General features: G+C 45.4%; 52 protein-coding genes and 1 pseudogene (2 of these 53 running past the window's edge). 34 read left to right on the top strand and 19 right to left on the bottom strand.

The window, feature by feature from the left end:
* The 14 genes from ViNHUV68_RS01045 to ViNHUV68_RS00980 all read left to right on the top strand — a co-directional run.
* On the top strand, positions 1-26 hold the final stretch of the coding sequence (locus tag ViNHUV68_RS01045) for an anaerobic C4-dicarboxylate transporter family protein (RefSeq protein WP_391088945.1). It extends 1282 nt beyond the left edge of the window; 26 of the gene's 1308 nt are visible here — the last part of the coding sequence; its start codon lies off the left edge, out of view; the stop codon is at positions 24-26.
* A 486-nt stretch (positions 27-512) separates the two neighbouring features.
* Entirely contained in the window at positions 513-1961 is a 1449-nt protein-coding gene (locus ViNHUV68_RS01040) for a YfcC family protein (protein ID WP_038175116.1), read from the top strand.
* A 777-nt stretch (positions 1962-2738) separates the two neighbouring features.
* Positions 2739-3962: an arginine deiminase gene (gene arcA, locus ViNHUV68_RS01035; protein WP_038175115.1), complete on the top strand. Its 1224-nt coding sequence runs from the start codon at positions 2739-2741 to the stop codon at positions 3960-3962.
* Between the two features lie 65 nt (positions 3963-4027).
* Positions 4028-4939, top strand: a complete 912-nt coding sequence (gene arcC, locus ViNHUV68_RS01030) for a carbamate kinase (RefSeq protein WP_038175114.1) — start codon at positions 4028-4030, stop codon at positions 4937-4939.
* A 100-nt stretch (positions 4940-5039) separates the two neighbouring features.
* Positions 5040-6050 carry an ornithine carbamoyltransferase gene (locus tag ViNHUV68_RS01025; RefSeq protein ID WP_038175113.1) on the top strand — a complete coding sequence of 337 codons (1011 nt, stop codon included), beginning with the start codon at positions 5040-5042 and terminating at the stop codon, positions 6048-6050.
* Between the two features lie 495 nt (positions 6051-6545).
* Positions 6546-7475 carry an aspartate carbamoyltransferase gene (pyrB, locus tag ViNHUV68_RS01020; protein ID WP_038175112.1) on the top strand — a complete coding sequence of 310 codons (930 nt, stop codon included), beginning with the start codon at positions 6546-6548 and terminating at the stop codon, positions 7473-7475.
* Between the two features lie 17 nt (positions 7476-7492).
* A complete protein-coding gene (gene pyrI / locus ViNHUV68_RS01015; RefSeq protein WP_038175110.1) occupies positions 7493-7957 on the top strand; it encodes an aspartate carbamoyltransferase regulatory subunit in 465 nt (154 codons plus the stop codon).
* A gap of 334 nt (positions 7958-8291) precedes the next feature.
* Positions 8292-8780 carry an arginine repressor gene (locus tag ViNHUV68_RS01010; RefSeq protein WP_038175109.1) on the top strand — a complete coding sequence of 163 codons (489 nt, stop codon included), beginning with the start codon at positions 8292-8294 and terminating at the stop codon, positions 8778-8780.
* A gap of 157 nt (positions 8781-8937) precedes the next feature.
* Positions 8938-10734, top strand: coding sequence for a protein-disulfide reductase DsbD (locus ViNHUV68_RS01005; RefSeq protein WP_391088942.1), 1797 nt, complete (start codon positions 8938-8940; stop codon positions 10732-10734).
* 243 nt (positions 10735-10977) lie between these two features.
* A complete protein-coding gene (locus ViNHUV68_RS01000; RefSeq protein WP_038175105.1) occupies positions 10978-11613 on the top strand; it encodes a response regulator transcription factor in 636 nt (211 codons plus the stop codon).
* A gap of 101 nt (positions 11614-11714) precedes the next feature.
* A complete protein-coding gene (locus ViNHUV68_RS00995; protein WP_038175103.1) occupies positions 11715-12341 on the top strand; it encodes a MarC family protein in 627 nt (208 codons plus the stop codon).
* A 217-nt stretch (positions 12342-12558) separates the two neighbouring features.
* Entirely contained in the window at positions 12559-12822 is a 264-nt protein-coding gene (locus ViNHUV68_RS00990; RefSeq protein WP_038175101.1) for a DUF4212 domain-containing protein, read from the top strand.
* Positions 12823-12834: 12 nt separating this feature from the next.
* Complete coding sequence (locus ViNHUV68_RS00985) at positions 12835-14562, top strand: sodium:solute symporter family protein (RefSeq protein WP_038175100.1); 1728 nt, start codon at positions 12835-12837, stop codon at positions 14560-14562.
* A 95-nt stretch (positions 14563-14657) separates the two neighbouring features.
* On the top strand, positions 14658-15140 hold the full coding sequence (locus ViNHUV68_RS00980; RefSeq protein ID WP_038175099.1) for a hypothetical protein: 483 nt from the start codon (positions 14658-14660) through the stop codon (positions 15138-15140).
* Between the two features lie 94 nt (positions 15141-15234).
* Here ViNHUV68_RS00980 and ViNHUV68_RS00975 read toward each other — a convergent pair whose 3' ends face one another.
* The gene (locus tag ViNHUV68_RS00975) at positions 15235-18663 is read right to left on the bottom strand and encodes a PAS-domain containing protein (protein ID WP_391088939.1); all 3429 of its coding nucleotides are present in this window, start codon (positions 18661-18663) and stop codon (positions 15235-15237) included.
* Between the two features lie 112 nt (positions 18664-18775).
* Positions 18776-19960: a 3-phenylpropionate MFS transporter gene (locus ViNHUV68_RS00970; RefSeq protein ID WP_038175096.1), complete on the bottom strand. Its 1185-nt coding sequence runs from the start codon at positions 19958-19960 to the stop codon at positions 18776-18778.
* Positions 19961-20151: 191 nt separating this feature from the next.
* Between ViNHUV68_RS00970 and ViNHUV68_RS00965 the strand changes: the two genes are divergently transcribed.
* The 10 genes from ViNHUV68_RS00965 (at position 20152) to ViNHUV68_RS00920 (ending at position 31152) form a co-directional block, all read left to right on the top strand.
* Positions 20152-21978: a DUF294 nucleotidyltransferase-like domain-containing protein gene (locus ViNHUV68_RS00965; RefSeq protein ID WP_391088937.1), complete on the top strand. Its 1827-nt coding sequence runs from the start codon at positions 20152-20154 to the stop codon at positions 21976-21978.
* A 9-nt stretch (positions 21979-21987) separates the two neighbouring features.
* Positions 21988-22620 carry a 3'-5' exonuclease gene (locus tag ViNHUV68_RS00960; RefSeq protein ID WP_038175093.1) on the top strand — a complete coding sequence of 211 codons (633 nt, stop codon included), beginning with the start codon at positions 21988-21990 and terminating at the stop codon, positions 22618-22620.
* Positions 22621-22832: 212 nt separating this feature from the next.
* Positions 22833-24782, top strand: a complete 1950-nt coding sequence (gene acs / locus ViNHUV68_RS00955; RefSeq protein ID WP_391088935.1) for an acetate--CoA ligase — start codon at positions 22833-22835, stop codon at positions 24780-24782.
* Between the two features lie 298 nt (positions 24783-25080).
* Positions 25081-25530 carry a type II 3-dehydroquinate dehydratase gene (gene aroQ / locus ViNHUV68_RS00950; protein ID WP_038175082.1) on the top strand — a complete coding sequence of 150 codons (450 nt, stop codon included), beginning with the start codon at positions 25081-25083 and terminating at the stop codon, positions 25528-25530.
* Positions 25531-25609: 79 nt separating this feature from the next.
* On the top strand, positions 25610-26059 hold the full coding sequence (accB, locus tag ViNHUV68_RS00945; protein WP_038175081.1) for an acetyl-CoA carboxylase biotin carboxyl carrier protein: 450 nt from the start codon (positions 25610-25612) through the stop codon (positions 26057-26059).
* Between the two features lie 15 nt (positions 26060-26074).
* Positions 26075-27418: an acetyl-CoA carboxylase biotin carboxylase subunit gene (accC, locus tag ViNHUV68_RS00940; RefSeq protein ID WP_038175079.1), complete on the top strand. Its 1344-nt coding sequence runs from the start codon at positions 26075-26077 to the stop codon at positions 27416-27418.
* A 140-nt stretch (positions 27419-27558) separates the two neighbouring features.
* A complete protein-coding gene (prmA, locus tag ViNHUV68_RS00935) occupies positions 27559-28446 on the top strand; it encodes a 50S ribosomal protein L11 methyltransferase (RefSeq protein ID WP_391088933.1) in 888 nt (295 codons plus the stop codon).
* A gap of 138 nt (positions 28447-28584) precedes the next feature.
* Complete coding sequence (dusB, locus tag ViNHUV68_RS00930; RefSeq protein ID WP_391090233.1) at positions 28585-29547, top strand: tRNA dihydrouridine synthase DusB; 963 nt, start codon at positions 28585-28587, stop codon at positions 29545-29547.
* 155 nt (positions 29548-29702) lie between these two features.
* Positions 29703-29999: a DNA-binding transcriptional regulator Fis gene (gene fis, locus ViNHUV68_RS00925; protein ID WP_000462885.1), complete on the top strand. Its 297-nt coding sequence runs from the start codon at positions 29703-29705 to the stop codon at positions 29997-29999.
* A 172-nt stretch (positions 30000-30171) separates the two neighbouring features.
* Positions 30172-31152, top strand: a complete 981-nt coding sequence (locus ViNHUV68_RS00920; RefSeq protein ID WP_391088931.1) for a diguanylate cyclase — start codon at positions 30172-30174, stop codon at positions 31150-31152.
* Positions 31153-31249: 97 nt separating this feature from the next.
* On the opposite strand, the gene ViNHUV68_RS00915 is transcribed toward ViNHUV68_RS00920, so the two are convergent.
* Positions 31250-33355, bottom strand: coding sequence for a M60 family metallopeptidase (locus tag ViNHUV68_RS00915; RefSeq protein ID WP_391088929.1), 2106 nt, complete (start codon positions 33353-33355; stop codon positions 31250-31252).
* Between the two features lie 308 nt (positions 33356-33663).
* The gene (gene zntR, locus ViNHUV68_RS00910; protein ID WP_038175074.1) at positions 33664-34074 is read right to left on the bottom strand and encodes a Zn(2+)-responsive transcriptional regulator; all 411 of its coding nucleotides are present in this window, start codon (positions 34072-34074) and stop codon (positions 33664-33666) included.
* Between the two features lie 283 nt (positions 34075-34357).
* On the opposite strand from zntR, the gene purH reads away from it, so the two are divergent.
* Positions 34358-35965, top strand: coding sequence for a bifunctional phosphoribosylaminoimidazolecarboxamide formyltransferase/IMP cyclohydrolase (gene purH, locus ViNHUV68_RS00905; protein ID WP_391088927.1), 1608 nt, complete (start codon positions 34358-34360; stop codon positions 35963-35965).
* Between the two features lie 220 nt (positions 35966-36185).
* A complete protein-coding gene (gene purD, locus ViNHUV68_RS00900; protein ID WP_391088925.1) occupies positions 36186-37475 on the top strand; it encodes a phosphoribosylamine--glycine ligase in 1290 nt (429 codons plus the stop codon).
* Positions 37476-37561: 86 nt separating this feature from the next.
* Here the strand turns inward: purD and ViNHUV68_RS00895 are convergent, their stop codons facing one another.
* Positions 37562-38263, bottom strand: coding sequence for a DUF1481 domain-containing protein (locus tag ViNHUV68_RS00895; RefSeq protein WP_391090231.1), 702 nt, complete (start codon positions 38261-38263; stop codon positions 37562-37564).
* A gap of 87 nt (positions 38264-38350) precedes the next feature.
* Positions 38351-38623, bottom strand: a complete 273-nt coding sequence (gene hupA / locus ViNHUV68_RS00890; protein ID WP_021707210.1) for a nucleoid-associated protein HU-alpha — start codon at positions 38621-38623, stop codon at positions 38351-38353.
* Between the two features lie 328 nt (positions 38624-38951).
* Between hupA and ViNHUV68_RS00885 the strand changes: the two genes are divergently transcribed.
* The gene (locus ViNHUV68_RS00885) at positions 38952-40085 is read left to right on the top strand and encodes a CNNM domain-containing protein (RefSeq protein ID WP_391088923.1); all 1134 of its coding nucleotides are present in this window, start codon (positions 38952-38954) and stop codon (positions 40083-40085) included.
* 48 nt (positions 40086-40133) lie between these two features.
* Here ViNHUV68_RS00885 and ViNHUV68_RS00880 read toward each other — a convergent pair whose 3' ends face one another.
* Positions 40134-40721 (bottom strand): YjaG family protein, encoded by a 588-nt coding sequence (locus tag ViNHUV68_RS00880; protein ID WP_038175067.1) that lies wholly within the window; start codon positions 40719-40721, stop codon positions 40134-40136.
* A gap of 70 nt (positions 40722-40791) precedes the next feature.
* Between ViNHUV68_RS00880 and ViNHUV68_RS00875 the strand changes: the two genes are divergently transcribed.
* Positions 40792-41718, top strand: a complete 927-nt coding sequence (locus ViNHUV68_RS00875; protein WP_391088921.1) for an NAD(P)-dependent oxidoreductase — start codon at positions 40792-40794, stop codon at positions 41716-41718.
* Positions 41718-42293, top strand: coding sequence for a uracil-DNA glycosylase family protein (locus ViNHUV68_RS00870; protein WP_391088919.1), 576 nt, complete (start codon positions 41718-41720; stop codon positions 42291-42293). The genes ViNHUV68_RS00875 and ViNHUV68_RS00870 overlap by 1 nt, the downstream gene beginning before the upstream one ends.
* Positions 42294-42355: 62 nt before the next feature.
* Here ViNHUV68_RS00870 and groL read toward each other — a convergent pair whose 3' ends face one another.
* The 6 genes from groL to ViNHUV68_RS00840 form a co-directional block, all read right to left on the bottom strand.
* A complete protein-coding gene (groL, locus tag ViNHUV68_RS00865) occupies positions 42356-44002 on the bottom strand; it encodes a chaperonin GroEL (RefSeq protein ID WP_038176163.1) in 1647 nt (548 codons plus the stop codon).
* Between the two features lie 76 nt (positions 44003-44078).
* Positions 44079-44369 (bottom strand): co-chaperone GroES, encoded by a 291-nt coding sequence (locus ViNHUV68_RS00860; protein WP_004410737.1) that lies wholly within the window; start codon positions 44367-44369, stop codon positions 44079-44081.
* 343 nt (positions 44370-44712) lie between these two features.
* Positions 44713-45870, bottom strand: coding sequence for a Wzz/FepE/Etk N-terminal domain-containing protein (locus tag ViNHUV68_RS00855; RefSeq protein WP_391088916.1), 1158 nt, complete (start codon positions 45868-45870; stop codon positions 44713-44715).
* Between the two features lie 101 nt (positions 45871-45971).
* Positions 45972-46298: a DUF3135 domain-containing protein gene (locus tag ViNHUV68_RS00850; protein WP_038176162.1), complete on the bottom strand. Its 327-nt coding sequence runs from the start codon at positions 46296-46298 to the stop codon at positions 45972-45974.
* Between the two features lie 110 nt (positions 46299-46408).
* Positions 46409-47029, bottom strand: coding sequence for a helix-turn-helix transcriptional regulator (locus ViNHUV68_RS00845; RefSeq protein ID WP_391088915.1), 621 nt, complete (start codon positions 47027-47029; stop codon positions 46409-46411).
* Between the two features lie 57 nt (positions 47030-47086).
* Positions 47087-47512, bottom strand: a complete 426-nt coding sequence (locus tag ViNHUV68_RS00840; protein WP_391088913.1) for a GNAT family N-acetyltransferase — start codon at positions 47510-47512, stop codon at positions 47087-47089.
* A gap of 66 nt (positions 47513-47578) precedes the next feature.
* On the opposite strand from ViNHUV68_RS00840, the gene murB reads away from it, so the two are divergent.
* From murB to ViNHUV68_RS00815, 5 genes are all read left to right on the top strand, one after another.
* Positions 47579-48649, top strand: a complete 1071-nt coding sequence (gene murB, locus ViNHUV68_RS00835; protein WP_391088911.1) for a UDP-N-acetylmuramate dehydrogenase — start codon at positions 47579-47581, stop codon at positions 48647-48649.
* Positions 48646-49638, top strand: a complete 993-nt coding sequence (birA, locus tag ViNHUV68_RS00830; protein WP_391088909.1) for a bifunctional biotin--[acetyl-CoA-carboxylase] ligase/biotin operon repressor BirA — start codon at positions 48646-48648, stop codon at positions 49636-49638. The genes murB and birA overlap by 4 nt, the downstream gene beginning before the upstream one ends.
* 216 nt (positions 49639-49854) lie before the next feature.
* Positions 49855-51195: a CDP-diacylglycerol--serine O-phosphatidyltransferase gene (gene pssA, locus ViNHUV68_RS00825; RefSeq protein WP_038176157.1), complete on the top strand. Its 1341-nt coding sequence runs from the start codon at positions 49855-49857 to the stop codon at positions 51193-51195.
* Positions 51196-51291: 96 nt separating this feature from the next.
* Positions 51292-51975 carry a methyltransferase domain-containing protein gene (locus tag ViNHUV68_RS00820; protein ID WP_391088907.1) on the top strand — a complete coding sequence of 228 codons (684 nt, stop codon included), beginning with the start codon at positions 51292-51294 and terminating at the stop codon, positions 51973-51975.
* A gap of 16 nt (positions 51976-51991) precedes the next feature.
* Positions 51992-52354 carry a hypothetical protein gene (locus ViNHUV68_RS00815; RefSeq protein WP_391088905.1) on the top strand — a complete coding sequence of 121 codons (363 nt, stop codon included), beginning with the start codon at positions 51992-51994 and terminating at the stop codon, positions 52352-52354.
* A 184-nt stretch (positions 52355-52538) separates the two neighbouring features.
* Here ViNHUV68_RS00815 and ViNHUV68_RS00810 read toward each other — a convergent pair.
* The 6 genes and pseudogenes from ViNHUV68_RS00810 to ViNHUV68_RS00785 form a co-directional block, all read right to left on the bottom strand.
* Positions 52539-52676: pseudogene (locus tag ViNHUV68_RS00810) on the bottom strand (ATP-binding protein); the annotation flags it as partial.
* 67 nt (positions 52677-52743) lie between these two features.
* Positions 52744-53855, bottom strand: a protein-coding gene (locus tag ViNHUV68_RS00805) for an IS3 family transposase (RefSeq protein WP_391088903.1) whose coding sequence is annotated in 2 segments (ribosomal slippage) — positions 52744-53594 and positions 53594-53855 — 1113 coding nt in all. Because the reading frame shifts where the segments join, the coding sequence is not laid out codon by codon here.
* Between the two features lie 124 nt (positions 53856-53979).
* On the bottom strand, positions 53980-55977 hold the full coding sequence (locus ViNHUV68_RS00800) for a hypothetical protein (protein ID WP_391088901.1): 1998 nt from the start codon (positions 55975-55977) through the stop codon (positions 53980-53982).
* Positions 55978-56925, bottom strand: coding sequence for a glycosyltransferase (locus ViNHUV68_RS00795; RefSeq protein ID WP_391088899.1), 948 nt, complete (start codon positions 56923-56925; stop codon positions 55978-55980).
* A 26-nt stretch (positions 56926-56951) separates the two neighbouring features.
* Positions 56952-57662 carry a methyltransferase domain-containing protein gene (locus tag ViNHUV68_RS00790; protein ID WP_391088898.1) on the bottom strand — a complete coding sequence of 237 codons (711 nt, stop codon included), beginning with the start codon at positions 57660-57662 and terminating at the stop codon, positions 56952-56954.
* Between the two features lies 1 nt (position 57663).
* On the bottom strand, positions 57664-57671 hold the 3' end of the coding sequence (locus ViNHUV68_RS00785; protein WP_391088896.1) for a polysaccharide biosynthesis protein. 1903 nt of this gene lie beyond the right edge of the window; only the last 8 of its 1911 coding nucleotides appear in the window; its start codon lies beyond the right edge, outside the window — the gene reads right to left on this strand; it ends in the stop codon at positions 57664-57666.

The following is a 57671-nucleotide window of genomic DNA, read 5'->3' as shown; positions in this document are numbered from 1 at the left end:
TTGCTTTTGGCGGCCTTTTAATCTAGTCATAAAGAGTAGTAACACAAATAAAACCTAGGGAGCTTCGGCTCCCTTTTTATTTTACCAAATTAAATAAAACCCAGCTCACAGTCTATTTTTGACTTTAATCAATAAAGTGGCCAAAAGATTTTTATGCATTTAAATTCCCGGCTTTGAATAAAATTCCGCATAATTTTCACCAGCGCAAAAAGCGTGTATCAAAACCTAGTAACTAGGTATTTTTGTGGAATATTAATCCGTCTATTTCAAACAAATAATCGCTGTATTTATCACCACTACTTCTTACCTAAATCCAGTACTTATTTTTTGTGAAGATCACCAAAGTTACGTACCTCGTATTACTTTTAAAATAGAGTCAAAGGGTGATTAAAACCCCAACAATTAATCCCTAATACCAATAACTTACTCTACAACGAGTTATTTATTTTATAACTATTAGTCGCTGATTCACTTTTATTTATTGGTATATAGATAAAAGTAAGGAGATCGCTATGACAACTCAAACTGTAACGACCGAAGAGAAAAAAGGCGGCTTCTTTGCCAACTTTAAGTTCCCTTCAGCCTACACCATTCTTTTTGTTCTGATTGCGCTAGTCGCAATGCTGACTTGGATTGTTCCCGCAGGTCAATATGACCGTGTGATGAACGAAGATCTAGGCCGTGAAGTTCCTGTAACCGGAACCTACCAACCTGTTGATGGCAACCCTCAAGGTGTTATCGATGTTCTGCTCGCCCCCATCGATGGTTTCTATGACCACAATAGCTACGAAGCCGCAGCTATTGACGTTTCACTGTTCATTTTGATTATCGGTGGCTTCCTTGGCCTAGTGACGAAAACCGGCGCTATCGATGCTGGTATCGAACGTGTCACGGATCGACTCAAAGGTCGTGAAGAGTTGATGATCCCGATTCTAATGGCGTTGTTTGCCGCCGGTGGTACCGTTTATGGTATGGCGGAAGAGTCCCTCCCTTTCTACACCTTATTAGTGCCTGTGATGATGGCGGCTCGATTTGACCCTCTGGTCGCGGCAGCAACCGTGTTACTTGGCGCAGGGATTGGTACTCTGGGCTCAACCATCAACCCATTTGCAACCGTCATTGCGGCTAACGCAGCAGGTATCCCTTTCACCGATGGTATCGTACTGCGTGTGATTGCCCTTCTGATTGGCTGGGTTATCTGTGTCGCTTACGTCATGCGCTATGCCCGCATGGTTCGTCAAGATCAATCTAAATCGGTGGTTTACGACAAGTACGAAGAGAACAAAGCGCACTTCTTGGGCAACCAAACTGGCGAACGTCTTGAGTTCACCGCAACACGCAAACTGATCCTGAGTATATTTGGCGCCTCTTTCGCTGTGATGATTTACGGTGTATCGGTTGCTGGCTGGTGGATGGCAGAAATTTCAGCCATGTTCCTCGCGTCAACCATCATCATAGGTTTAGTCGCTCGAATGAGCGAAGAAGACTTTACCAACAGCTTTATTGATGGCGCTCGCGACCTATTGGGGGTAGCACTGATCATTGGTATCGCGCGTGGTATCGTCGTGGTAATGGATCGCGGCATGATTACCGACACTATCTTGTTCTCAGCAGAGCAAATGGTTACTGGTTTATCGTCGGTGGTGTTCATCAATGTGATGTTCTTCTTAGAAGTACTGTTATCGTTCCTTGTTCCTTCAAGTTCAGGCCTAGCGGTACTGACAATGCCAATCATGGCTCCCCTCGCGGACTTTGCTGGCGTTGGTCGTGACTTAGTCGTCACAGCGTACCAATCTGCATCTGGGCTAGTGAATTTGATCACCCCGACGTCCGCTGTCGTGATGGGTGGCTTGGCTATCGCCCGCGTTCCTTACGTACGTTGGGTCAAATGGGTCGCACCGTTACTGGCTATTTTAACGCTGTTCTGTGTTGCAATGCTTAGCGTTGGTGCACTTCTCTAAAGCGATTCTTTTCCTAACCCTAGCTCACAGGAAGTGAGCCCTCTCAAAGCCGCCTAGTGCGGCTTTTTTGTGTTTAATGCATCAAGATGCGAGATGCGAGATGCGAGATGCGAGATGCGAGATGCGAGATGCGAGATGCGAGATGCGAGATGCGAGATGCGAGATGCGAGATTATTGTGTCTTTTTAAGGGCGTATTCTGTCAACAAAATAACGTTTTACAATGTCGATAAATAACTCAGCCCCCATTCTAATTAGAAAAACTATCTTTTCTAATGAATTATATTAATCAACGCACTTTAAAACATTTAATACCGACAAATATTAATATGTGACCTAGACAACAATTATTACCAATTGTTTTGTTACCAAACGATTAATTCGCCCATAAAAATCAATTATCTAGGGAGTTTGAGTGCATATTTTCATTTTATTAAGTCTATTGTTAGTGCTTTTTTATTGAATATTCTTCCTTCGTTTTATTATTTAACTAGGCCAATGCATATTTCGCTGCATAAACTTCCACAACAAACGGCTAATTAGGGGTTTTACAGTAAAATAACAACTGCATAGATATTGTTAAAACCCTTACACAGCAAGGGCTGAGGCTTAAAAAACGTTCTGTGATTGACCTCTAAGATTCCCTCACCAACAAGCGTAATATGAATTTCAGACACAAAATAAGTGAATAAATAAATTCACGCTTATATTCCCTACAAATTAAATATTAGTTTTTTTTAAAAAAATAAAACTGATTATAAAATAAGAGAGATACGATCATGAGTAAGTTATACGTAGGTTCTGAAATCGGTCAATTACGTCGCGTTCTGGTACACCGTCCTAGACGAGCTCTGACTCACCTAACCCCATCTAACTGTCACGATCTGCTATTTGATGACGTATTGGCAGTTGAACGTGCAGGCGAGGAGCACGACGTATTCACTCAAACTCTGCGCGACCAAGGTGTCGAAGTCTTACTATTAACTGACTTGTTGGCAGACACGCTCGCCGTCGCCGAAGCCAAAGATTGGCTACTTAACCAGCAAGTCTCTGATTACCGTTTGGGCAAAACGTTCGCTAACGATGTGCGTTGTTACCTAGGTGACTTACCTAACCTAGAGCTGGCTAAAATCCTTACTGGCGGTCTTTCATACGCTGAAATGCCAATGAAATCTTCTTCTATGATGCAAGGTTTACACGCTCCAACCGACTTCATCATTGAACCACTACCAAATCACCTATTTACACGTGATACCTCATGCTGGGTTTACGGTGGGGTTTCTATCAACCCAATGGCAAAAGCGGCTCGTCAACGTGAAACCAACCATGTTCGCGCTATCTACCGCTGGCACCCAAGCTTTGCTGGCCAAGACTTCATTAAGTACTTCGGTGACAACGAGCAAGTGAACTACGACAACTCAACCATCGAAGGCGGTGACGTACTGGTTATTGGTAAAGGCGCGGTTCTTATCGGTATGTCTGAGCGTACAACGGCACAAGGCGTTGAGCACTTGGCATCAGGTCTATTCAAACATGGTCAAGCCAAACAAGTGATTGCCATGGAGCTACCGAAACACCGCTCTTGCATGCACTTAGACACAGTAATGACGCACATGCGTGAAGATACTTTCTCTGTATACCCTGAAGTAGTGCGTAAAGATGTTAAATGCTGGAGCCTAACTGGCGATCAATCTGGCGCAGTCAACGTCAAAGAAGAAGGCTACTTCGTGACTGCGATTGAAAAAGCACTCGGCGTCGACAAGCTAAACCTCATCACCACTGGCGGTGACAACTTCAACGCAGAACGCGAGCAGTGGAACGATGCAAACAACGTTCTCACCGTCAAACCAGGTGTGGTTGTCGGCTACGAGGGCAACACTTACACCAACGAAAAATACGACAAAGCAGGCATCACAGTACTTCCTATCCCAGGTGATGAGCTAGGTCGCGGTCGCGGCGGCGCTCGCTGCATGAGCTGCCCAATCGAACGTGATGGTATCTAATTAAGTACTTATTAGGCTGGAGCGACCATAGTGCCCGCTCCAGCCCCTGTAGAGAGATTCAAACAATGACTAAACAAACTGTAGTTGTCGCACTAGGTGGTAACGCTTTGCTTCGCCGTGGTGAGCCACTTGAAGCTGAAGTACAACGCCAAAACATCGAAGTCGCCGTCAAAACGATTTCTGAAATCGCGAAAGAATACAACGTGGTACTGGTACACGGTAATGGTCCACAAGTAGGTTTGCTTGCCCTGCAAGGTTTGGAATACAAGAAAGTCGCGCCATACCCGCTTGATGTCCTTGGCAGCGAAACACAAGGCATGATCGGTTACATGCTGATGCAAGAGTTTAAAAACCAGATGCCAAACGTCAACGCGACTTGCATGTTGACGCAAATGACCGTCGATCCTAATGATCCCGCGTTTGCAGACCCAACCAAACCCATTGGTCCTATTTACGAAGAAGCGGAAGCTCGCGAGTTGGCAGAAAAGTACCACTGGACAATCAAGCCAGACGGCAAACACTTCCGCCGCGTGGTCCCAAGCCCACAGCCAACGGGCATCATCGAACACGATGCGATCACTAAATTAATTGATGCCGGCCACCTTGTTATCTGTACTGGCGGCGGTGGTATTCCGGTGAAACGCGAAAACGGCAAACTGGTGGGTGTTGAAGCGGTGATCGACAAAGACATGTCGGCTGCATTCCTCGCCAAACAGCTCGATGCTGATGCTCTGCTAATCCTCACTGACGCAGACGCGGTTTACCTTGATTGGGGCAAGCCAACACAGCACGCCCTGCGCAGCACAACGCCAAGCGAACTGGCGCAGTACCAGTTCGATGCAGGCTCTATGGGACCAAAAATTGAAGCGTCCTGCGAGTTTATCAAGCAAGGCGGCAAAGTTGTCGGTATCGGCTCTTTGCAAGATGGTCTGCGTATTCTGCAAGGCACAGCGGGTACCAACATCACTAAAGGTTAATGACAACGTTAAGCAATACCAATCATTCAATTTAACAGCGCTTTCTTATTTTCTTTTCCCTGCAACCAAGAAAGCGCCAAACGATAAAAAGGAAAACACCATGGCTTTTAATCTACGTAACCGTAACTTCCTAAAACTACTAGACTTTACTCCACGTGAAATTCAACACATGTTGGATCTTTCAGCGGAACTGAAAAAAGCAAAATACAACGGCTATGAACAACCTCGTCTAAAAGGCAAAAACATTGCGCTAATTTTCGAGAAGACCTCTACTCGTACACGTTGTGCATTTGAAGTTGCGGCTTTTGACCAAGGCGCTCAAGTCTCTTACTTAGGCCCATCGGGTTCTCAAATCGGTCACAAAGAGTCAATGAAAGATACAGCACGTGTGCTTGGCCGCATGTACGATGGCATCGAATACCGCGGTTTCGGTCAAGAGATCGTAGAAGAGCTCGGCGCCTACGCTGGTGTGCCAGTGTGGAACGGTCTAACCGACGAATTCCACCCAACTCAAATCCTCGCGGACTTCCTAACCATGACCGAACACGGCCGCGGCAAACAACTACACGAAATCAAGTTTGCTTACTTAGGTGATGCGCGCAACAACATGGGTAACTCCTTGATGGTAGGCGCTGCGAAAATGGGCATGGACATCCGCCTTGTCGCACCTAAAGCGTTCTGGCCAGAAGAAGCATTAGTGGCACAATGTCGTGATATCGCCGCTGAAACTGGGGCTAAAATCACCCTAACTGAAGACGTACAAGAAGGGGTTCAAGGCTGTGATTACCTCTACACTGACGTATGGGTATCAATGGGCGAAGCGAAAGAAGCATGGGCTGAGCGTATCAATCTGATGATGCCTTACCAAGTCAACATGGACATGATCAAGGCCACGGGCAACCCAGATGTGAAATTCATGCACTGCTTGCCTGCTTTCCACGGCGAAGATACCACGGTAGGCAAACAGCTTGCGGCAGATTACCCGCAACTTAAAGATGGCGTTGAGGTAACCGATGAAGTGGTTGAATCTAAGCACTCTATCGTATTCGATGAAGCAGAAAACCGCATGCACACCATCAAAGCCGTGATGGTCGCGACACTAGGCGACTAAATTATCGAGTCTTCATGGCCATTTGCCAAACAGGAAATGGCCAACAAGATTACTCTCGATTGCCAGCACAATAAGTGACCATCGATGAGTATTTTTGCAGGGAAATGCGGGTGGCGTTCAGCGACGTACAAAAACGTACTGAATAAAGCCCGCATTTTTTTTCATCACTTAAAAGCCAAATCCATCCCCCAAACGCTCCGAAGCAAGATCTGACAACGGTTGAAAAGTCATAGCTAAAATCAGCTAAAATCGCATAAAAATCCAATTCATGGATAGTTTCCGCAAACGCTTGCGTTGGTGATTTTTGTCCGTATAATCCTCGGCAATTTGTCTAGGAGTACATCAATGTCGCAGCCATTAGCAACCTATCGTTGTTACCTAACGCGCCCTAAATCAGGGACGTTCGCTGTTTCATTTTTCTCCACCGATCCTTTACTAGCCTCCTATTTTTAGGGGGCTTTTTTTTGTCTGTCATTTACGACGAGGAATACAGCTATGGCGCATTCGTTATTTAACAAGCACATTATCTCTATCCCAGAGCTCAGCCGTGAAGAGCTTGAGCTTATTGTTGACACTTCTGCACGCTTAAAAGCAGAGCCGAATCCGGAGCTACTGAAAAATAAGGTTGTTGCCAGCTGCTTCTTCGAACCGTCGACCCGTACTCGCCTCTCTTTCGAGACCGCAGTACAGCGTTTGGGCGGCACAGTGATTGGGTTTGATAACGGCGGCAACACATCCCTAGCGAAAAAAGGCGAAACGCTGGCCGATTCGGTTCAAGTGATCGCTTCGTACGTAGATGCATTCGTGATGCGCCACCCACAAGAAGGCGCGGCGCGCTTGGCTTCTGAATTCTCAAATGGCGTACCGATTGTCAACGGTGGAGACGGTGCAAACCAGCACCCAACTCAAACGCTGCTCGATCTGTTCTCGATCTACGAGACTCAAGGCACACTCGACAACCTCAACGTCGCCTTCGTGGGTGATCTGAAATATGGCCGCACTGTGCACTCACTCACTCAAGCGCTAGCAAAATTCAACAATGTGCGTTTCTTCTTTATCGCCCCAGAAGCCCTCGCGATGCCAGACTACATCTGCGAAGAGTTAGAAGAGGCAGGTATTGCGTTCAGCATGCACAGTAACATCGAAGAAGTCGTTCCTGAATTGGATGTTCTTTACATGACACGCGTACAGAAAGAGCGCTTTGACGAGTCAGAATATGCCCATATCAAGTCAGCGTTCATCTTAACGGCGGCAACACTGAGCGAAGCGCGTGACAACCTCAAGGTGCTTCACCCACTTCCTCGTGTCGATGAAATCACCACCGATGTTGATAAAACCAAGCACGCTTACTACTTCGAGCAAGCGGAAAATGGCGTCTACGCACGTGAAGCACTACTCGCCCTTGTCCTTAATGACACACTTTAATTAGCAGGAGAATCATCATGGTGAAACAAACTCAACTTCAAGTAGAAGCGATTCGTAACGGCTCTGTTATCGACCATATTCCTGCCAATATTGGAATTAAAGTGCTTAAACTGTTCAAAATGCACAAAACCAATGAGCGCATCACAATTGGTCTTAATCTGCCATCTTCCGCGCTTGGCGGCAAAGATTTGATCAAGATTGAAAATGTCTACCTGACCAAAGAACAAGCCAATCAATTGGCACTGTATGCACCCAAAGCGACGGTCAATCAGATTGAAGAGTACAAGGTAGTCAACAAGCTTAATCTTGCACTCCCAGAAACGATTGCCAGCGTATTCGAATGCCCGAACAGCAACTGTATTTCTCATGGCGAACCGGTAGAAAGCAAATTTAAGGTGCAGCAAAAGCAGGACAATGTGCAGCTAAAATGCCACTACTGTGAAAAAGTATTCTCACGCGAAATCATGACCGAAGCGCGCTAGCCCACAAGCGCTTGCGTCCCTCCTAAACCTGCAATTCATGACTGGATATTTATTCTTATTGCGGAATAAATATCCACTTTCACCCAGCATTTATATCTAACAAAACAATAGATAACTAGTTGTTTATTTGGCGATCGCTTTCACAAAGCCACATAAGATTTGGTGTTATTATGCGAAGACTTAAAAATCACCGCAGAAGTGATACCAATTAGACCCTGTCAATACACGTTTAGATTGGTACAAGCGCTCAAAATCCCACAGCATTTATATGGAGTTATGTGCTGATAGTTACATGGACGAATCATCCTACGTCATGTTTTATTGAGGAGTTCCAATGAGTGAAACTCTAAACGCAACCACCGTTGATTATAGTGAAGACAAAACACTCACAGCGGCCTGTAAACGTCTACTGCAACAACAGAGCTTTAGCACTCAGAACGAGCTACGCGAAGCCTTGGTCAATATTGGTTTTGAAGGCATTAGTCAGTCCACCGTATCTAGATTGCTCTCGCAGCTGGGAGTGATTAAGGTACAAAACGCGTGCGGCAAAAAAGTCTACTGCATTACGGTTGAAACCGCCCCGGTGCGAGTCGGCTCTTCGATCTCGTCACAAATCGAATTTATTACCCACAATCAAGCGATGGTGGTAGTAAAAACGCACCCTGGCAGCGCCCAACTGGTTGCTCGCTTGGTCGATATCGATCCTCATACTGAGATTCTCGGCACCGTGGGCGGCAATGACACTGTGCTCGTCATCCCAAAAGATACCGACAACATCGATGCTTGCGAACGTGTCGTTCGAGCCCGTTTAGGCGTTGCTTGACCGCAGCTCATGCGCCATCTCGATACCGATTTGGAGATGGCGCCTCAGAGATAGCGAAACTCTAGGTGAACTTTCTTCGCCTAAGTTGAAACTAATTTGCCCTTTCCCCTGTCTGATTGAGTTAACATGACTCAAATTTAACTCTTGTGACGGTTCTATGCGCTTCGCCTTCTCCTTACTTCTGTTGTGTTTTAGCTTTCTCTCTGCGCCCGCGATGGCGTTGTTTGATAATAGCAATTCAACACCAAGTTTTGCCAATAACAACAATACCTTCGTTGCTGTCGATGATGCGTTTCGCTTTAACGCCTTACAACAAGGCAATCGCGTATTTCTCGATTGGCAAGTAAAAGACGGCTACTACCTCTATCAACATCGTATTTCCGTGAGCGGTGAAAATGTCACCCTTGGCGATATCCAGATGCGCGATGGTCAGCCATACAAGGACGAATTTTTCGGCGAGGTCAACATCTACACCACGCCGTTGTTTATTGAAGTGCCATTGAGCGATTATCAGCAAGGCGCTCGGTTAATCGTCCAATACCAAGGGTGTGCCAAGGCAGGATTTTGCTATCCACCAGAGACGCGTGTGGTCGACATTACTCGCTTTGAGTTTGCCGACTCAACTCAGCTGACGAGCAAACAAACGGCGCAAGCAGCGCCAGTTGTCCAAACACCAGCGCCATCAACATCGTCACCGCAATCGAGCGAAGCAAACCTTGCTTCTAAACTGAGTGATAGTTGGTGGACGCCACTGCTGTTTTTAGCATTAGGCATTGGCCTTGCGTTTACTCCGTGCGTGCTACCGATGTACCCGATTTTAACCAGTATTGTCTTAGGCCGAGGAAAGCTCAGCCATGGCCGCGCACTTGGCCTAGCCTTTGTTTATGTACAAGGTATGGCGTTAACCTACACACTACTGGGTTTGGTGGTTGCGTCGGCAGGGCTGCAATTTCAAGCCGCCATGCAACACCCTTATGTTTTGATAGGCTTAAGTGTACTGTTTGTCGCACTCGCACTGTCAATGTTTGGCTTGTATACCATTCAGCTACCGAGCAGTCTGCAGACTTGGCTCAGTAACCTCAGTAATAAACAGCGAGGCGGCAGTTCGTTGGGCGTGTTTGCTATGGGGGCGATATCAGGCCTAGTTTGCTCGCCATGCACCACCGCTCCCCTGTCAGGCGCGCTGCTCTACGTCGCACAAAGCGGCGATCTCCTTACGGGGGCCATCGCCTTGTACGCTCTGGCATTGGGTATGGGTATACCACTGATGTTGGTGGCCGTATTTGGTAATAAACTGCTGCCTAAAGCGGGCAATTGGATGGATCGCGTGAAAACGCTGTTTGGCTTTATTCTCCTAGCTGCGCCCATCTTCCTTCTTGAGCGTATCTTGCCAAGCCTTTGGGCTACCGGTTTATGGTCAGCGCTTGGTATTGCGGCATTTGGCTGGCTGTATCATGTCAAAAACTCACTGCCATTTGGCGGTTGGAAGCAAAGCGTGATTGGTATTATTGCCGTACTGGGATTATTCGCGTCGGCGCAACCTGCGCTGCACTACTATTTTTCGCCGCCAACTGGCCAATCACAAAGCAAAATTGAGTTCATTAAAGTCAGTAATGTGGAACAACTGAAACAGCAACTCGCTAACGCTAAGCAAGCTGGTAAGCCGGTGATGCTCGATTTCTATGCCGACTGGTGTGTAGCGTGTAAAGAGTTTGAAAAATACACCTTCCACCAGCCAGACGTCGAATTCAGGCTCAAGGACTTTGTCTTGCTCCAAGCCGATGTCACGCGCAACCAAGTGGAAGATATTGCTCTACTTAAAGAAATGCAGGTGCTCGGTTTACCTACCATTGAATTTTGGGCGCCAGATGGCTCACGAGTCGTGAACGGGCGCATCACTGGCTTTATGGACGCCGCGACCTTCTTAGCGCACCTAAACGACCACAATCTGTAATACTCAGTTGGCTCAATAACACTAAACTCGCGCCATGGTCACTGACTGTGGCGCTGAGCTGGCCTCCCAGACCCACTCACTCTCTACTCACCCTGATCACTTCATTTCATGCTCAATATGTATTTATATGCAATATTGCTAATAAAACCCGATACAGTTCAGACTTTTAGCGAATAATTATTGTCCACAATCGTAAAGCTGATAATAATTCTATTAACCAAACCTTCATAAGTAGTTAACGTCATGGATTCGACCTACACCATCATCATCGCAGATGATCACCCGCTGTTTCGCAATGCTCTATTTCAATCGGTGCATATGGCGGTCAGTGGTGCGAACTTGTTAGAAGCCGACTCTCTAGACGCACTGCTGACACTGTTGAAAAAAGAGGACGAGCCTGACTTGCTGCTGCTTGATCTGAAAATGCCAGGGGCGAATGGCATGTCTGGCTTAATTCATCTGCGAGCTGAATACCCTGACTTGCCGATTGTCGTGGTCTCAGCCAGTGAAGAATCAACGGTCGTCACTCAAGTAAAAAGCCATGGTGCGTTTGGTTTTATTCCTAAGTCGAGTGATATGCGCGAGCTGGTCAGTGCGCTCAATCAAGTGCTCAATGGCGAACCTTTCTTCCCTGAAGGCTCGATCACTAACCATGCAGCTTGCAATGATTTAGCGACTAAAATTGCCACTTTAACGCCACAGCAGTACAAAGTCTTAGGAATGCTCTCTGATGGCTTGCTTAATAAGCAAATTGCTTACGAACTAAATGTATCTGAAGCAACAATAAAGGCCCATATGACGGCAATATTCCGCAAGTTAGGTGTAAAAAACCGCACTCAAGCCGTCATTTTACTTCAACAGCTTGAATCTGAAATATAATTCACCTAATCATCACATAGAACCACCCGTTTACTGCTACACTGAACAAGTCAGTTCACCACTGCGCTATCCCTCTGTTCCATTACTCTGGGAGTACCCCCTTGCTCAGCATCTTAATCACTCAATTCGTTGTTTTATGGGCCGTCATTGACCCAATCGGCTCTGTTCCTGTCTATCTGTCACAAACACAACATTTAACCGCCAAACAACGCCGGTTAGTTGCACTTAAAGCGGTCGCCATTGCGACTGGCGTGCTGTTATTTTTCCTTGTCGCTGGTCAGTTATTGCTTGAAGCGATGCAAATTCCCTTACCCGCTTTTCAAGCCGCCGGTGGCTTAGTATTACTGCTGTTTGCTTTGACGATGATTTTCGGTGAATCCAAGCCAGAGCAAGAGACGAAACTCTCTATCGATATCAGCCATTCCGATCTGGCAGACTTGGCCGTTTACCCATTGGCGATTCCCTCGATTGCCTCACCAGGTGCGATGATGGCGATCGTAATGCTGACCGACAACCATCGTTATTCATTGTTCGACCAGAGCCTAACCGCGGGTGTGATGGTGTTGGTATTAGTGATTACCCTATTGCTGCTGCTCGGAGCCACTCATATCCAAAAATGGATTGGTAATGTTGGCGCCGCCATCATCAGCCGCGTAATGGGCCTGATACTTGCTGCGGTTGCAGTGAATAATTTGCTGATGGGGATCAAAGATTTCTATCTTGGTTAATAAAAAACCACCCACTCAGTAATGAAACGTTAGACTTTAGGCTAATTTAACAGACCGTTAACATCACAGTTTTTTATCATTTACTCACTAAGCGTCCGTTATACGGACGCTTTTTGTTTTCATGCTCGCGACTAAAGTTGAAAAGAGTTCTTGCCCAACCCTTGCTAATGTAGACATTGAAACATTTTATTAACAACAAACACGTAAGGAGACGGCAATGGCGTTTGATAGTCAGGAACGAGCCAAGGCCTACTGGGATAAGAACGTAAAGCTGATGATTTCACTGTTAATCATCTGGTTTGTCGTTTCATTTGGCTGCGGCATTTTATTTGTCGATCAGCTTAACCAAATTCAAATAGGCGGTTACAAGTTAGGCTTCTGGTTTGCACAACAAGGCTCTATCTACACCTTCCTAGGTATTATTTTCTACTACGCGTGGAAGATGCGTCAGTTAGATCGCGAATTTAATGTGGACGAGTAAGGAGTAGTTCAGATGGATTTGAAAACAATCACTTATCTTGTTGTAGGTGCCACCTTTGTCCTTTACATCGGTATTGCGATTTGGGCGCGTGCCGGATCAACGAAAGAATTCTACGTAGCAGGCGGCGGGGTCCACCCGATCGCGAATGGTATGGCCACGGCGGCAGACTGGATGTCTGCGGCATCATTTATTTCTATGGCAGGCTTGATCGCCTTTATGGGTTACGGCGGCAGTGTCTTCCTTATGGGCTGGACTGGCGGTTACGTACTCCTTGCACTGCTACTTGCACCGTACTTACGCAAGTTTGGTAAATTTACCGTACCTGAGTTTGTCGGTGAGCGTTTTTACTCAAACGCTGCACGTATCGTGGCAGTTATTTGTCTTATCATCGCCTCGGTCACTTACGTTATCGGTCAGATGAAAGGCGTAGGTGTTGCCTTCGGTCGTTTCCTTGAAGTGGACTACTCAACGGGTCTCTTGATCGGTATGTGTATCGTCTTCATGTACGCAGTAATGGGCGGCATGAAAGGGATTACCTACACGCAGATAGCGCAATATTGCGTACTCATTCTTGCTTACACTATTCCAGCAATTTTTATCTCTCTGCAACTGACAGGTAACCCAATTCCGCAAATTGGCCTTGGGAGTACCATGGCCGGAACCGATGTCTACTTGCTCGACAGGCTCGACCAGGTGGTCACCGAACTCGGCTTTACCGAGTACACCACCCAAGTCCGTGGCGATACGTTAAACATGTTTGTTTATACTATGTCTCTGATGATCGGTACGGCAGGCCTCCCACACGTAATTATCCGCTTCTTCACCGTACCAAAAGTACGTGATGCGCGTACTTCTGCAGGTTGGGCACTGTTCTTCATCGCGATTTTGTACACAACAGCCCCTGCCGTTTCTGCAATGGCACGTCTAAACCTAATGGATACGGTTAACCCTGCGCCAGGCCAACACCTTGCGTATGATGAACGTCCTGACTGGTTCAAGAACTGGGAAAAAACCGGTCTGCTAGGTTTTGATGATAAGAACGGCGATGGCAATATCCAGTACACATCAAATGCGGCAACCAATGAGCTCAAAGTGGACCGTGACATCATGGTACTGGCTAACCCAGAAATCGCCAAGCTACCAAACTGGGTGATTGCACTGGTTGCAGCGGGTGGTCTAGCCGCAGCGCTTTCTACCGCAGCGGGTCTGTTGCTGGCTATCTCATCGGCGATATCCCATGACTTGATAAAAGGCGTCATCAATCCAAACATCTCAGAGAAGAAAGAACTACTGGCGAGTCGGATCTCGATGGGTGTGGCGATTGCAGTGGCTGGTTATCTCGGACTCAATCCGCCAGGCTTTGCCGCAGGTACGGTTGCTCTGGCGTTCGGTCTGGCGGCATCCTCTATCTTCCCTGCGTTGATGATGGGTATCTTCAGTAAAAACATCAACAAGGAAGGCGCTATCGCCGGTATGATCGCTGGTATTACCATCACACTATTCTACGTATTCCAACACAAAGGCATTCTGTTTATTGCCGATTGGAAATACCTAGAAAGCTGGGGCAGCAACTGGTTCCTAGGCATCGAACCAAATGCATTTGGCGCTATTGGTGCACTGTTTAACTTCATCGTGGCATTCGCAGTATCAAAAGTAACGGCTGAGACACCACAAGAAGTGAAAGATTTGGTTGAACATGTCCGTGTACCTGCTGGTGCTAGTGAAGCCGTCGACCACTAATAATAATACTCAACACACAAAAGCCCCGTTCGGGGCTTTTTTATTCTCTGTTTTCAGTTACCGTAATCAAAGTCTGTTGTAGCAAGGAAGCCAAGATGTTCAAAAATAAGCACTTAATCATCGCGTTACTTATCGCACCTATCCTATCGATCATTGCCTACTTCGGCACGGATGTGGCACTGAGTGAGAAGCCACATGCCGCACAAGAGGGAAAAAGCTATAAACTAGCGGCCAAGTCTAACTGTCGTTATACCAGTGGCTTGTGTGATATGAATAACGGAGAGTTTAAAGTGCAATTTCGCTCAGAAAAGGTAACCGCACAAAGCTTAGACTTATCACTGAAGTCCGCTTTTCCGTTAGAAGGGGTCAAACTGTCTCTGGTGGCACAACAAGAACAAATCGCGCAACCGCTTGATATGCAAGCAACCGATAGCAGTGGCAAAAAATGGTTCATTTCATTGCCAACCTCTGCCTCTGAAGAGAGCTGGCTGCGCGTAGCCATTCAAGCCGACGGCGCGCTCTACTATGGCGAGACCCAAACCCCGTTTGTTAGATATGAAACGTTGTTTACCGAGTAACAAGTTGCGAGTGATTTTTGCAAGGTTGACGTTTTTACGTCAACCTCTTAATCAACAATGACAATACCGCCATTTCGAACAGCAAAGTCCATTGCTAGACCCGATTCAACACCGCTCTTAACTTAAGTGGCTTAACTGGCTTAGCAATAAAGCTAAACCCATTTGACTTAATCCCATCCAACATATCATCGGTACGATCAGCGCTGATAATGACGCCGATAAAGCGGGCGCCTAAACGTAGACGGCATTGCTGCAGCACTTCTAACCCCGTTCGGCCGTGGTCTAATCGGTAGTCAGACAAAATCACATCCGGAACCCAGTCGGTCTCTATCTGTTGTAAGCTTGAAACCAAATCGACCGCGGTACGAACATCACATCCCCAACGCCCAAGCAGATTCTCCATCCCTACTAAGATGTCTTGCTCGTTATCGACACAAAGCACTTTGAGATGGCTAATATCAGAATGGTTGACGATCGGTGCCAGCGTTATCGGCTCAATCACTTTTTCACCGCGCGCTAAAGTAATGGAAAAAACGCTGCCTTTACCGGGCCATGAACGCATGGTGATCTGATGACCTAATACATGGGCGATCCCTTTCGAAATGGCTAACCCTAACCCTAAGCCTTGGTCTGAACGAACTTGACTGCCGCGATTGAATTCCTCAAAAATTTCTTGTTGTTTATCCTCATCAATACCAACACCGTTGTCCCATACATCAATGCGAGCTTGACCACCAATACGGCGCACACCGAGTACCACTTTCCCTTTAGGGTTGTAGCGAAACGCATTAGTCAGGAAGTTTTGCACTACCCGACGTAATAACTTCGGATCAGACTGAACAATCAAGTGACTCGGTATCATCGAGAACTCAACCCCTTGCTGCTTAGCCAGTGCACCAAACTCCGCATTGAGGTTAGCCAGAACATCGTTAATCGCAAAACTGTGCACCTGAACGTCTAACTTACCCGACTCTAAACGCGAGATATCGAGCAGATCACCAATCAAGTCTTCCGCCGCGCCCAAAGCACTTTCGATATATTGCGACAACTGCTTTGTCTCTGGATCTTTCGCCACTTCAGACAGAGAAGAGGCGAACAGCCGCGCAGCATTGAGCGGCTGCATCAAGTCGTGACTCACCGCTGCCAAAAAGCGTGATTTGGATTGAGATTCATGTTCAGAGCGCTGAGTCGCCGCAACGAGTTTTTTGTTCAACTGCTCAAGTTCTTGAGTTCGCGCTGTCACTCGCTCTTCAAGGGTTTCGTTCGCCTCTTTGAGTGCCTGCTCTGCATCTCGGAAGACCGTGATATCGGTAAAGCTCATGACAAACCCGCCGCCCGGCATCGGATTACCTTGCACCTCAATCACTCGGCCATCAGGTCGTACGCGAGAAGACGTATGCCGCGACCCTTGCTCAAGATGATATACCCGGCGACGTACATGCTCTTCTGGGTCACCTGGGCCACATAAGCCCTGCACGGCATTGTGTCGAATCACATCCGCAATCGGCCTGCCTACCTGAATCAATCCAGCCGGAAAAGTAAATAACTCTAAATAGCGCTGATTCCAAGCCACCAAACGTAATTGCTTATCGACCACCGCAATGCCTTGGCCAATATGTTCAATCGCCCCTTGCAGTAAGCCACGGCTAAAGTCATACAGCTCCGACGCTTCATCGACAATGGTCGCGACCTCTTCAAGCTGCATATTACGACCTTGCAAAGCCGAAGTAAGGACTAACTTAGCCGATGAAGCACCAAATACCCCAGCCAAGACCCTTTCAGTATGGCGAATCAGGGTTGATGGCGCTTGCTGGTTGGGCATTAAGGTTTCACGTTGCTGTTGCCAATACTGACGAAATGCGCTGCGTACTCGCTGGCGACCAACAAAACGCGACGCCAACATTTCTAACTCACCGACTGTGACACGGCTTTGATACAAGCTCATATTTTCACTTTCAGGCAAGGGAGTACCAATGAAGGAGGCCGACTGTAAGCGCTCACTAAGGCTAGCGCGCGTAAGCATTGAGACCACCACATAACACAAACTGTTGAGCGCAACACTCAGCACAATGCCCCAGTCGGAATTTTTGACTTCCAGCGCTTGCAGCCACTCAGGTGGCGTAATCATCCACAGAAGAAAATTGTTTTCTGCACTGCCAGCCAACATGTCGGTTTGACTCATCAAGGTGATCAGCCACAAGGTAAAGCCGACCGCTAAACCGACATAAACCCCTTTACGATTGCCTTGGCGCCAATACATACCGCCGAGCAACGCTGGTGCGAATTGCGTGATCGCCGCAAACGAGAGAAAGCCTATCGCTGACAGTGAGTGAATACTTCCTAACACTTGATAAAAGCCCCAAGCGCCAAGGAGCAGTAGCAGAATTAAGCCACGGCGAATGACGAGTAATAACCCAGAGAAATGACGATGAGTGCGTTGCGATAAGCGCATACGACGCAATAAGAGCGGCATCACCAAGTCATTGGAGACCATGATCGCCAACGCAATGGTCGACACGATCACCATGCCACTGGCGGCTGATGTGCCGCCCAAAAACGCGAGCAGAGCAATATCTGATGCGCCGACCGCCATCGGCAAGCTGATCACATAGGTATCCGGACTAACATCGGTTAATAGTGCCTGCCCCACCCAAGCAATCGGCAACACAAACAGCCCCATCAAAATCAGATAGACAGGAAATAGCCAACGCGCGGTGTGTAAATCTTGTGCACGTTCGTTTTCGACCACCATGGTATGGAACTGACGCGGCAGACAGACTATCGCAAGCATGGTCAGTACGGTATGAATCAATAAGGTCGGAAAGTTGGGCGCTTGATAGGTTTGACGCGCCACCTCAAGCAATTCGACATCACTGCGCTTTAACGCCAGAAAGAGGATAAACACACCAACAACCAGAAACGCCACCAGCTTAATGATCGATTCAAACGCAATCGCCATCATCATTCCACGATGGTGCTCGGTGTTGTCGATGTGTCGAGTACCAAATAACATGGTGAACATGGCTAAAGCGAGCACCACAAACCAAGACACATCAAAGCCCAAACTTTTAAATTGGACCGATAAATCAGGCGCGATGATCTCGAGCCCCATGGTAATGCCGCGCAGTTGCAAAGCAATGTAGGGCAAGATGCCCGCCACCGCAATCAAGGTTACCGCAACGGCCAAACCTTGTGATTTACCATAGCGAGCTGCAATAAAATCCGCAATCGAGGTAATGTGTTCACGTTTCGCCGTCAGAATTAACCGCGCAAGAACTCGCCAACCCAAAGTAAAGACTAAAATTGGCGCGATATAGATAGGAAGGAACGACCAAGGGTTACTACTTGCTTGCCCTACCGTGCCGTAAAAGGTCCATGAGGTACAGTAAACCGCGATTGATAAGCTGTATACCCAAGGGCGCCAACTAGCTAGCCACGAAGGGCGTCTATCGCCGTACCAAGCAATAACGAACAATAAACCGAGATACAACAGCGATACGGTGATCACCAGCCAACCCTGCATCAGATATCCTTATCTTATTTTGAGTTCATGGATCGCAATAAAAAACAAACCCTCTCCAGTCGGGAGAGGGTTTATTTAACTAAGGATACGCAGTCAACTCAATCAGATAGGGTTAATTCTGTGCATTAGGCTCCGCTTTAAGCGCTTGCTTAACATTATGTGGCTGAGGATCTAAACGAATAAATAACGCTAACCCCCCCATCGCCGCCATGACCCAAAACACATTCGCTCCCCAATTCTCATAGCCCCAACCACTTAAGGTAGTCATTAGGGCAATAAAAGCCCCCAAAGGAATGGCATTGTATAGTGCTTGCAGAGCCACCATCTTACGTTGCTCGGAATGCTGGATGTACTGGATAGCCGCAATATGAGCCATGGCAAACGTCACCCCGTGTAACAATTGGATAAGCACCAAGGCCAGTAACACAGTGGTTGATGCCGTAAGCCCCCAACGGACAATGACGCCAATCGATGCAACCATGAACAGCGCGCGCAAGCTCCATCCCGAGAACAAACGCTTGCTCAGCGCAAACACGGCCACTTCGGCGACAACCCCTAAACTCCACAAGTAACCAATAATATCTTCTGAATAACCCGCCTCTTTCCAATAGATAGAACTAAAACTGTAATAGGCAGCGTGGCTTCCCTGAATCAGAGCGGCCAAGATCAGGAATTTGATCACTGGCAACTCGCGAAGTAACTCGGTCAATTTTGGTCGTTCGGTGTTTTCTTCACTGGTTGTCACAGGCATTGGGTTGATACTGCGCAATGAAAACAACAGCGCAAACACCACCCCGGCCAACGCGGTATACAAAATCATGTCACTGCCATATTGAGCCACTAAAAAGCCCACGACCGTTGAACCCGCAATAAACGCAACCGACCCCCATAAGCGAGTACGACCATAATCGAGCATGTTAATACGCGCATAATAGTTTGCCATCGAGTCAGACAATGGCACGGCCGGACCACAGCACAAGTTAAACAATACGGTCGCCAACGCCATTAACCAGAAGCTTCCCCCGGTGAAAAAGTGAAAACCGATAAACAAAATCGAGGCGAAACTCAACCAACGCAATGCTGGCATCAAGTGTTCGACTTTATGAATGCGTGGCGTCAGGAGCATATTGGCAAGACAGCGCGTGGCAAAGCCAATACCAATTAACAAGCCGATATCCGTTGCCGATACCCCCTGCTCTTCAAACCACAACGCCCAAAATGGCAAATAGACACCATAGGCAAAAAAGAAACCGACAAAATACTGTGAAATCCAACCGTAAGGGGAAGGGGTAAACATGATGACCTCTTGAAACAAAAATGTGGGGCGACGGTATTATCGTTGGCTTGGTTTGAATTTAAAAGGGAACAATTCGCACCAATGCGTTTCCTTATTGTCAATCAACAGCAGCAGTTCGACCAAAGTCGTCTGGCACAACGCGTCAAATGCGGCACACTGAATAGATACAGAGTTTGCATTGTGGGTTCGCTATGCCAGAAAAATTTAATATGCACTCCCCTCCATTTGATCGTCTCAATGTATCGCAACAAAAGAAATTGAGAGGATCATTGGATGTCGCTTATTTTCGCACCAGTGAGACTCTTCTAAAGCCGGGCGCTGAGAGCCAACACCTGCATATTTTGATCAAAGGTGCCGTCGAGGAGCGTTCGGAAGATAATAAAGAGATTTTTGCCCACTACGCCAATGACGATCTGTTTGATGTGCGTTCGTTGTTAGATGACACCATCAAACACCGCTATATCGCGCTTGAAGATACCCTCTCTTATCTGCTACCTAAGTCGGTATTTCTTGAGTTGTATCATGACAATGGCCAATTTGCCGCTTACTTCGACAACAACCTCGCTCGTAGGCAAGCCCTGATCGAAACTGCGCAGCAGCAGCAAAACCTGGCCGAATTCATTTTAACCAAAGTGGATAAAGAGATTTATCATCCGCCGATGATTTTCTCGCCGGATCAACCACTTAACCAAGTAACGCAAACACTCAAAGACAACGGCCTTGACTCAGCATTGGTCAAGCTCAACGACAGTGACATCAGGCTTATCGACAACCAACACGCGCTGCCTTACGGTATTATTACTCGCACCAATATGCTGCACGCGGTGATGCTCGATGACCATCCACTCGATACTCCGGTCGGCAAGATCGCCACTTTTCCCGTAGTGCACGTCGAAAACGGCGAATTTCTCTTTAATGCCATGATTAAGATGACGCGCCAGCGCATGAAGCGCGTGATGGTCTCCGATGGCAAAGAAGCCGTCGGCATGCTCGATATGACACAGATTTTAAGCGCCTTTTCAACTCACTCACATGTACTGACCTTAAGTATTGCTCGCGCCAGTAGCATCGAAGAGCTGGCATTGGCTTCCAATCGTCAGCGCCAGTTAGTTGAAAGCCTACTCAATAACGGCATTCGTACCCGCTTTATAATGGAGCTGATTTCAGCCGTTAATGAACAGATCATCGAAAAAGCCTTTGAGCTGATTGTTCCCCCAGCCCTTCACGATCACTGCTGCTTGATCGTTTTAGGCTCTGAAGGCCGCGGGGAACAAATCCTCAAAACCGATCAAGACAATGCCTTAATCCTTAAAGATGGTTTTGAGTGGCATCAATGTGCGGCAGTGATGGATCAACTGACTCACACGTTGCAGCAGCTCGGTTACCCTCTGTGTCCCGGCAACGTGATGGTCAACAACCCTAAATGGGTCAAAAACCAGCGTGACTGGAAAAAGACCATCAGTCACTGGTCAAAACCGACCTCAGCCGAGCATGTCATGGACTTGGCGATTTTTACCGATGCTCACGCGGTAGCGGGCAACAAAGCGTTACTTGAGCCCATTGGCCAACACCTTAAACAAATCATGTTAAACAACATGTTAGCGCTGCAAGACTTTTCGCGTCCGGCGCTTCAATTTGCGTTACCGTTAACACTGTTTGGCAATGTTAAAAAAGACAAAGATGGCCTTGATGTCAAAAGTGGTGGCATCTTCCCTATCGTCCATGGTATTCGCACCTTAGCCCTTGAGTATGGCATTGAAGAGAAAAACACCTTTGAGCGGATTGAAGCACTGCGCAACAGAAAAATCCTTGAACCCGAAACGGCAGACAACCTCAGTGAGGCATTAAAACTGTTATTTAAGTTGCGCTTAAATCAGCAATTGACCCATCAACACAGCCACAACCGTATTGATATTAAGCAGATCGATCGCACCGAGCGTGACTTGCTCCGTCACGCTCTGCACGTAATTAAAAAGTTCAAGCAGTTCTTGGGCTACCATTATCAAATACGAGATTAAGGGTTTACGATGAATTGGCTTCAGCGCCGGTATTGGTTTTACAAACTCAAGGGCTCGCCCTATCAGTCTTTGTTTGACTCTGTCATGAAGGGTGAATTTGTGTCACTCGATTGCGAGACCACCAGTCTCGACCCCAACCGAGCCGAGTTAGTCACGATTGCGGCTACCAAAATCATCGACAACCGAATCATAACCAGTGCTCCATTTGAGGTGCGCTTACGGGCACCACAATCGCTCGATTCTGGCTCAGTGAAAATCCATAAGATTCGCCATCAAGACTTAGCCGATGGTATTGATGAAAAACAAGCGTTGCTCCAACTGCTTGAGTTTATCGGCAAAAGGCCATTGGTCGGCTACCACATTCGCTATGACAAAAAGATCCTTGATCTGGCGTGTCGAAAGCAGCTTGGTTTCCCACTGCCAAACCCTCTGATTGAGGTGAGCCAAATCTATCATGATAAGCTTGAACAGCATCTACCCAACGCCTATTTCGACCTCAGTTTGGACGCCATTTGCCGCCACTTAGACTTACCGCTGCAAGACAAACACGACGCCTTGCAAGACGCCATTGCCGCGGCGCTGGTGTTCGTTCGTCTGACAAAAGGTGATCTCCCTAGCCTAAATCTGCCCTATACCCGCTAAGCTATCCTTAGATCTAACTCTCAATTTTAAACATAGATCCTTCATTTATAAGCAGATTATTCGTTCTCATCCTAAAGTCTAATTGTCGAATCCGCGCCTGTGCCTGAAAGTTATAGCCATAGGGATTTTTACGACGTTAGGGTCAGGGGACCCGATCGTTTTAAACGGACACTTGCTCAATTCGTTACGAATTAAGCACAAGGAGATAAGCAATGAGTGAAGCCCATATCTATCCGGTGAAAGAGAACATCAAAAAAAATACCCACGCGGATATCGATACCTACCAAGCCATGTATCAACAATCGGTCACCGATCCGGTTGGTTTTTGGAGTGAACACGGCAAAATTGTTGACTGGATCAAACCTTTTAGCCAAGTAAAAAATACCTCTTTTGACACAGGCCACGTTGATATTCGTTGGTTTGAAGATGGCACACTGAATGTTTCCGCCAACTGTATTGATCGTCACCTCGCAGAACGTGGCGATGAGATCGCGATCATTTGGGAAGGGGATGACCCGAATGACGACAGCACGCTCACTTTCAAAGAACTGCACAAAGAAGTGTGTGAATTTTCTAATGCCTTAAAACAGCAAGGCGTCCGCAAAGGCGACGTGGTTTGTCTTTACATGCCAATGGTGACCGAAGCGGCCGTGGCCATGCTCGCATGTACCCGTATTGGTGCGGTGCATACGGTGGTCTTTGGTGGTTTCTCACCAGAAGCACTTTCTGGTCGTATTATTGATTCCGATGCCAAAGTCGTCATTACAGCAGACGAAGGTGTTCGTGGCGGTCGCGCCGTACCATTGAAGAAAAATGTCGATGAAGCGCTAACCAACCCAGACGTCAAAACCATCGAGAAAGTCATCGTTATGAAGCGTACTGGCGGTGATATCGATTGGCATGAGCATCGTGATGTTTGGTGGCATGAAGCAACCGCGAATGTCTCTTCCGATTGTCCGCCAGAAGAGATGAACGCCGAAGACCCGCTGTTCATCCTTTACACATCAGGCTCGACGGGTAAGCCAAAAGGTGTTCTCCACACCACTGGTGGTTACCTAGTCTATGCAGCAATGACGTTCAAGTATGTGTTTGACTACCAGCCTGGTGAAACCTTCTGGTGTACTGCCGATGTCGGTTGGATTACCGGCCACACTTACCTGATATACGGGCCGCTGGCTAACGGCGCCAAAACCATTTTGTTTGAAGGTGTGCCGAACTACCCAAGCACCAACCGTATGAGCCAAGTAGTCGATAAACATCAAGTCAATATTCTTTATACCGCACCAACTGCGATTCGCGCCCTAATGGCAAAAGGCAATGAAGCAGTTGAAGGCACTTCTCGTAGCAGTCTGCGTATTATGGGGTCAGTCGGTGAGCCAATTAACCCTGAGGCATGGGAGTGGTACTACAAAACCATCGGTAATGAGAAGTCACCAATCGTCGATACTTGGTGGCAAACGGAAACCGGCGGTATTTTGATTGCGCCGCTACCAGGAGCAACCGATCTCAAACCAGGTTCAGCAACCCGACCATTTTTTGGTATACAGCCTGCTTTGGTGGATAACATGGGTAACATCATCGAAGGTGCAACCGACGGTAACCTTGTTATTCTCGATTCATGGCCTGGCCAGATGCGTACCGTTTACGGCGATCACGACCGCTTTGAGCAAACCTACTTCTCAACCTTTAAAGGCATGTACTTTACCAGTGATGGTGCTCGTCGCGACGAAGATGGTTACTACTGGATCACGGGGCGTGTTGATGACGTATTGAATGTCTCAGGTCACCGTATGGGTACGGCTGAGATTGAATCAGCGCTCGTTGCACACCACAAAATTGCCGAGGCGGCAATTGTCGGTATTCCACACGACATCAAAGGCCAAGCGATCTACGCTTACATCACCCTAAATGATGGTGAGTACCCAAGTGCAGAGCTGCACAAAGAAGTCAAAAATTGGGTACGTAAAGAGATTGGTCCAATCGCCACACCAGATGTGCTGCACTGGACAGATTCACTACCTAAAACTCGCTCAGGAAAAATCATGCGTCGTATTCTACGTAAGATTGCCACTGGTGATACCAGCAACCTAGGCGATACTTCAACGCTAGCCGACCCAAGTGTGGTTGATAAGTTGATTGCAGAGAAAGCAGAACTGGCGTAAAGCCTCTCCCTAAAAAGACCATAAACAAGCCGTCACTGTATGACGGCTTGTTTGTTTTTGGTTACCAGCAAACCTGCTGCAAGCAGGTCATGTGGCACAAAAGTGTTACCTTAATAACAAATTTCCGACGCCAAGCTGGGAGATTAGACCAGTAAATTGCTGCGATTTGCGCTGAATTAGCTATAATCTGGGTCTATTTCAAAGATTCGCTACTTTTTCAACCGAATTTAGTAGGCTGAATCCGCGATAATATGGGAATATTCCAATTCATCTCATGAAGTAGGAAGATAGCAGCACAATGACAGCAAACTCACGCATTCTTGTCTTAAATGGTCCAAATCTAAACCTATTAGGTCTACGTGAACCGGCACATTACGGTTCTTCTACCTTAGCGCAGATTATCGACACATTAACCGAACAAGCTCATGACGCAGGTGTAACGCTAAAACATCTGCAATCTAATCGTGAATATGAGTTGATCGAAGCGATTCATGCCGCCTACAACCAGGTGGACTTTATCATCATCAACCCTGCCGCTTTTACCCACACCAGTGTGGCGTTAAGAGACGCACTGCTTGGCGTTGCTATCCCATTTATCGAAGTACATTTATCCAATGTGCATGCTCGAGAGCCGTTTCGCCATCACTCTTATCTGTCTGATAAGGCACAAGGGGTGATTTGCGGTCTAGGTGCACAAGGTTACCAATTCGCTCTGTCTGCTGCGATTAAACATCTGCAAGCTCAATAGCAGCACAACAGTAAAGTACGAAACACTCTGCAGTTCAGTATTGAGCTGTCTTATTCACAAGATAAAAGAGAAAGAAAAGATGGATATCCGTAAAATCAAGAAGCTTATCGAGTTAGTCGAAGAATCTGGCATTGCTGAGCTAGAAATTTCTGAAGGTGAAGAATCGGTGCGCATCAGCCGTCACGGCGCTGCAGCTCCAGCGCCTATTCATTACGCACCAGCACCTGTCGCGGCTCCAGCAGCAGCTCCTGCTGCTCCAGCGGCAGTAGAGCCTGCAGCACCAGCGGCGCCTACAGGTCATCAGGTTCTTTCTCCAATGGTGGGGACTTTCTACCGTTCACCAAGTCCAGATTCGAAATCTTTCATTGAAGTGGGTCAAAGTGTTAAAGCTGGCGATACGCTGTGTATCGTTGAAGCAATGAAAATGATGAACCAGATTGAATCAGACAAGTCAGGCGTGGTAACGGCTATCCTAGTAGAAGACGGTCAGCCAGTTGAATTCGACCAACCACTTGTTGTTATCGAATAATAGAGGCTCTCTCTCATGCTAGATAAATTAGTCATCGCGAACCGAGGTGAAATTGCACTTCGTATTCTTCGCGCATGTAAAGAACTTGGGATTAAAACGGTCGCGGTTCACTCAACCGCTGACCGTGATCTAAAACACGTACTGCTTGCTGATGAAGCAATCTGTATTGGCCCTGCTCGTGGTATCGACAGCTACCTAAACATTCCGCGCATCATTTCAGCGGCAGAAGTGACTGGCGCAGTCGCCATCCACCCTGGTTACGGTTTCCTGTCCGAAAACGCTGACTTTGCTGAGCAAGTCGAACGAAGCGGTTTTATTTTCGTCGGCCCGAAAGCAGACACCATCCGCATGATGGGTGATAAAGTGTCAGCAATCACGGCCATGAAAAAAGCGGGCGTACCTTGTGTACCAGGCTCTGATGGTCCACTTGACGGCGACGAAACGAAGAATAGAGCCCATGCTAAACGCATCGGTTACCCAGTCATCATCAAAGCCTCTGGTGGCGGCGGTGGTCGTGGTATGCGTGTGGTACGCAGCGAAAAAGATCTTGTTGAAGCCATCGCAATGACGCGCGCAGAAGCGAAAGCCTGTTTCAACAACGATATGGTTTACATGGAAAAATTCCTAGAAAACCCTCGTCACGTTGAAGTGCAGATCATCGCTGATGGTCAAGGCGGAGCCATCCACCTTGGTGAACGTGACTGCTCAATGCAGCGTCGTCACCAAAAGGTTGTTGAAGAGGCACCAGCGCCAGGCATCACTGAAGAAATGCGCAAATACATCGGTGAACGTTGTACGCGTGCCTGTCTTGAAATTGGCTACCGCGGCGCGGGTACGTTTGAGTTCTTGTACGAGAACGGTGAGTTCTACTTCATCGAAATGAACACGCGTATTCAGGTTGAGCACCCAGTGACCGAAATGGTGACTGGTATCGATCTCATCAAAGAACAACTGCGCGTTGCAGCGGGTCAACCTTTGTCATTCACACAAGATGACATCAAGATCCGCGGCCATGCTATCGAATGTCGTATCAACGCTGAAGACCCAGAACGTTTCTTACCTTCACCAGGTAAAATCGAACGCTTCCACTCGCCAGGTGGCATGGGGGTTCGCTGGGAATCACACATCTATGCAGGCTACACAGTGCCTCCGCATTACGACTCGATGATCGGTAAGCTGATCACTTACGGTGAGAACCGTGATGTGGCGATTGCTCGCATGAAGAATGCCCTAGGTGAAATGATTATTGAAGGCATCAAAACTAACGTGACTTTGCAAGAAAGCATCATGAATGATGAAAACTTCCAACACGGCGGTGCTAACATTCATTACCTAGAGAAGAAGCTCGGTTTACAATAATTGAGATTCAACTTACGCTAATAAAATGCTCACTTCGGTGAGCATTTTTTGTTTGCGCCGCTGCGATTCGTCGATAAAAGCTGCACAATTCTGCTAAACTCTGCGCCAATTCACTTTAATCAATGTAAGAGCACAATCCCATGCCTTGGATTCAAATTAAACTCAACGCGACCAACCAAAACGCTGAACAGATTGGCGATATGTTAATGGAAGAGACAGGGGCGCTATCTGTCACCTTTCTTGATGCTCACGATACTCCGGTATTCGAGCCTCTGCCTGGTGAAACGCGTCTGTGGGGCGATACTGATATTCTTGCGCTGTATGACGCTGAAGCCGATACCAACCTCATCATCGAACAAACCAAACTAAGCGGTTTATTGCCTCAGGACTTTGCTTATAAAGTCGAGCAGTTGGAAGATAAAGATTGGGAACGCGAGTGGATGGACAACTTCCACCCTCTCAAGTTTGGTCAGCGTCTTTGGATATGCCCAAGCTGGCGTGATGTACCAGAGACTGATGCGGTCAATGTTATGCTCGACCCTGGCTTAGCCTTTGGTACAGGCACCCACCCAACGACTGCATTATGCCTTGAATGGCTAGAGCAACTAGACCTAAGCGGTAAAACCGTCATCGACTTTGGTTGCGGCTCTGGCATCTTAGCGATCGCTGCGATCAAACTGGGCGCCGAAAAAGTCATCGGCATCGACATTGATCCTCAAGCATTGCTTGCTTCAAAAGATAATGCCGAACGTAATGGCGTCGCTGACCAACTGAATGTTTACCTTCCCCAAGATCAGCCACAGAATCTGGTCGCTGATGTGGTGGTCGCCAACATTCTTGCTGGCCCACTGCGTGAACTTTCGCCAGTCATTCAGTCATTAGTTAAACCAAATGGCCAACTGGCGATGTCGGGTGTGCTCGATACGCAAGCCGAAGATGTTGCTAATTATTACCGTGATGCGTTTCACATTGATCCTATCAAAGAGCAGAGTGAATGGTGTCGCATCTCGGGTCGTAAGCAAGGCTAGACAAGACTTTGCAAGCTAATTGACTGATTTTTAGGCGTTTTACAAAAACAATTTGTAAATGCTCAAATATTAGTCTTTTCACGGCGCAAAAAAATGCGTAAAATGCGCGCCCTTGCTGGTTCACAGTGTGAAGACGTTTTGAAAATCGGAAATTACCAACTAAAGAATAATCTCATCGTTGCTCCTATGGCAGGTGTGACCGATAGACCGTTCCGTGAGTTGTGTCTCCGTTATGGTGCAGGAATGGCCGTCAGTGAAATGATGTCGTCAAATCCTAAGCTATGGAAAACGTCTAAATCGAAGCAACGCATGGTACATGAAGGCGAGTCAGGTATTCGCTCGGTACAAATTGCTGGAGCCGATCCACAGCTGATGGCCGACGCTGCTCAGTTTAGTGTTGAAAATGGTGCGCAAATCATCGATATCAACATGGGCTGTCCAGCAAAGAAAGTGAACAAGAAGCTTGCCGGCTCTGCATTACTACAGCACCCAGACATCATTAAACAGATTCTGCTCGCGGTAGTGAACGCAGTCGATGTTCCTGTGACATTGAAAACTCGGACAGGTTGGGACACAGACAATAAAAACTGCGTCCAAATTGCGAAATTAGCCGAAGACTGCGGCATACAAGCTTTAGCGCTCCATGGGCGTACCAAGGCTTGCATGTACAAAGGTGAGGCGGAATATGACAGCATTAAAGCGGTCAAGCAGGCAATCTCGATACCGGTTATCGCTAACGGTGATATCGATAGTCCAGAGAGAGCCAAGCATGTACTGGAGTACACCGGTGCAGACGCTTTAATGATTGGGCGCCCCGCACAGGGACGTCCGTGGATTTTTCAGGAAATCCAGCATTTTTTGGAAAACGGCACCACGATGCCTGAACTTCCGTATTCGGAAGTAAAAGACATTCTGCTCGGTCACGTTCATGCTCTCCATGAATTTTATGGTGAGTACTTAGGTCCCCGCATCGCGCGTAAGCACGTTGGCTGGTATTTAAAAGAACATGAGCAAGCGAGTGAGTTTCGCCGTACCTTCAACGCACTTGATGCAGCCGAGCTGCAAATTGAGGCATTAGAAGGTTACTTTGATTTAGCCTGAATAGTTGGCGTTTCAGCTAGGCGACAAGTAAGTTCAGCCCGATGAAGATAGAGATTCTATTTGATTAGGCAAGATTTACGCAGTCAACCACGCTGCGACGACATATATGACGGGTATAACGTTGCATCATAATTAAGAGAAGAGCTAGACCGAATATGTTCGAACAAAATCTGACTTCAGAAGCATTAACAGTAACTACAGTAACGTCACAAGACCAGATTACTCAGAAGCCTTTACGTGACTCTGTTAAAGCGTCTCTTAAAAACTACTTGGCTCAACTGAACGGTCAGGAAGTCACAGAACTATACGAATTAGTTCTCGCAGAAGTAGAACAGCCACTACTAGACACCATCATGCAATACACTCGCGGTAACCAAACTCGCGCAGCAACTATGATGGGTATCAACCGCGGTACTCTTCGCAAAAAACTTAAGAAATACGGCATGAACTAATCGTTCATTCGTTACTTATCGATAAAAGCCGGGCTCACTTTGTGAGCCCGGCTTGTTATTATCAGAAATATTGATAATAGGCCAACGATTCATCAGTTTGTGATCTCTCGCAATTGCTTATGAAAAAGTGACCGATATAATGAAAAATCACACTGATTTTTGAGCGCTCTATATGATTGATATGCAAAAGGAAGAATGGCTAAGCATGATGCTTAGAGAACTACCTGATCGCTTATTGATCGTGAATGCCGCAGGAATCATTGTCGATGGCTTTGGTGGGGCCTCTTCATCAACTAGCCTGACTCAATCCCAAACCATCAATCATCACTATCGTCAGTTGTTATCACAGCCTGTAGCAGACACGTTCACCACTCACTTAACGCAAGCACTCACCAGCGGTCAAAAACAGCAATTTCACTACGCGATGCTCGCCTGTGATCAATTGCAGATGTCGATAAAGCAATTAGAAGCTTGGGATGGGGAAGAAGAAAAGTGGTTTGAAGCGAACCTAAAACCGATCACGCTTGCTAATGGTGCTCAGTATGTGTTGTGGCAAGAGCGTGAAATCACCCAAAGCTACTTAAAACAGGTCGAATTAACTAAGCTGGCCGAAACGGACGAATTGACCGGTATATTGAATCGTCGCGCCTTTATGATCAACTTAGAGCGGGCGTTCAATCAACCTCAGCCACAAGCTCTCACCTGCTTAATGATAGATATCGACCACTTTAAAGAGATTAACGATCAGGTTGGTCATTTATCTGGTGATGAAGTCATCACTCAAGTCGCTCATCTCTGCCACAAAATGATCCGTGCCAGTGACTATATTGGCCGTTTGGGGGGAGAAGAGTTTGGTATCGTACTAACCGATATTAACGCAATACAAGCGTACGATATTGCCGAGAGAATTCGCCACACCATTGAGTCAACACCATGTCATGTTGATGAGCACATCATTTATCCCACCGTGAGCATTGGTATCGCTGAACTGAATGGTCAAGTGTGTTCGGTAAGAGAGCTGCTAGTGCAAGCCGATAAAGCGATGTACTACTCGAAACAGACTGGGCGTAATCAAGTCACGCTATATTACGATAACCTGCCGACCATTAAGACCAACGCTAAATTGAAAGCCAAGATACTCAAAGCCTCTTAGCGTTCAATATTGCTATACCGAGCTGAGTCAGATGAGCGAATATAGTGTGGAATAAGAAAGCAGAGGTCTCCCATCTGCTTTCTTAAACTAGTAATAGTTAACAGGAAGTAACGTCAACTGAGCGCCATACTCCCCACTGACCTGTTGTTCCCGGCTCATCATTTTGAGTCCACCATTGGTTAATCCAATACTCACCATTCCAACTTACGACATTATTCGGCTGTGCATAGGTTTTGCCCGCTTGCCATGTTGGGCACTTAGAATCCGTATCAGGTAAAGTAACATTACCTTGTTCATCCACATTCTGAGTGATATCCACGTATGACGTATGGTTCAAACGACCATCACTAACGGTCAAACTAAATCGATACTGGGTCTTTTGCTGAATTTTAGGGAAAGTCACCGATGTTGTTGCTTCCGCTTGCTGAGCAATATCTGCCGTTGGTGAATGTGGAGATATCTGTTGCCAGTGATAACTCAATGTATCGCCATCCGCATCGAAAGACAGAGATCCATTAAGATTAATACTCTGCGAACCCATTATTTCTTCGCTGTCAGCTTGTATATTAGACACTGGCGCTTGATTACTATTTACGCCTCCATTTTCAGCACAACTTGCTGAGCTCTCTTCGCGCCACACACCCCACTGGCCTGTTGTTCCCGGCTCTTCACCACGAGTCCACCAACTGTTGCTCCAATTGCGATTATTCCACTCTACAACGGTACCAGGAGTCGCATAGATAGCACTTTGATCCCAGCTATCACATGAAGAGGTATTCTCAGCACTACTCTCTCCGTTATCCGTATCCGTATCGCCTTCTTCCAGAGAATAACTAAACTTGATATCGCTATCTCTATTTTCCCAAATAGGATCAGTCAATAAATTTAAGTCTTGCTGCGTTAACCAATAACGAGTATCTGAACTTAGCTCTAACCCCCACGCTTCGAAGAAGGGCGTTAAATTGTACCCACTACTCAAGCTAGCAAATCGAATAAAAGTTTGTTGCTTATCAACGTCAGACTTTGGTCTCTCAGATAGCGTTAAATCTCTGTAACGTTGAGCGAGATCTCGATAGAATGGTTTTCCAAAGGTAAGATCCAATTGCCAAAACATCGCCACTTTATCTAGCAATTTAGTCATACTGTTGAAGTCAGTTTTTGGTGTATTAAGTGTCGGTATCACTCGGTCCCAATGGCCACCTTTCTCCAAACGTGACTCATGACCCAGTGCTCGCTGGATGTAGAGTGAGGTCAAATTAACCGTCACCTCGGACAGACCTTTCCATTGCATCGAAGGTATCTGAAGAATATGCCCATATTCATGCCATGGCCCCCAACTTTTTCGGAACTGCTCCGCATCAATCACATCACGTATAGACCCTTTAGCTGAAGCGCCAAGGCGATAACGCCAAGCAAACATAGAGCCAGTAGACTTCGCTCCATCGGTATAATCGATAAAGTGAACTCTGGGTTGTTTATCAGCATTTGGCCACAAAGATAAATCATCCAATCCATATTGCTCTCGCCCTAGTTGAATGACCTCCTCCCATGTCTTTAACATTTCTGTTGGATGCTTTGTATACTTGATCGCATTGTCTCGAATCACTGTTGAGAAAAAATTGTCGCTAACAAAATGGACGTGGGGAGCATCAGGAAATGCATCTAACATCTGCTGAAAATCACTATCGGAGTGCTGACCTAAAACAAACATCGGCATTGGTCTTCCGCCACTAGCGAGGGTGACCTCTACATTCGATCCAACCACAGATTCGTTGTCAGTTACAATATAGATTTCGCCATCCGTTTCAGCTTGAATAGAGTTCAACCCGGGTTGCAGCGCCACTTTTTGCGCACCACTATAGTCATAAGTGCTATCGGTACGATTAAGAAGATAGATCTTCGCACTCACTCCCTCAGCCGACGCTAGCTCAACCGTAAGACTATCTCCGGCTTTGGCCCAAAAACCCGTCGGCTGCAAAGGAGACATCGCCCAACGAAAACCCAATGAACGCTTAATACTATGTACATTACCAAATTGAAGAGCAGAGATTGTGCGAGATGGCATAATCGTACTCTGAAGTGAATTTTGAACTGTACTATGGGTAACATTGCTTTGTGTAACATCACCTGCAACTGCAATTGTAGTATTAGCGAGCAAACCTAAGGAGGCAGACACAGCACAAGTAAGTAATTTTTTTTTCATTACGGCATCCTAAAAACCAATAAAAACATTGTTCATTTATGCTTAAAAACACTGATTATTTTTTGTCCAAGCATTCGTGTTTGCGAGGTTAAGTACTCTATGCAACGAATCACAAACAACGTCTTATTTAATGTTCAGCGAAGTAACAGAACAATGAAATCCGTGTTTCAGGCAAAATTAGGGATGCAACTCACGCTTTGCCGATACACTACAAAAATTGGTAATACATTGACATATAAAATATTTATCAATAGCAATGATGGTAAAAATCACTTAATTGGCAATACTGCCATTGAGAAGAAGTTAGACTAGGCGTCGTTAGCATCCAACGCCGTCAGAATAGAGCAGTGGCTTGCATCATCATTATCATGACCACAACAAGCATCATTGATTTTCTTTAACGCGCTGCGTATGCGTGTCAGTTCATTAATTTTTTCATCAATCACCAACAATTTAGCACTGGTGATGGCCTTCACTTCAAAGCAACTGTGCTCAGTCGCCTCCAGCTTGATTTCTAGCAACTCGCGAATCTCATCGAGACTCAAACCTAAATCCTTCGCTTTTAGAATAAAGCTGACTTGTTTTTGGTTTTCTTGGTTATACAAACGATAGCCTGACTCACTGCGACCCGCTGGCTTAAGCAGCCGATTTTTCTCATAAAAACGCAACGTGTCGGCGGTTACATTGCAGCGTTTTGCCAATTCTCCAATCTGAAACATAAACTTCCCTATTAACGCTTTCGTTACGTTTGCCATCAAAACTCGCGGTTTTTACAATTATTTTTGCGATGCCAAACGATTGCGCGAGCTTTTTTGTAATAAATTAGTTAGAATGTGCGCCATCAAACTCAGAGACTGACTTTTCATCATTGATGATGGCAAAGGTCTTTACCAAAACTGGCCAATATCTTACCTTTTCTCGATAACAAAGCGTAAGAACAAGTTCATTTTTGGCAAATATCTTTATTACGTATTAACTCTGTGACTTTGAGGAAATGGAAGCATGACTATCGCTCGTCCTATTCGCCGCGCTTTGATTAGCGTATCAGACAAAACTGGTATCGTAGAATTTGCCAAGGCTCTTGCTGAGCGTGGCGTAGATATTCTATCAACAGGTGGCACAGCCCGCCTTCTAGCGCAGCAAGGCATCTCAGTAACCGAAGTCTCAGACTACACCGGTTTCCCTGAAATGATGGACGGTCGCGTGAAAACGCTTCACCCAAAAGTTCACGGTGGTGTGCTTGGTCGTCGTGGTCAAGATGATGACGTGATGGAAAAGCATGGCATCAACCCAATCGACATGGTTGTTGTTAACCTTTACCCATTCGCAGAAACCGTTGCTAAAGAAGATTGCACCCTTGCTGACGCGGTTGAGAACATCGACATCGGTGGCCCAACAATGGTTCGCTCTGCAGCAAAAAACCACAAAGACGTCACTATCGTCGTGAACGCACACGACTACGACCGCGTTATCACAGAGATGGATGCTAACGATAAGTCTCTAACGCTAGAAACTCGTTTCGACCTTGCTATCGCGGCATTCGAGCACACTGCATCTTACGATGGCATGATCGCCAACTACTTCGGCACTATGGTTCCATCTTACGGTGCCTCCTCTACAACAGAAAGCAAGGAAGGTGATGAAGAGAGCAAGTTCCCTCGCACGTTCAACCAGCAGTTTATCAAGAAGCAAGACATGCGCTACGGTGAGAACAGCCACCAAGATGCCGCTTTCTATGTAGAAGCCAACCCTGAAGAAGCTTCTGTATCAACGGCTCGCCAGATCCAAGGTAAAGCCCTTTCTTACAATAATATCGCCGATACTGACGCAGCACTTGAGTGCGTGAAAGAGTTCGACCAGCCAGCTTGTGTCATCGTTAAGCACGCTAACCCATGTGGTGTAGCACTCGGTAGCAACATCTTAGAAGCATACGATCGTGCATACAAAACTGACCCAACGTCTGCATTCGGCGGCATCATCGCCTTCAACCAAGAGCTAGACGCTGCAACAGCAACCGCTATTGTTGAGCGCCAGTTCGTTGAAGTGATTATCGCCCCTTCGGTTTCAGCTGAAGCGGTAGAAGTTGTAGCGGCGAAGAAAAATGTTCGTCTGCTTGAGTGTGGTGAATGGTCAACCAAGACAACTGGTTTTGACCTGAAACGCGTAAATGGCGGCTTACTGGTGCAAGATCGCGACCAAGGTATGGTGAGCCTAGATGACCTTAAAGTGGTTTCTAAGCGTCAACCAACGGAAGAAGAGCTAAAAGATGCCCTATTCTGCTGGAAAGTCGCCAAATACGTAAAATCTAACGCGATTGTTTACTCAAAAGGCGACATGACGATTGGTGTTGGCGCCGGCCAAATGAGCCGTGTTTATTCAGCCAAGATCGCTGGCATTAAAGCTGCTGACGAAGGTCTGCAAGTTGAAGGTTGTGTGATGGCCTCTGACGCTTTCTTCCCATTCCGTGACGGCATTGATGCTGCAGCACAAGCAGGGATTAAGTGTGTGATTCAACCAGGCGGCTCTATGCGTGATGATGAAGTTATCGCCGCTGCAGATGAACATGGTATGGCGATGATCTTTACTGGGATGCGTCACTTCCGTCACTAGAAAGAGGTCCTAGTTCCTAGGGATAGGAGGCGAGTTGCTAGCACCTAGCTCCTGGAGAGGACTCTCTCGGAGCTAGGCGAAATAGCAATGACTTGTCGTCATTCTGAACAGCGAGGCACGAGCGTGATTCAGAATCCATTGACGCGAATGTAATTACTAGATTCCAGATAACTCGTTCCTCGTTTCTGGAATGACAAAATTTAGTTTTAAGGAATTAGATATGCGAGTTTTAATTATTGGTGCTGGCGGTCGTGAACATGCGCTAGGTTGGAAAGCAGCACAAAACCCAAATGTTGAGACAGTCTTCATTGCACCAGGTAACGCAGGTACTGCACTTGAGCCTAAACTGGAGAACGTCAACATTGGCGTTGAAGACATCGCTGGTTTAGTCGCATTTGCGCAAGAGAAGAAAATCGAACTGACCATCGTAGGCCCTGAAGCGCCATTGGTTATCGGTGTGGTTGACGCCTTCCGCGAAGTAGGCCTACCTATCTTTGGTCCAACTCAAGCGGCCGCGCAGCTTGAAGGCTCGAAAGCCTTCACTAAAGACTTTTTAGCACGTCACGATATCCCAACGGGTCACTACGCAAATTTCACTGAGATTGAGCCAGCACTGGCTTACGTTCGCGAGCAAGGTGCGCCTATCGTGGTTAAGGCCGACGGTCTGGCGGCTGGTAAGGGTGTTATCGTGGCAATGACCCTTGCAGAAGCCGAAGACGCCATTAAAGACATGTTGGCAGGTAATGCCTTTGGCGAAGCGGGCAGCCGCGTTGTTATCGAAGAGTTTCTTGAAGGCGAAGAAGCCAGCTTCATCGTTATGGTTGATGGCTCTAGCGTGCTTCCTATGGCCACCAGCCAAGACCACAAACGTGTGGGCGACAAAGATACCGGTCCTAACACTGGCGGCATGGGTGCCTACTCGCCAGCGCCAGTGGTAACACCTGAAATCCACAATCGTATCCTTGAAGAGGTTATCTACCCAACGGTTCGTGGTATGGATGCAGAAGGCGCAACTTACACGGGTTTCCTCTACGCGGGCCTGATGATCGATAAAGACGGCACACCAAAAGTGATCGAGTACAACTGCCGCTTTGGTGATCCAGAGACGCAGCCTATCATGATGCGTATGGAATCGGATCTTGTTGAGCTATGTTTAATGGCGATTGACGAGAAGCTCGACGAAGCAGAATCGAAATGGGATCCACGCGCGTCTATCGGTGTTGTTCTTGCCGCTGGCGGTTACCCTGCTGATTATGCAAAAGGTGATGTTATTTCACTGCCAACAAGTGAAGTTGAAGGACAGAAAATCTTCCACGCGGGTACAACAAATAACGAGGCTGGCGACGTTGTGACAAACGGCGGTCGTGTTCTTTGTGCCACGGCACTTGGTAACACGGTTTCTGAGGCTCAGGAACGCGCCTACGCGTTAACTAAGCAAGTTAGCTGGAACGGCATGTTCCATCGCAATGACATTGGCTACCGAGCGATTGAACGCGAACAGCAGCAATAAATCTTAAGCTTCGAGCAGCGTATAATTAAAAAGGCTTGGTCATAAGACCAAGCCTTTTTGCTGTTTGATATTTTGATTGAAGCACTCTACAACTCGTCTTCAATCAAACTAGGCTGCTCGATACAGTCATGATCATCATCAGCGAGCATCAGAAGCTGATTAACCACAATCTTGCTATTGCGTGTGGCGCCCAAAAAAGCGACGTAACTGTCTAGCGTCGAAAGGCGATTCACCACAAAACTTGGCAATGTCTCATTAAATTCTACTTGGTCGTAGCTTCGTCCCGAGCAGGTCTCAAAGGTCGAACCATCCCAATAGCCCTGAATTAATTTTAATCCATTACTTGATTGGCTTTTCGTCAGCGGTGGGATATTGCGCGCTTCTTGCTGTAGCCATTGCAACTTATCATTTTTAAGCGGCAGTACCTTACCATCAAGGCGATACTGCTGATAAATCGCATCACCTTGCTTATCGAAACGCACATGAATACGGTACGGCACTAAAACGAGGTTATCTTTTAACTGCTCACCTTGGCGAATCAGCTCTCTTAGGTTGCCATCACTCCAGCGATAGTCGCTTTGATACCAACCATAGTCTCCGGCGCTGACATAGTCTCCGGCAGAATAAGGAAAGGTCGCTCGCTCGGTATACCAGTATAAGCTGGTTGCATCACCGATGGTTTGCCCCCCTGTGTAGTTGGAAAACTGCTCAAGACTAGCGGTTGTCACCTGTGATGAACAGCCAACAACAAGAGCAGTAACCAATGCAGAGGTCAGTAATTTTTTCATCGTCATAAAATAAATATACGCCAAGATAGAGACTACCTTGGCGTATTATATACAGTTTGAGTTTAAAACTCTGGATTCAGTAATAAATTATTTTACTGCATCTTTAAGTGCTTTGCCTGCTACGAATGCTGGTACGTTTGCAGCAGCGATTTGAATTTCAGCACCAGTTTTTGGGTTGCGGCCAGTACGAGCTGCACGGTGGTTAACTTTGAATGTACCAAAACCAATTAGTTGAACCTGGTCACCCTCTTTAAGTGCATCAGTCACACCATCAAGAGTTGCTTCAAGAGCAGCCTTAGCTTGTGCTTTAGATAGGTCTGCTTTTTCTGCGATAAAGTCGATTAATTGGGTCTTGTTCATTAGGTTTCCCTTCTCATATGTTATCGAATTCAGCTCACTCTAAAGCATAAATGCCCCATCTGGCAAAGGTTTGTAAGCGATCTTTCGCTCTCATGACGTACTTTTAACCATAATCTGAGTATTAACTCACAATTTGTTACTCTATCAACAAACGTTAATACTTGTTTTTAACCACTTTTAGCCTTATTTATTAACCTGCAAAAGCTCAAGATGCCTGTTATTGTGGGGCTTAAAGCGAATATAAAACGCTCATATCAATAATGCACAGGTAAGAGAAGCACCCCTTCTCTTGCAAAGTTAGATGCGAGTGAACTGACATAGGACATTTATGTTTCTGCTAACTCTATACGTTTCAATTGCCATTGGCGTATCGTTTATATGCTCCGTTTTAGAAGCGGTGTTACTGAGTATTACGCCAAGTTACTTAGCTCAGCTTCGCCAACAAGATCACCCTGCTGCCGATAAGCTCAGCAAGCTTAAAGCAGATATCGATCGCCCCTTAGCGTCGATTCTGACTCTGAACACCATTGCGCACACCATTGGTGCCGCCAGTGCTGGTGCTCAGGCGACTGTCGTATTTGGCAGTGAGTGGTTGGGGGTGTTCTCAGGCGTATTAACCCTAGGTATTTTGGTGCTGTCGGAAATTGTGCCAAAGACCATTGGCGCGACTTACTGGCGTCAACTTGCTCCGGCAGCGGCAGTTATACTGCGCTGGATGGTGTGGGCACTGACCCCGTTTGTGTGGTTTTCAGAGCAAATCACCAAACGTCTTGCTCGTGGCCATCAGCCACCGAAAATGCGTGACGAGTTATCTGCGATGGCGATCTTAGCGCGTGAAAGTGGCGAGTTTGCTGAAGGTGAATCAAAAATTCTCACCAACCTGCTCGGCATTCAAGATGTGCCAGTCACTCAAGTGATGACGCCGCGCCCGGTGGTATTTCGTGTCAATGCAGAAACAACCATTGATGATTTTCTCATTGAGCATAAAGATACCCCGTTTTCGCGCCCATTGGTGTATAGCCAATCGAAAGACAACATCCTTGGCTTCGTCCATCGACTTGAGCTGTTCAAATTGCAGCAAGCTGGTCACGGAAACAAACCGCTTGGCACATTTATGCGCCCTCTGCATGTGTTGCTGAATACCATGAGGTTGCCGAAAGCATTTGAACAGATGATGACAAACCGCCTACAGCTGGCAATGATTGTCGATGAGTACGGCACCATTCAGGGTATTTTGACATTGGAAGATGTCTTCGAGCACTTGGTCGGAGAGAAAATTGTCGATGAAGCCGACCACGCGACAGACATGCAAGAGCTCGCTTTTGAACGTTGGGAGCGCTGGAAAGAAACTCACGGCGTGATTGAGAGCCGCGATGACGATGAGGACGAAGATGAATCGGCCGCTCAAATCGAGGCCAGCCCAACAGAGGATCAACCCCTGAATCAGAGCAAAGAGCCGTAGACCCAGTGGCGAGCTTCGAGAAACTCGGAGCTCGTCGCTAATAACCTTCTAAATTTGAACCCCAATATTACTCACGCCTTCATCGCGCAACTCAGAACGCAGGTCTTTAATCAGGTCAATATCACGCTCTTCGGCTTCTCGTAACGGCCTAAAAATCGCCCACTGAACATCCCACTCAGCGCAGACCGATTCATTCTGCTTTTGGTTTTCATTAGTGATCGCTTCACCGCTTTGCGCTTCTTCTAGCTGGGCAACAGTCATGACTGACTGCTGACTGACCTTATGCATGTTTTCATACAGATAATCGCGATCAAGCAGGCCATGTAGCAAATGAGACAAAGAGACACAGGCGTCAATCGCCGGGTAAACACCATAAAACTCAAAATCTTCCGAGCTTGGAATGATCTCTTCTAACTTCTCTAGCTGATGCTCAAAGTTAACCTTGGCGGTTTTTACCGTCAGTTGCTCCCAAATACTATCGATAATATCGCGATAGACTCGCGCTTGTGCAAACTGGGTGCTATCACAAAACATGGCGTAGTTTGGGTACATGCGTTCACACAGACAGGCCATAAAGGTAATCTGTTTCCAGGGTTCTAACTTCTCAAGGCGAAGTTGAAGAGGATTCTGTAGCATAGAGACTCATTGGTTGCTGAAATAGACAGCGAGAGTTTACTTGATAACCAACAGGGAAAAAAGCAAGCTGATGAACAATTTTACTCATAACCTCTACCTGATGACGGAACACAACGACAAGTACCAGCAGTTACTTGAGCAAGCCGCACTGCCCGACTTAGCGATCACCTCAGATCCAAGCCAAGCAACCATCCTACTCGCTTCACCACCCAAAGCGGCCAAGCGCATCAATGAGTTTTCGCATATTGAGTGGATACAGTCGATTTACGCTGGCGTCGATGCTCTCGTCCCCAAACTCAATCAATTTGAAGGCCAACTGACGAATGTCAAAGGCATCTTTGGCCAGCAAATTAGCGAGTATGTTCTGGGGTATTGCATCGAGCATTATCGTCACTTTAATCATTACCGCCATCAGCAGAGCCAATGTCAGTGGGCGCCCAAGCCTTATCAATCGCTAACCGGAAAAAAGATGGTGATTCTGGGCACAGGATCAATTGGCGCCTACCTTGCTCAAGCGGTCAAAACGTTGGCCATTGAACCGATCGGAGTCAATCGTAGTGGCATCCCAACGAAACACTCCCCTTTTGCTGCCACCTACCATATTCAAGAGCTCGCGACCGCCCTCGCGCAAGCCGATATTGTCGTCAACACCTTACCCAACACTCCAGAAACTCATCATATTCTAAATAGCGAGAGTTTAGCGCACTGCAACAATGTACTGCTGTTTAATGTTGGACGAGGTAATGCGATTCACCAAGCGGGACTGCTCGAAGCGCTCAACAATGGCGCCGTCGAGCACGCCTTTGTTGATGTTTTTGAACAAGAACCTCTCGACGAGCAACACCCTTATTGGCAACAGGAGAACCTGACCGTCACACCTCACATTGCCGCCGTTAGCTTTCCAGAGCAGGTTATCGAGATCTTTACTGACAATTACCAACGTTGGCGAGATGGCTTTAGCTTGGTCAATACTATCGATATCAATAAAGGTTACTGATGCTAGACAAGCTATTAAGTGAAGTGAGAGCCTGTCGTCTATGCGAGCCGCACCTACCACTAGGCGCAAATCCGATCATTCAGGCTTCTCAATCGGCAAAGTTACTCATTATTGGTCAAGCCCCAGGAACAAAAGTTCACCATAGCTCAATTGCGTGGAATGATCCCAGTGGTGATCGCTTGAGAGAATGGCTGCAACTCGATAAAGACACCTTTTACGACCCAAGACAAGTGGCAATCATGCCGATGGGATTGTGCTATCCGGGCAAAGGCAACAGTGGTGATTTGCCGCCGCGAAAGGAGTGCGCGCCCAAATGGCATCAGCCCATACTCGACCAACTACCTAACATCACGATGACGCTCTTGATTGGTCAGTATGCCCAGAACTATTATCTAAAAGATAAACCCAAGACACTGACTGAAACGGTACAACAATGGCATCGCTGGGCACCAAGCTATTTACCACTACCGCATCCATCACCAAGAAATACCCTTTGGCTAAAGAAGAACCCTTGGTTTGAGCAAGAAGTGGTGGCTTTTATTCGTGACTATGTGCATCAGAATTTAAGGACTTAGAAAAACAAAAACGGAGACCGAAGTCTCCGTTTTCAGTTTCACTATGAATAGCAAGGGGGTGATTACATCATACCGCCCATACCACCCATGCCACCCATGCCGCCCATATCAGGCATTGCTGAAGAGTCTTTAGCTGGTAGGTCTGTAACCATCGCTTCTGTTGTGATCATAAGACCAGCAACCGATGCCGCGAACTGAAGTGCACTGCGAGTCACTTTAGTTGGGTCTAGAATACCCATTTCAAGCATATCGCCGTACTCACCCGTTGCAGCGTTGTAACCGTAGCTACCGTCACCCGCTTTAACGTTGTTAGCAACCACTGAGTCTTCATCACCAGCGTTCTTAGTGATTTGACGAAGTGGTGATTCCATTGCACGCAGTGCAACGCGAATACCAACGTTTTGATCTTCGTTGTCACCTTCTAGATCAACAATCTTAGAAGCAGCGCGGATAAGAGCCACACCACCACCAGCAACAACACCTTCTTCAACCGCAGCGCGAGTCGCATGCAATGCATCTTCTACGCGGTCTTTCTTCTCTTTCATTTCAACTTCAGTTGCAGCGCCAACTTTGATCACAGCAACACCGCCCGCGAGCTTAGCAACGCGTTCTTGCAGTTTCTCTTTGTCGTAATCTGAAGTCGCTTCTTCGATTTGCTGACGAATTTGCGTCACGCGACCTTGGATCATCGCTTCTTCACCCATACCATCGATGATGGTGGTGTTTTCTTTAGTGATCGCAATACGTTTCGCTTGACCTAGGTCTTCTAGTACTACTTTTTCAAGCTCTAGACCCACTTCTTCAGAAATCACCGTACCGCCAGTTAGAACCGCAATGTCTTGTAGCATGGCTTTACGACGGTCACCGAAACCAGGCGCTTTCACTGCCGCGACTTTCACGATACCGCGCATGTTGTTGACAACCAGTGTTGCTAGCGCTTCGCCTTCAACATCTTCCGCAATGATCAATAACGGACGTGACGCTTTTGCTACCGCTTCTAATGTCGGTAGAAGCTCACGAATGTTAGATACTTTCTTGTCGATCAGAAGAATGAATGGGTTTTCTAGTTCAACAGAACCCGCTTCTTGGTTGTTGATGAAGTAAGGTGACAGGTAACCGCGGTCAAACTGCATACCTTCTACCACATCAAGCTCATCTTGCAGCGCTTGACCTTCTTCAACCGTGATAACACCATCACGACCAACTTTGTCCATCGCTTCTGCAATGATGTTACCAACACTGACGTCAGAGTTTGCAGAGATAGTACCGACTTGCGCGATAGCTTTGGTGTCTTCACATGGTACAGACAGCTTTTTCAGCTCTTCAACTGCAGCAATAACGGCTTTATCAATACCACGTTTAAGGTCCATTGGGTTCATGCCCGCTGCAACCGCTTTAAGGCCTTCAGTAATGATAGATTGCGCTAGAACTGTCGCAGTAGTTGTACCATCACCAGCAGCGTCGTTTGCTTGAGACGCGACTTCTTTTACCATTTGCGCGCCCATGTTCTGGAACTTGTCTTCAAGTTCGATTTCACGTGCGACTGATACACCATCTTTTGTGATAGTTGGTGCACCAAAAGATTTGTCTAGCACCACGTTACGGCCTTTAGGACCGAGCGTTACTTTTACAGCGTCAGCGAGAACGTTGACACCTTCTAGCATTTTAATACGTGCGTCATTACCAAATTTAACGTCTTTAGCAGCCATCTTTAGTTTCCTTTTCTAAATTCTTTGGTTGGATTAATGCTTGAACTTGAGCAAAAAATTACTCAATGATTGCTATTTATTCAACGATTGCCATGATGTCGTTTTCAGACATTACCAGCACTTCTTTACCGTCGATTTTTTCAGTTTTGGTACCGTAGCCTTCAGCGAAGATTACCGTATCACCAACTTTAACGTCCAACGGTAGCACTGTACCGTTTTCTAGGATGCGGCCTTTACCTACAGCAAGAACAACACCGCGAGTAGATTTCTCTGCGGCAGAACCAGTAAGAACAATACCACCCGCTGATTTAGACTCAACTTCTTGGCGTTCTACAATAACTCGGTCGTGTAATGGACGAATGTTCATTGGTCGTCTTCTCCTGAAAATTTCCATGTTGATGTGATAATGCCTTGAACAGGCGCCAAAGCCTTGTGGTAGTTATATGAGGGGCAATCAAGACAAACCCAAGGGGCAAAGCGAAGTTTTTTGTGATCAAGGTTAGATTTGAGTGATGAGTTAGAAAAGCGGGCTAAAGAGGACGTCATTCTGAACAGGGAGGTACGAACGTGATTCAGAATCTGGTTTCACAGACTCCACATTAATTCACCATATGCCACATTAGATTCCGGATAACTCGTCCCTCGTTTCCGGAATGACGGGGGCTAATAGCTGAGAGGCTAACGATGAGTGTCAACCTCTCATGTTAAGGTTACGCTTGTTCTTCGCGGCGGAAAGCGAAACGGACCAACACAATCGCCACACCTAGCATACCACCAAGCAGTGTTCCCAAAACTGCGATGAGGGCACGTTTAGGCTTATCACGCGTAATTGGCTGCTCTACATTTTCTAAGAAACGAAATGTTTGGAACTGAATTGAGCGATCAATGGCTAAGTTTTCTAACATAGCAAGTTTTGCATCAATCTGCTGCAGGCGAGGTTCAACAACACTTAAATTTTTCAAAGACTTTAATGCGGTTACTTTTGCCGCTAACGCTTTAGCACCTAAATCAATAGCAAATACTTCGTTATTACTGTTAGTTTGAATCGGTTGTTCAACACCTGCCGCTTGAGCGATATCTAGCGCATATTTTGCTCGCTCAGCTTCTACTAATAGCTTATTCGATGCCTGTGTCTCTAAAATGCGTTTCTGTTGGACAAGTTCGTTACGCTTACCGCTTATGATGGCATCTAGATTATTGAGGGCATCTTGATGTGCTTTTTGTTTAATCACTTCAATGTAAGAATTGAGCAAACTAAAGCTGCTTTCCTTAGTCGTTGCCTGAAAAGCGATATTATAAGGAACACTTTCTGATATGTTTTTTTCCGCTGTAGCGGTTATTTTTTTAAACCATTCTGCGTAGAGTTTTCGTTGGGCCTCTAAAGCTACCTCACTCTCTACATCTACACCTACATCTAACTCTAATTTAGCTTTAAATGCTTTAAACTCTTCGCTTGAGTCCAAAAATTCTCGCTTGCTATTACTAGAGTTAAACGAATCAATAAATCGCTGAAATAGCTCTTCTGTATCGACTAAGTCATTCAGCTCTTCACTAACCAAAACAGTGCCATCTTCCTGATAGATATCAAACACAGGCTGAAACTGTTTTACCTGTTGCTGATAAGCCGCAATATCTTGAGGTTGAGGTTGAGAAACTTTGGCATTAGACGACCACCACTCTTGAGAATTTAACGCAAATAACACGGCGAAAGCCGCAAAAATAACGGTAGAAGCCATAATGATAACCTTTCCATCCCACAAAGCCTTAAAAAGCTCTCTGAGATCGATTTCATCATTTGTTTGAAAAGAATTCGGCACTTGAGGTGGATAAGACGGATTAGTTACTGAGTGTTGATTTTGCCCGCTCACATTAATTCCTTTAATACGCTACATGTAAGAATAGTTAATTAGTTGCCAGTGTAGCATATATGCGGTCAGCGAAGGTAGCGGATGAAGTTACTGTGAATCAACTAGCGCCATTGATCAAAAGGGATAATCTCGGCTTTTGGTCTAGAATCAACATCCCTGTCGAGCACATCTTGGAATTTGACCATTTGCGATACCAGTTCACGCATCAAAACCACATTGGCATGGTTAGGATTTTTACAATTACCCACCACACGATCGATGTGGCTTTGCTGCGCCCAAAGCCGATCTTGCATTGGTTCAGAGGCCGATTGAATTAGCTCTTGGCACATTTGATGTTTAAACTGAGCAAAAGCAATCGGATTACTTTCTGCTAGCGCCATTAACTCATCAAATGACGGAAGGGTTTGGTTAATTAACGGTGAGTTCATGCTGCCTCCTCTAGTGTTGATTAAACTATCAACACCACTATTAAAAATAGTCGAAAAAAGCGCAATTGTGTATTGAGGAACTTGATGTCCTAGCAATGATACAGGGGGAGCTATACCAAGCTGTTGATTTTATAAACGCAGCGTCGTTGACCTTCGACGATATGTTCTGTGCGCTCGATGTGAAATTTATCGCCAAGCAGGCGCTGAAAGATATTGAGCTCTGACTGACATAAACTGGGGCAACGAGTGGCGGCTTTACAGATTGGGCAATGGTTTTCGATCAATAAAAAGCTCTCACCCCACGTTTCTAGCTCGGCCATATAACCGTCTTGCTGGCGAAGAGAGACTAATCGATGCAGCTTTTGTTCAAGGGTTTGACATTGCTCCAACTCGGAGGAATAGAGGCGGTAGGTTTTGGCTTCACGTTCATCGGCGACTTTTTGTAGCCCTTCTACGCCGAACAAGGTTTCAACCGCTTCAAGCATTTGAATCGTCAACTCACCATGGCGATCGGTGAACTGAGCGTGCCCCTTTGGCGTCAAAGACCAGTGACGAGTTGGGCGGCCAACTTTCACCTTTACGTCTTCAAACGCGAGCAACCCGTCATCTTCAAGCCCTTGCAAATGTTGGCGTGCGCCCATAGTGGTCATCGCTAATTCATCGGCGATTTGCTTTGCGGTCACCGCACCACTACGCTTAACGGTTTGTAGTATTCTCTCGACGCTTTTCATGTTTGCTCCCTAAACCACTTAAATATTATGGAGCAACCGCTTTATAAAGCAAATGCTTTACATCTCGATATATTGCATCGCCACTAAACTTTTGGTTCGGCTATAGCGCTCAAACAGCGGCTTGAGATTATTAGGCAATGCCATCCAGTCAGTGGTTTGAAACCCATGTTGAGCATAAAACCCTTCAAGGTGTTGGTAAGCGAAACAGTAATCCCCCACCTTCAACACTTGCTGCTGACAGAAGGCCATAAGCTGATGACCAAAACCATGTTGCCGATAGTCAGGCACCACCAACATCCCCGTTAATAATCGATATTGTTCAACATTACGCAAACGCACTAGGGCGACAATTTGGCTTTGATAATAGCCGACAATCGTCAGTTCATCTTTCTTCGCTTTACCGGCAGGATAGTGCGCTTTATACAAGCGGGCCACCAGCGGCAGTTTAATTGGGTCTAGCGTTTCTATCTGCAGCGTATTCATCAAAGATTAAAACCAAGGGCTAAATTGAGGTAGAATGCAGGCAGTTTAGATTAGCCAGCAAAAGCAATGCAAATTAAAGCCAACGCAGACTTAAGTCACTACCATACCTTTTCGATTCCTCAGACTTGCGCTTACTTAGTGAAAGCGCACTGTGTCGACGATTTGAAAGCTATCTATCAAAATCCAGCTTGGGTGAGCTTACCTAAGCTTGTTTTGGGCAGAGGCAGTAATATGCTGTTTACCCAGGCCTATCAAGGCGTGGTAATTCTCAATCGTCTGCAAGGAAAAACCGTGACAGAAACAGACACGGCATGGCACTTACACATTGCTGGTGGCGAAGATTGGCCATCACTGGTCAAATGGTCGGTTGAGCAAGGCTATGCTGGACTTGAAAACTTAGCGTTGATCCCTGGCTGCTGTGGCAGTGCTCCCATTCAAAACATTGGCGCGTATGGCACTGAACTTCAAGATGTTTGTGAGTATGTCGATGTGCTTGATCTAGAAGACTTCACCGTACAAAGGCTCAGTGCAGAGTCATGTCAGTTTGGCTATCGAGACTCGATTTTCAAACGTGAACTGCAAGGCAAAGTCATCATCACCGCGATTGGCTTGAAACTCAACAAAGCTTGGCAAGCCAATATTGAGTACGGCCCACTGCGCGCCTTAACGATTAAGGGTGAGCAACATCATTCCACCGCAGGCATCAGTGCCAACGATATTTTTCAACGTGTATGCCAAGTTCGTATTGAGAAACTTCCCGATCCAGAAAAAGTGGGTAATGCCGGTAGTTTTTTTAAAAACCCAATCATATCAATGCCCCACTTTGAACGACTTAAAGCGCAATTCCCGAACATTGTTGCCTATCCTGCTGGCGACCAGATGAAAGTCGCCGCGGGTTGGCTTATCGATCAATGTCAGCTTAAAGGCTTTACTGTCGGCGGTGCGCAAGTTCACCCGAAGCAAGCATTGGTGCTGATAAATGCCAATCAAGCCAGTGCCGACGATGTGGTAAACCTTGCCGCTCACATACGCGACAACGTCTATCAGCGCTATCAGATTAAACTTGAACACGAAGTCCGTTTTATGGGCGCGCTAGCAGAAACCAATCTCGACACTATTTTGGAGCAGCGCCAATGAAAGATCACTCAATCAAACTCGCCATTTTACACATATTGGCTCAGGGCGGTTTTCATTCTGGCGAGCAGCTCGGTGAAAAATTTGGTGTGTCGCGCGCCGCTATTAGTAAACACGTCAAAGGCATTCAGCAATGGGGCGTGGATATTTTTAGTGTGCAAGGCAAAGGGTATCAACTTGCTACTCCGATGCAGTTACTTGACCAAGCGCTTCTTTCCAAGCAACTGACCACTCCTGTGCAACTGATTCCCATCATCGATTCGACCAATCAATATTTGCTCGAACGCATCGATAGCTTAGAGTCTGGCGCCGTGTGCATCGCGGAGTATCAAGCCAAAGGACGTGGACGTCGTGGGCGTGAATGGGTATCGCCTTTTGGTGCTAACTTATATTTATCTATGTTCTGGCGCCTAGATGCTGGTATGGCGGCGGCGATGGGGCTGAGCTTGGTGGTTGGTGTGGCCATTGTCGAGGCACTTGAAGAGTTGGGTTTAAACGACGTTAAGCTCAAATGGCCCAACGATCTCTATTATCACGATCGAAAATTAGCCGGTATTTTAGTTGAGATGTCAGGCCAAGCAGGTGCGGCGGCGAATCTAGTGATTGGCATGGGGATGAACTTGACGATGGCAGAGGATACTCAAGGGATTACCCAACCGTGGACAAGCCTAACGGAAGTGGCACAATCGCAACCGTTTGACCGTAACCAACTGGCCGTCACGATGATCCAAACGCTACACCGCGCACTAAGTGACTATGAAGTATATGGCATGCACGGTTTTGTCGAACGCTGGAATCGCTTGGATAATTATATTGGTCGGCCGATCAAACTGATCATGGGGTCAAGAGAAATAAGCGGTATTGCCAAGGGCATCAATGAGCAAGGCGCAGTGCTGCTTGAGACCGAGCACGGCATCGAGAGCTTTATTGGTGGGGAGATTAGCTTGCGAGTAGCGAGTAGCGATACTACAACAATCCGTCATTCTGAATAAGATCCACCGCACGTCGCCTTAGACTGCGGATAACCCAAAGTTGTCATTCTGAACAAATAGAGTTAACACCAAAGTCAAATCTCGTCATTCTGAACAGTGAGGCACGAACGTGATTCAGAATCTAACATTGCCACACTCTCGTATTCCACTACTCGAATCTTCTTGCTTTGTTTGCTAATATCCCTGTCCACTGTAAGTAAAGGTAATCCATCCAACATGATGACTAATAGGAATTTATTCGAGCAACTGCCTACTTTGGCGCAAGATCCAGCGATGTTTGAAACGCTGTATGCTGCCAAAGACTTTCGAATTCGCTTAATTGAAGCGATTCGTCAGGCCAGTAAACGAATCTACCTTGTCGCCCTTTACCTTGAAGATGACGAAGCTGGTCGTGAGATATTGACCGAGCTTTATCAGGCTAAGCAACGTAACCCAGGCTTAGATATTACAGTCTGTGTAGACTGGCACCGTGCACAACGTGGCCTAATTGGCGCCGAACCTGGTGAAACCAATGCTGCGATGTACAAAGCCTTTGCTGATAAACACCAGTACAAAGTTCCTGTTTATGGCGTACCTGTGCGTGGCCGAGAAGTGTTTGGTGTGTTGCACCTAAAAGGCTTCATTATTGATGACCAAGTACTTTACAGCGGCGCCAGCCTGAATAACATCTACCTAAATTATAAAGAACGTTATCGTTTTGACCGCTATCACCTGATAAGCAACAAAGCATTGGCAGACAGCATGGTCAACTTTGTGCAAAACGAGTTAGTTGCTCACCCAGCCGTTTATGATCTTACCTGTGCCAATAAACCCGAGACTAAAGAGATCAAGGCGCAAATTCGCCAACTGCGTGCATTACTGGCCAAAGCTCAGTATCAATTTGAGCCGCAAGAGATCACACCAGATCACGTGGCAATCACACCGATTGTCGGGGTGGGGAAAAAGCGCAATAAACTCAACCAAGGCATTAATCAGCTATTGGCGAAAGCCAAAGATGAAATTTTCATCTGCACGCCATACTTCAACTTTCCACGCAGTGTAGCGAAAGAGGTTAAAAAGGCCCTAAGACGCGGCGTAAAAGTGACCATTGTGGTTGGTGACAAAACTGCTAATGACTTTTACATCTCGCCAGAAGAAGAATTTAAAACGATTGGTGGATTGCCTTATCTGTACGAGCGTAACTTACGCCTATTTGCCAAGGCCAATGAAGCCAATATCGCCAGTCGTAAGCTCTCGATTCACTTGTGGAAACACGATGAAAACAGCTTCCACCTCAAAGGCATTTGGGTAGATAAACGTTATATGTTTATCACCGGAAACAACTTAAACCCACGCGCTTGGAAACTTGATCTCGAAAACGGTATTTTTATCCAAGATCATTACCATCATTTAACGCCGCAATTTGAGCAAGAAGTCGCGAATATTCTTCAACACACTCAGTTGATCTGCACCTACAAGCAACTAGAGAAGTTTGAAGATTATCCGGAGGCAGTGCAGAAGCTGATGCGTAAGATTACCCGCGTGAAAGCAGATCGGGTGTTGAAGCAGATTTTGTAGCATAATGTTGCTAACGATTAATTTTAAGATGACAAGTGGTGCATACTTTATTGAGAATAATATGGTAAGGCACTCGAGAAATTTAAGGATCTTGTTTTGAAAAATATCAGACCTGAGGTGGACTATAGAACATACATGAAGTCATGGTCTCAAATATACAACACGGTAAATTATCAAAAAGGGGCTGCAGCTTACTTCTTGAAAAAAAGCCACGAATGGTTAGAAGCATTTTTTGACTCGAATGCTCACTTTTCCAAAGTACTTGAAGTAGGTGCAGGTAACGGCCAGCATATTGAACATGTAAACCACAGCTACGATCGCTATGTTATGACTGATCTTAGACCAGAGATGCTAGAAACTGTTAATCAAAGTAATCCGAAAGTTGAAGTAAGCATTCAAGATGCGACCAAACTGTCATACGATGATAACGAGTTTGATAGAGTAATAGCCGCACATATACTTGAACACCTTCCCAATCCACATTCTGTGTTAAGAGAATGGACTAGAGTATTAAAACCTGGTGGTGTATTGAGCATCCTCATCCCATGTGATCCTGGCTTCGCTTGGCGATTGGGACAAAGCTTGAGATCTAAAGCTAATTTCGCATCTGTTGGATTAGACTATGATTACATTAATGCAAGAGAACATATAAATGCAATTGGTAACTTGAAAGTATTGATCGATTTTTACTTTCCTAAGAAACTAAATGTTCAATGGGAGCCATTAAAGTTACCAATCTATGACTGTAATTTATTTTACATTGTTCATATAACTATTTGATTGTATTGGTAAAAATATGCCTACCAGCCTAACATGGTTAAGTTTGTTTGTTTTTTTATTTTCAAATTTGCTTTCCCAAACCTTATATAAAAAATCACTAGCAAGTTCGATGGGCTTGCTATCAATTGTCGATGATTTTAAGAGCTTGTCTCTTTTGACACTAGGCTTTATTTTCCAAGTATCTAGCATTATATCTTGGCTATTTATTCTCAAAAATAACTCTTTGGTATGGGCAGGAATGATGACATCCCTTCTTCCTATACTTTTAGTTATTACAGGACGAATTGTTTTTGGTGAGCCTGTTTCTAAACAATGTATTCTAGGTATTTTTCTTGTTACAGTAGGATTGTTGATAGCACATATCCCTGCAAACAAATAATCTTATGATAATAACTCTTTATCACTTACCTAGTAATTATCAACAAAGATTTATTAATAATTACTCTATATTAGTACCCACATACTTATAGATAGGTACTAATATAGCTTGATTGTCAACGCCGACTTAAAACTGACCCACTTATCGGCGTGATCGCCGAAGTAAAATTGCCCCATCCACGTAATTAGTCTGTTCTTTGTAATTCATTCTGTAAGACAGTTGGAACTGTCCCAATGGCCTTTTTGCCCCTTAACCGATAACTCTCTCCGCTGATCTGTACGATGTGTGAGTGATGCAGTAATCGATCTAGTAAAGATGTTGTGGCTTGGTACCCGTGGTTCCATGATCACGTTGATGGGCCACCGTTTCCAACTGTAAACCTCCCCTAATTAGTTGCGCCCATAATGAGAGGTTTCGGCTTGTTCATTCTTCATTAAATATTCCCATGGTGTCAGATCGTTGAGGGCATCATGGGGACGTTCTTCGTTGTATTCTCGTATCCAGTTTTCTGTTAGCTCACGCACGTCATTCAAGGTTCTGAACACATACATATCGAGGATCTCTGTGCGATACGTACGGTTAAATCGTTCGACATAGGAGTTCTGAGTCGGTTTGCCTGGTTGGATAAATTCCAGCTTGATATCATGCTCCTCAGCCCAAGTCGCCAGCGTTACAGAGATGAACTCTGGGCCATTATCCATTCGCAACTTTTCTGGATAACCTCGCCATGCAATGATTCGTTCAAGCACTCGAACCACTCGTTGCGCAGGGAGGCTTAAATCCACTTCGATAGCGAGTGCTTCACGATTGAAGTCATCTACTACGTTGAAGGTTCTAAATCGACGTCCGCACTGTAAGCTGTCACTCATAAAGTCAATCGACCAACACTGGTTAGCTACCATTGGCACATTAAGCGGCTCAGGCGAACGAGTTGGTAAGCGTTTTTTCCCTTTACGACGCTTATTGAGTTTGAGTTCGCAGTAAATCCGATATATCCGTTTATGATTCCAGCCATGTCCCCACCGACGAAGTATTTTGAGCAACTTGCTAAAACCGTAGGCTGGATAACGCTCAACCGCTTTTTGCAGTTCAACAATCACTTCATGATCGTTATTCGCTTTAGGCTGGTATCGATAAACAGAATCACTAATGCCAACTGCGCGACAAGCAAGACGTAAACTGGCATTGTGCCGTTGTCTGGCATACTCAACCAGTTCTCGTCTTATCGCTGGCTTTACAGCTTTTTTTCTACGATGTCTTTGAGAATTCGATGCTCTAAGCTCAACTCAGCAAACATGGCTTTCAAGCGACGATTCTCCTCTTCTAAGTCTTTAAGGCGTTTGACTTCAGAGGCTTCCATCCCACCGTATTTGGCTTTCCAGTTGTAGTAGGTGGCATCTGAAATGCCGTATTCACGGCACACTTCATTGACCTTACGACCAACTTCCACTTCTTTTAAGATTTTGACGATTTGTGTTTCTGAGTAACGTGATTTTTTCATCGCGAGTTCTCCTTCTATGCTCAGTCTAAGCCGAAGAACTCTAAAATGGTATGCCACTAGTTTAGGGGAGGTTTACAATACAATTTCACACTAAAAGTGATATTAAATATTGATGAAATAAATATTAATTACAATGCTCATTTTTAGGTGAGTACAAGGTCAAGTTATGATAATCCGACAGGATTTTTACGTTTTCTGACTTTAAAAATTCATTTACTTCTATATATTTTTCTCTAGGGATTACATTGCCATTAAATTTATTATATTTCAGAGAGTCACCACTTACATTATAAGCCAAAATGTTTACTCTACCTAAGTGACAAATTGCATTTTTGAAACTATTCTCATTATTTAAAAGGGTGATAAATGCAGGACTCCAAAAGTCAATATCATAAGAAAAATCTCCTCCAAAGAAGTATCTAAAAGTCAAACCTGGTTCATAATACATATATACAACCGGAGTGGTTATAATTTCAATGAGTTGTTCATCAGTATATAATTTTCGAGCTCTTTCCATCAACCCTTCCTCATGCCTCATGTATAGAGTATTATTATTTAGTCGGTTTTCTACACCAATTGACGTATGTTTTAGCCCTTGCGCTATAGAAGAGTGACGAATCCCTGGCTTGTAAAAAACAAATAATAGGGAGACTGTGATAGAAAATAAATATACTCCAATGAAATAATTTAATTTTTTTTGCCAAAATTTGTTTTCTTTATAGATATTAACAAAAAATGCTAATATAAATGATGGGTACATAATAAACAAAAAATTGTTATGTATATATAATTTTGAAAAATAAACGTTTTTTCGATACTGAGTGATAACCTCTAAAGATAACGGGATCAGTACAGTTAAAATTGGAAAAAACAATAAGACAATCGCTTTTTTATCTATTTCTATCACATTACTTCTAAATGAAATTATGAATAAGAATATAAAAAACAACACCAAACCCAATAAATATACTGAGGCCGGATTGATATGATAGCCATCATTCAAATAGCCAATGGAAAATGAAGATATAATTCCACCAAAAAATGAGAACAACGTGTAGTCATATATATCAATGACGCTTTCTCTTGGAAATCTGAAACCATGGGTAACTATTTGACCAATCTCTTTTGAGGACAAAATAGATATAATCGCTACTGCAGGCCAGTAAGTCTTTATATCAATAAGCAAATAGCTAAATTTACCAGAAAGAGACGTTTTTCGATAGAATAATAAGAAGTAGGCAATTACATAGCAAAGAAGAAAAAATAGACCATAGTTTCTCCCATGGATAGAAAACGAACAAAACACAATTGCTAAAACAAAGTATTTTTTATTTCTGTTAAGAATGCTTATATAAAAATAATAGGTAGATAACAGAATAGGTAGGAAAAATAACTCTTCAGAGGCATTTGAGGAAAACCACAGTCGAATATTCCCATCAAGAAATAAAAACAGTATCATTGATAGAAAAAAAAGAACCTGAGGAATAATAGTGTGTCTATTCCTTATAAAAACTAAAGCTATATAAAAAGAGTAAACCACCGATAGTGCATTAAGTGCATTATATATATAGAACAAATCATTGATAGAAAAGTCCAGAATGAAACCACTCAATAAGACTAATCCAAAAGTGTTTGGCGCGTAATAAGAACCGCTAATTAAGAATCCATCTCTTAAATATTCGTTTGACTCGAAAAATAATGTTTCATGATCCATTATATATTTAGTATATAATGGATTCCAAGCTTGGAAGAACTGTGTCCCGGCCGACGCTTCATGGACAAACAAAGTTCTAATAAAAAAAACTATAAAAAAAACACCAATAAAGAAATAAATTTCAAGAAAATGCGTTCTTTTTTCTATTTTAACATTGTCTTTTACATCTATTTTTTTAAAAAGGAATACAAGAACGCTTAAAGAGAAAAAAAATACGGGCAAAAAGAATGACACATTCCATTCAAAAAAATATAGCGCGTAATAAGCCAGATTGGATGAGACAGCGGTAATAAGAAAAACAACAATCGATGAAATAAGACCTTCACCAAGTTTAAGAGAAGCTCCTAAGACAAGCATAATACTAAGAATGCTCAAACCATAGATAAGAGTCAAATCATGAAATATCATTTATTTATTATCCCCAATTACGCTTTCAATGATATATCTAGGCCTATTCTTGGTAAGATCGAATATCTTTGACAAATAGACACCGACAACTCCTAAAGATATCATGGTAATCCCTATCGCTCCTGAAGATAACAGAATAATGGTCGTATACCCTTCAGGGATATTGTTATAAAGTACGTATTGAAATGCCAGTTTTATACTTAGAATCGTGCAAACGAGAATAGAGATTAAGCCCAAGAATAAAATAAGATATAGTGGTATATGAGAAAATGATACAATTGAATTGAAAGCAAAAGAGAATAACCGCGTCAAACTCCAAGAGCTTTGTCCTTGCTCTCTCTGGTTTTCACTAAACTCTAGAGTAGTAGACCTAAAGCCCACATCTTGGCATACTGCGCGAAAAAAGAAGTCAATATCACCGTACGAAATTACAGCATCTCTAACCCTACGATTAAAGAGTTTGAAGTCACTAGACTCGAAGAGATGGACATTGGTAAAAGAATGAAACACCTTATTATAACTTCTAGCAAGAAATTTATACAGTGGGCTTCCCCTCCTTCCTTTCTTAATCCCATGAATTATATCCCATTTGTTTTTTTTCATTGTAGAAAAAAAATCCATAATACGCTCAAATGGATGTTCACCATCAGAGTCAATAACTAAGTAGAAATCACTATCTTGATATTCAAGCCCAGCTAAGATGGCCTTATCTTTACCATAGTTTTTTGAAAGTTTAATCGCAGTAACATAACTATTACGTGTGACGAGGCTATCTATTTTAGTCCAAGAGTCATCTTGAGAACCATCGTCAACAAGTAATAAGCGGCAATCCCATTCTACTTGTTCTAAAGCTTCTAGTAGTGAGGACATCGAATTATTCAGTGAGTCCGACTCGTTATATACTGGAACAATGACTGTTAGTTTTTTTAAATCCACACTATTCATCATAAATTAATTTATCTTTTATCGGGTTATCAATCTAAACTTTTAGCCGTTATATAGGTGTAAAAGCTCAAATGTTTATGATTGAATGGGAACCGTTTAACTTTAACATCATCAAAATAATGACCAATTAATTGTATTATTTCATTCTCATTATTTACATGTTCATGCTTCATTATCTGTTTATAAGACAGGCCAGTTCTAAGCCCGAAGCTGACGCCAGTCGTTACACGCCATGAAAGCCCCCATAAAGCTCCCCCTTCAGAAGGTATCGCCATCTCAATGACACCATTTCGCTTTAGTAAATTTTTAATCTGACTTAACTCATTAGGTAAATCAATCATATGTTCGAGAGTTGCAATTGAAATAATTCTGTCATATTTATTGCTTTTCGGTATGTCTGACAAGTATGAATAACAGTTGTTCACCATCTTTAATTTTTCATGTTTATTCTGATAAAGTTCAGAATACGGTTCAACTATATCGTAAAGTTGGTAATTAGTTTCGTAAAACAAATGATTAAGTGTACCTGCACCTACTTCAAGAACCTTGCTTTGACCCTGATTCTTAGAAATCTGAAAATGCATCCAAGACTCTAGTCGGTTGGCTAGTTTAGATATATATCCTAGTTGGCCTTCCCTATTCTTTTCATATTCATCCTGTAATACTTGCTTATATCTATCGTTTAGTTTTGGCCTAACCTTTGGAAAGTTGCTAATTATATCTTTGATATTTGGGTTCACTTTATACTC

The organism is Vibrio sp. NH-UV-68 (assembly GCF_042940635.1).
Taxonomy (GTDB): Bacteria; Pseudomonadota; Gammaproteobacteria; order Enterobacterales; family Vibrionaceae; genus Vibrio; species Vibrio pacinii.
Note: the sequence above shows the minus strand (reverse complement) of the source record. Positions and strands in the feature narration are given on the sequence as shown.

Excerpts from the sequence above, each read along its gene's own strand:
- ViNHUV68_RS01040 (WP_038175116.1), top strand. The coding sequence starts at position 513 with ATGACAACTCAAACTGTAACGACCGAAGAGAAAAAAGGCGGCTTCTTT.
- arcA (WP_038175115.1), top strand. The coding sequence starts at position 2,739 with ATGAGTAAGTTATACGTAGGTTCTGAAATCGGTCAATTACGTCGCGTT.
- arcC (WP_038175114.1), top strand. The coding sequence starts at position 4,028 with ATGACTAAACAAACTGTAGTTGTCGCACTAGGTGGTAACGCTTTGCTT.
- ViNHUV68_RS01025 (WP_038175113.1), top strand. The coding sequence starts at position 5,040 with ATGGCTTTTAATCTACGTAACCGTAACTTCCTAAAACTACTAGACTTT.
- pyrB (WP_038175112.1), top strand. The coding sequence starts at position 6,546 with ATGGCGCATTCGTTATTTAACAAGCACATTATCTCTATCCCAGAGCTC.
- pyrI (WP_038175110.1), top strand. The coding sequence starts at position 7,493 with ATGGTGAAACAAACTCAACTTCAAGTAGAAGCGATTCGTAACGGCTCT.
- ViNHUV68_RS01010 (WP_038175109.1), top strand. The coding sequence starts at position 8,292 with ATGAGTGAAACTCTAAACGCAACCACCGTTGATTATAGTGAAGACAAA.
- ViNHUV68_RS01005 (WP_391088942.1), top strand. The coding sequence starts at position 8,938 with ATGCGCTTCGCCTTCTCCTTACTTCTGTTGTGTTTTAGCTTTCTCTCT.
- ViNHUV68_RS01000 (WP_038175105.1), top strand. The coding sequence starts at position 10,978 with ATGGATTCGACCTACACCATCATCATCGCAGATGATCACCCGCTGTTT.
- ViNHUV68_RS00990 (WP_038175101.1), top strand. The coding sequence starts at position 12,559 with ATGGCGTTTGATAGTCAGGAACGAGCCAAGGCCTACTGGGATAAGAAC.
- ViNHUV68_RS00985 (WP_038175100.1), top strand. The coding sequence starts at position 12,835 with ATGGATTTGAAAACAATCACTTATCTTGTTGTAGGTGCCACCTTTGTC.
- ViNHUV68_RS00980 (WP_038175099.1), top strand. The coding sequence starts at position 14,658 with ATGTTCAAAAATAAGCACTTAATCATCGCGTTACTTATCGCACCTATC.
- ViNHUV68_RS00975 (WP_391088939.1), bottom strand. The coding sequence starts at position 18,663 with ATGCAGGGTTGGCTGGTGATCACCGTATCGCTGTTGTATCTCGGTTTA.
- ViNHUV68_RS00970 (WP_038175096.1), bottom strand. The coding sequence starts at position 19,960 with ATGTTTACCCCTTCCCCTTACGGTTGGATTTCACAGTATTTTGTCGGT.
- ViNHUV68_RS00965 (WP_391088937.1), top strand. The coding sequence starts at position 20,152 with ATGCCAGAAAAATTTAATATGCACTCCCCTCCATTTGATCGTCTCAAT.
- ViNHUV68_RS00960 (WP_038175093.1), top strand. The coding sequence starts at position 21,988 with ATGAATTGGCTTCAGCGCCGGTATTGGTTTTACAAACTCAAGGGCTCG.
- acs (WP_391088935.1), top strand. The coding sequence starts at position 22,833 with ATGAGTGAAGCCCATATCTATCCGGTGAAAGAGAACATCAAAAAAAAT.
- aroQ (WP_038175082.1), top strand. The coding sequence starts at position 25,081 with ATGACAGCAAACTCACGCATTCTTGTCTTAAATGGTCCAAATCTAAAC.
- accB (WP_038175081.1), top strand. The coding sequence starts at position 25,610 with ATGGATATCCGTAAAATCAAGAAGCTTATCGAGTTAGTCGAAGAATCT.
- accC (WP_038175079.1), top strand. The coding sequence starts at position 26,075 with ATGCTAGATAAATTAGTCATCGCGAACCGAGGTGAAATTGCACTTCGT.
- prmA (WP_391088933.1), top strand. The coding sequence starts at position 27,559 with ATGCCTTGGATTCAAATTAAACTCAACGCGACCAACCAAAACGCTGAA.
- fis (WP_000462885.1), top strand. The coding sequence starts at position 29,703 with ATGTTCGAACAAAATCTGACTTCAGAAGCATTAACAGTAACTACAGTA.
- ViNHUV68_RS00920 (WP_391088931.1), top strand. The coding sequence starts at position 30,172 with ATGATTGATATGCAAAAGGAAGAATGGCTAAGCATGATGCTTAGAGAA.
- ViNHUV68_RS00915 (WP_391088929.1), bottom strand. The coding sequence starts at position 33,355 with ATGAAAAAAAAATTACTTACTTGTGCTGTGTCTGCCTCCTTAGGTTTG.
- zntR (WP_038175074.1), bottom strand. The coding sequence starts at position 34,074 with ATGTTTCAGATTGGAGAATTGGCAAAACGCTGCAATGTAACCGCCGAC.
- purH (WP_391088927.1), top strand. The coding sequence starts at position 34,358 with ATGACTATCGCTCGTCCTATTCGCCGCGCTTTGATTAGCGTATCAGAC.
- purD (WP_391088925.1), top strand. The coding sequence starts at position 36,186 with ATGCGAGTTTTAATTATTGGTGCTGGCGGTCGTGAACATGCGCTAGGT.
- ViNHUV68_RS00895 (WP_391090231.1), bottom strand. The coding sequence starts at position 38,263 with ATGAAAAAATTACTGACCTCTGCATTGGTTACTGCTCTTGTTGTTGGC.
- hupA (WP_021707210.1), bottom strand. The coding sequence starts at position 38,623 with ATGAACAAGACCCAATTAATCGACTTTATCGCAGAAAAAGCAGACCTA.
- ViNHUV68_RS00885 (WP_391088923.1), top strand. The coding sequence starts at position 38,952 with ATGTTTCTGCTAACTCTATACGTTTCAATTGCCATTGGCGTATCGTTT.
- ViNHUV68_RS00880 (WP_038175067.1), bottom strand. The coding sequence starts at position 40,721 with ATGCTACAGAATCCTCTTCAACTTCGCCTTGAGAAGTTAGAACCCTGG.
- ViNHUV68_RS00875 (WP_391088921.1), top strand. The coding sequence starts at position 40,792 with ATGAACAATTTTACTCATAACCTCTACCTGATGACGGAACACAACGAC.
- ViNHUV68_RS00870 (WP_391088919.1), top strand. The coding sequence starts at position 41,718 with ATGCTAGACAAGCTATTAAGTGAAGTGAGAGCCTGTCGTCTATGCGAG.
- groL (WP_038176163.1), bottom strand. The coding sequence starts at position 44,002 with ATGGCTGCTAAAGACGTTAAATTTGGTAATGACGCACGTATTAAAATG.
- ViNHUV68_RS00860 (WP_004410737.1), bottom strand. The coding sequence starts at position 44,369 with ATGAACATTCGTCCATTACACGACCGAGTTATTGTAGAACGCCAAGAA.
- ViNHUV68_RS00850 (WP_038176162.1), bottom strand. The coding sequence starts at position 46,298 with ATGAACTCACCGTTAATTAACCAAACCCTTCCGTCATTTGATGAGTTA.
- ViNHUV68_RS00845 (WP_391088915.1), bottom strand. The coding sequence starts at position 47,029 with ATGAAAAGCGTCGAGAGAATACTACAAACCGTTAAGCGTAGTGGTGCG.
- ViNHUV68_RS00840 (WP_391088913.1), bottom strand. The coding sequence starts at position 47,512 with ATGAATACGCTGCAGATAGAAACGCTAGACCCAATTAAACTGCCGCTG.
- murB (WP_391088911.1), top strand. The coding sequence starts at position 47,579 with ATGCAAATTAAAGCCAACGCAGACTTAAGTCACTACCATACCTTTTCG.
- birA (WP_391088909.1), top strand. The coding sequence starts at position 48,646 with ATGAAAGATCACTCAATCAAACTCGCCATTTTACACATATTGGCTCAG.
- pssA (WP_038176157.1), top strand. The coding sequence starts at position 49,855 with ATGATGACTAATAGGAATTTATTCGAGCAACTGCCTACTTTGGCGCAA.
- ViNHUV68_RS00815 (WP_391088905.1), top strand. The coding sequence starts at position 51,992 with ATGCCTACCAGCCTAACATGGTTAAGTTTGTTTGTTTTTTTATTTTCA.
- ViNHUV68_RS00800 (WP_391088901.1), bottom strand. The coding sequence starts at position 55,977 with ATGATATTTCATGATTTGACTCTTATCTATGGTTTGAGCATTCTTAGT.
- ViNHUV68_RS00795 (WP_391088899.1), bottom strand. The coding sequence starts at position 56,925 with ATGATGAATAGTGTGGATTTAAAAAAACTAACAGTCATTGTTCCAGTA.